Genomic DNA, 57,671 nt, shown 5'->3' with positions numbered 1-57,671 from the left:
AAAAGCAGCTATACAAAAGAATACAGTTCAAAAGAATATAGTTTTTGAAGAAGAAAAAGAAAATAAAACAAACGAAATTCTTGATGATCCAATAATTCCAGCAGTTCCAGTAGTAGAAGCAGAGACTATTCAATCTGTAGAATCTTCAGAAAATGGAGCTCCTGAGAAAAAGCCATCAAAAATTATAAAATTCAATAAATCGGCCTATGAAAAAAAGGTCGCTTTACAAAAAGAAAAAGAAGCAGTAAAAGAAAATGCTTTAGTAACTGAAACTCCAAGTGAGACTTTAGTTGAGACTTCAGAAAATGCAACATCGGAAAAAGTTGAAGCGCCAGTTCAGACCAAAAAAATAAATCCGAACCAGAATAAGCAAAACCAAAATCCAAACCAGAATCCAAATCCAAATCAAAACCCGAATCAGAATCAAAACGGGAATAACGGGAATCAGAACCCAAATTTTAAAAGTAAAAAGAATAATTTTAGAGACTCAGATTTTGAGTTTGATGGAATTATCGAAAGTGAAGGTGTTCTAGAAATGATGCCAGATGGATATGGTTTCTTACGCTCTTCAGATTATAATTATTTAGCTTCTCCTGATGATATTTATTTATCAACTTCACAAATCAGATTGTTTGGTCTTAAAACAGGTGATACAGTAAAAGGAGTAGTGCGACCTCCTAAAGAAGGAGAAAAGTTTTTTCCATTAGTTCGTGTTTTAAAAATAAACGGACATGATCCACAAGTAGTTCGTGATCGTGTTTCTTTTGAACATTTAACGCCAGTTTTCCCTTCTGAAAAATTTAAATTAGCCGAAAAGCAAAGCACAATTTCAACTCGTATTATTGATTTGTTCTCTCCAATAGGAAAAGGACAACGTGGTATGATTGTAGCGCAGCCAAAAACGGGTAAAACAATGTTGCTAAAAGACATTGCAAATGCTATTGCAGCAAATCATCCTGAAGTATATTTAATTGTTCTTCTTATAGATGAGCGCCCAGAAGAGGTTACCGATATGCAACGTAGTGTGCGTGGAGAAGTAATTGCTTCTACTTTTGACAGAGAGCCACAAGAACACGTTAAAATAGCAAATATAGTACTAGAAAAAGCAAAACGTTTGGTTGAATGTGGTCATGATGTAGTGATTCTATTAGACTCAATTACACGTTTGGCAAGAGCTTACAATACAGTTCAACCAGCTTCGGGTAAAGTATTAAGTGGTGGTGTTGATGCGAATGCATTGCAAAAACCAAAAAGATTCTTTGGAGCAGCTCGTAATGTAGAAAATGGTGGTTCATTAAGTATCATTGCTACAGCATTAACTGAAACAGGATCAAAAATGGACGAAGTGATTTTTGAAGAATTCAAAGGTACAGGTAATATGGAATTACAATTGGATCGTAAGATTGCTAACAAACGTATTTTTCCTGCAATTGACTTAACTTCTTCAAGTACGCGTCGTGATGATATGTTATTGGATGAAAAGACATTACAAAGAATGTGGATCATGAGAAAATATCTTTCAGATATGAATCCTGTAGAAGCAATGGACTTTATTAATGATCGTTTTAAGAAAACTAAAAATAATGAAGAGTTTTTAATCTCTATGAATGATTAGAGGAAGGTTCAAAGTGACAAAGTAACAAAGGTTCAAAGTAACAAAGAGGCTAAGGTTCTAAGGTTTTAAAAACTTAGTTTTGAAGTTTCTGGATTAAAATTTTATAAAAAGAAAGGATGAGTTTTACTCATCCTTTCTTTTTAACCTCAGAACCTCAGAACCTCAGAACCTCAGAACCTCAGAACCTCAGAACCTCAGAACCTCAGAACCTCAGAACCTCAGAAAAAGCTTATTTCTTATCAACTACAGGTCTGTTTTCTCTGTTTGCTAAATCCCAAGCTATTACAAAAGCCAATTGGGTTCTTTTTGTTAAAGCGTCGTATTCGATTTTTTCTGGTTCATCACCTTTTTGGTGGTAATCTTCGTGAACTCCATTAAAGAAAAACACTGATGGAATGCCATGTTTAGCAAAATTATAATGATCAGAACGTTCATAAAAATGATTTGGATCTTTTGGATCATTAAATTTAAAATCTAAATCGATTTTAGTATATTTTTCGTTTTGAGCTACTACGATGTTATGCAAATCGCTAGATAATCTGTCGGCACCAATTACATATACATAATTGTTTGATTGTGCATGTTCTACATCGCGACGCCCAATCATGTCGATATTAATATCGGCGATTGTATTTGCAAGTGGAAACAATGGGTTTTCTGAGTAAAAACGCGAACCGTGTAAACCATGTTCTTCTCCTGTTACATGTAAGAAAAGGATAGAACGTTTTGGACCGTGTCCTTCTTTCTTTGCTTTTGCAAATGCCTGAGCCATTTCTAATAGGGCAACAGTTCCCGATCCATCATCATCGGCACCATTATATACTTCGCCATTTTTTACTCCTACGTGGTCATAATGTGCAGAAATAACTAAGACTTCATCTGGCTTTTCTGAACCCTCGATATATGCCCAAATATTCTCTGAATCTGGTAGATTCTGATTTCTTCTAGCATTTAAGTATGATGCTGGAATGTGCTGGTAGTATTCGGTTGCGGCTTTAGGAAAAGGGACTTTATCTTTTTTGTATTGATCGATAAGATAAATACCAGCTTTTTTTTGTCCTTTTGAGCCGGTTTCTCTTCCTTCCATTTCATCTGATGCAACTATATAAAGATGCTTTTTTAATTCGGCAGCTGTTATGGTGTTCATATATTTGGTTGGATCCGAATTGTCTTTTGCAATTACACTTTGCGTGTTCTTACATGAAAATGCGGAGACAATTAGTAATAGAATTACAATTTTTTTCATTTTTTGTTAGTGTAAATTTATAAATGTATATAGAATATAGAATGTTAGTAAAAATACTATAAAGAAGAAGTTGATAAAGAATAATGCTACACTTTTGACAAAGGAAACGAATCTTGTTTCTCCATAAAAACGATGATGTGCCGGATAAAAATAATAACACATCCAAACTATTCCTGCAAAATGTATAATGCCTGAAATAAAGCTCAAAAGACTAGATGAACCGAGTAATCCAAATAATTTTTCTGTAATGAACAAAATGAGAAACATGAGCAGCAAAAATGAAAAATAATGCAAAGTAAAAATTCCGTGATCAAAATAGTACCATTTCTTTTTGTTATGAAAAATCCACAAGAAGAAAGCGAAAAACGGCATTATGATGAAAAGAATCTTTGGGATATTATGAACAAAAGATTCGATAAACTTTTCAATGATTTCCTTTTTAGTGTTAGTTTCTGTCACGTGGGCAGCTTTCTCATAAATCCAGTATTGTAATTCATTAAGTTTTTCTTTTTCTTTCCCATATTTTTGAATGGAATCGATCTCTTTCATTGTTTTCAGCTTAAAATATGACTTATCGACTGTTTTCGACTTAAAATAGGATTTTTCATTCCATTTTTTAACTTCTTTTGTATTTGCTTTTTCGATATTGGATGTAATTTCCTTTTCACTTTTTGTCAGATTCTCTGTTACTGTATTGGGAAATAATGCAATTAAAAGAAAAGTAACAAAACTGATAAAAATGTATAATCGAACAGGTGCTAAATATGACAAACGTTTTCCAGAAAGATATTCTTTGGTTAGAGCGGATGGCTTAAATAAAAGATTTCTAATTGTACGCCAAAAAGCATTCTCATAATGCGTTAAATCTTCGAAAAAGTGAATAAATAAATGGTGGAATGTTTTTCGAGTATCAGTGTTTTCTTGTCCACAATTGGGACAAAATTTTTGTTCAACAACGTGTCTGCAATTCAGGCAGGTTTTGTCTTTTCTTAAAGCACTTTTTGACATAAAAAAATTGGTTTGGTATTTTTTGGTTTGAGATAGTTATAATTATTTTTTCAAGACTTCATTTAAGAAAAGTTTTAAATGTTCAAATGAACGTTTAGCGGCTTTTTCATTATATGCTGCTCCCTTCGAATTATCATTTCCTGCTTCGGGATTGGTAAATGAGTGTACGGCATTTGCATAATAAATCATTTGCCAATCGGCTCTAGTATCACGCATTTCTTGTTGAAAAGAGTTAATTTCCTCTTTTGATTCATATGGATCATCAGCACCGTGACAAACTAAAACCTTTGCAGTAATAGGCTGAGCTGGTCGCTTAATATCTTTTCCTAAGCCACCATGAAATGAAACAACTCCTTGTACATTAAGATGCCCTCTTGCAGCTTCAAGAGCACCTGTTCCTCCAAAACAATATCCAATTATAACAGTATTATTAACGTTGGCTCCTGATTTTACTAATTGTTGTAAAGCTAGATTAATTCTATTTTGATAAATACTAAAATTACTCTTGTAATATCCAGATAGTTTGCCTGCTTCGGTATTGTCGTTAGGATAGTTTCCTTGTCCGTATATATCTGCAATAAAAACATGATACCCCAGATTAGCTAAATTCTCAGCAATTTCTTTGGATGCAGTATCAATTCCTTTCCAAGCAGGAAGAATTAATATCCCTGGATTTTCGTTGCTTTTTGTTGTAGGATTAATGGCGAGTCCGTTTAAAACCTGACTTCCATCTGCATACTTTACTGGTTTTAATTGTGCGTTCATGGTGTTACAAAAAAGTATAATAGTGAACAAGAGAAGGGGGATTTTTTTCATAGTTTCGTAAATTTAAACAAATATTAGAAATTTTATGTTACAAAAAAATTTCAAAATGTATTTCTTCTAAGTTTTTTATAAACCGATTGTTAGGATGTAAATTATTTACCAGGATGATAGGTTTTTTCTGCATTTTTTATAACATCTTCTTTATAAAATAAGACTTCTTTAAAATCTCCTTTTTGATACATTTCAGCTTGATCAGTAAAATGTTTTGAGGCAGGATCTCCACTGTTTCCTCCAGCTAATAATGACTTCGCTTTTATTTTTGTACCAAATTCTACTGCACAAACAAAACTATTACCATTATATCCGTAACGTTTTTTAGAATCATTTTGATAACTGCTTTTAAATGATGGCAGGCTTCCCCATGAACCTGGACCAAAAGCAATTGGTAAACTTGGTTTTGAATCGTCATATTTTAAATCGATATCACCGTTAGAACGTTGAAAGCGGTTAATTTCGCCCCATGCTATTTTCCATGTTCCCCATTTTGATTTTAGTTCGTTTAAGACAGATTGTAATTGTGGGATTAATTGAGCTGCAGTTGCATTTTTCGCAAAATTCATGGTGTTTTCAACCTGATCCAATTCGCCTTCATCGATATAGGCTTTTAAGATAATTGGATCTAATTTATATGCCCATTCTACTGCTAATGTTGTTGCTATAGAATTTTCTTTGGCATAATAATCCCAGTTTTTTAGAACCGAAATTGGTTCAGATAAATCACTGTATTCTAAGTCGGTTAATTTGATGTCTTTTTCAAAATGAGTGACTAAAGCAGGTATTAATATTTCAAATATAGACAGTTTACTATCATAGCCATCGGTAATTACTTTGTCTAATGTATAGTTATCTCCTTTACTAAATAAGCGAACGGCATTTATTCCTCTAAAATTTTCTCCATCAGGTGCCATGTACGGTAGATAGTTTTCTTTTTTCGGACTGTTTTCTCCTGCTACTGAATAGGGAGTAGAATTACAATTTTGAAGCCAGCCATTTATAGGATTGTATATATGTACTGTTTCATTTACTTCATGAAGGCCTTTCCATTGTGTTGATGAAATGGAACCATCAACGACTTTTGCCCAATTGTAGTTTTTGTCTCTTATTGGGATAAAATTGCCGTGCCAATAGGCAATATTTCCTTTGTTATCTGCATAAACGGTATTATTGGAAGTATTAGCTTTTAAATCCATCGCTTTTTTATACTCTTCAAAATTGGTTGATTTTGTTCTTACCCAGCTCTGAATTAGGCTAGTCATCGATCTATTATTTGATTTTAAACTAATCCATTTCCCATTACGTTTGGCCATAATCGGTCCGTTATTGGTAAAATAAGTTTTGAATTTTTTAGGAATTAATTTTCCGTTTTCAGTATAGTTTATTGTAATTGATTTTTCGACAACAGGTAGTAGTTTTTTATCGAATTCATAAAATAATTTTCCGTTTTTAGTGACAATTTTTTCGGCATACATATCAGCAACATCTACATTTGATGATGTGTGCATCCAACCGCAATAGTCATTAAAACCTTGGTAAACGAAAAATTGCCCCCAAGTTACTGCTCCATATACATTTAGCCCTTCTTCACTTGTTACCTGAACTTCTGGTCTAAAGTAAAAAGTTGTATGAGGATTAATGTATAAAATTGCATTCCCGTCAGCTGTTTTTGATGGTGAAAATGCAAAACCGTTTGAGCCTGTTTGTACATTTTTTTCTCGTTCTAGATAAGCTACTTTGTCATTGTTTCCAGAATAAAATGCTTTTAATTCACCAGTTGTAAGATCGGCAGTGCTTATTGCCCCAATACTTCCGTCGGTCCAAAGTAAAGGGAACCAAGGTTCGAAACGAGTTAAAAGAGCTGGTTTTACTTCTGGATGTTTGTATAAATAAAAATTGATAGCATCTGCATAACTATTTAAAAGTTTTTTGAGCCAGATTGGTGCTTTTTTATAATCTGCTTTTGCTTCTTGAGTATCAATTAAAAGACGTATTTCCAGATCATTGTATAAAACTGATTGTCCTTTTATTTCTGAAAGACGTCCTAGTTTTTCAATATAATTCATCTCAATTCGCTTAAAATCATCTTCGCATTGTGCATACATTAAACCAAAAACTGCATCAGCATCTGTTTTGCCATAGATATGCGGGATTCCCCAATTATCTCGAATTATGGTAACTTTTTGTGCAATTTCCTGAAATTTTTTGATTTCTTTTTTGCTTACATTTTGCGAAAAAATGGATATACTAAAACTGCAAAAAAGGAGCGCTAATTGAATTGTTTTTTTAGAATAAGACATATCGATTTACCTATAATTAAGTTTCCTCCGAAATTAATGTATTTTTTATAAACTTGCATTTCGCTTGAAGGCACAACCTAATTCTATAATAGAATCTGTTTTAGCGATTCCTGGAATACTATCGATTTTTTCGTAGAGTATTTTTCTCATGTGCTCATGGTTCTTGGCGATGATTTTTATGTAAAGGGTAAATGAACCTGTTACAAAATAACATTCGGTGATTTCGGGAATTTTTTTTAATTCTTCGATTATTCTGTCAGAATCGGAATCTTTATTGAGGGTTATTCCTGTAAATGATGCCCAATCATACCCAATTTTTTTTTCATTTACAACTGGTTTTATTCCTGATAATACACCTTGTTCTATTAAACGATTGATGCGCTGATGCACCATTGTATTAGAAATTTTTAAGTTGGTTGCAATTGCAGAATATGCCATTCGACCGTCTTTTTCTAATTGTTTGATGATATTGATGTCAAATTCGTCTAATGAATCCATGAGTTTTGCTTTAAATTAAATTGACTTTATTTTGGGTAAATAAGTTTAAATTGACTTTTTAGGCTCTTAATGAAGTCAAAAGTATTGAATTTTATTGTAAAATTAAAAAATAGTCTTATTTTTGTAAAAAGTTAAAAATAAAGATCATGGAACAAGTTCAACAAATTCTTTCGTCAAAATCTAATGTATTAATCGAAAAAGAAAATAAATATGGTGCTCATAATTACCATCCTTTACCGGTAGTTTTAGAAAGAGGTGAGGGGGTTCATGTATGGGATGTTGATGGAAAGAAATATTATGATTTTTTATCGGCATATTCTGCGGTAAATCAAGGACATTGTCATCCTAAAATTGTGAAAGCAATGGTAGATCAGGCACAAACATTAACGCTGACTTCAAGAGCTTTTTACAATGATAAATTAGGAAACTATGAAGAGTTTGTAACTAAGTTTTTTGGTTTTGATAAGGTTTTACCAATGAATACTGGTGCTGAAGCTGTAGAAACTGCTATTAAATTATGTCGTAAATGGGCATATGAAGTAAAAGGAGTTGCAGAGCATGAAGCACAAATTATTGTTTGTGAGAATAATTTTCATGGTAGAACAACTACTATTATTTCTTTCTCTAATGATGAAAGCGCACGTAAGAACTTTGGTCCTTATACGGCTGGGTTTATAAAAATAGAATATGATAATCTTGATGCTTTGGAAAAAGTATTGGAATCATCTAAAAATATCGCTGGTTTCCTTGTTGAACCAATTCAGGGTGAAGCTGGGGTTTATGTTCCTTCTGAAGGATATTTGGCTAAAGCTAAAGCACTTTGCGAAAAACATAATGTTTTATTTATTGCCGATGAAGTTCAAACGGGAATTGCTCGTACAGGAAAATTATTGGCAGTACACCATGAAAATGTGCAACCTGATATTTTAATTTTAGGTAAAGCAATATCTGGTGGTGTATATCCTGTTTCGGCTGTATTGTGTAATGATGTTATCATGAACGTTATTAAACCAGGACAACACGGTTCGACTTTTGGAGGAAATCCTGTTGCTGCTGCTGTTGCGATTGCAGCTCTTGAGGTTGTAAGAGATGAGAATTTATCTGAAAATGCAGAACGTTTGGGAATTATCTTGCGTAATGGTTTAAATGATATCGCAAAACGTAATAACCTTATTACTCTGGTTCGTGGAAAAGGTTTGCTAAATGCAATTGTAATTAACTGCGACGAAGAATCTGATCTTGCTTGGGAAATTTGTTTGAGATTTAGAGATTACGGATTATTGGCTAAACCTACTCATGGAAACAAAATTCGTTTGGCTCCACCTTTGGTTATTACCGAAGATCAAATTAAGGATTGTCTTGCTATTATAGAAAAAGCGCTTAACGATTTTAAAAAATAAGTAACAATTTATAGCCTAGCCCTGATGGGAACGGCATCCTTTTTCTGGCTTTTTTTGACAGAAAAAGATATAGTGTACAGCAGGAGATTGCTCCTGAAAAATAAAAAAGCGATAGTTTGAGTACTATCGCTTTTCGTTTATAATTGCTTAAAATATCAAAAAAAGCAACTATTTCTTTAAAGGGTTTCCACCAGGCATTACCTCGGTTTTTAGTTTGAATTTACTGTATTCTACTACTCCTGTTTTATCGGCCCATTCAAAATATTTTGCAGATAATTGATTTACAATTCCAGGATTTTGTTGTGCTATATTGGTGGTTTCGCCTCTATCAGTATCGATGTTATAAAGTTCCCATTCGTATGATGGATATATCGAAACTAGTTTCCATTTGCCATCTCGTACAGCTCGGTTTCCTGCTCTTTCCCAAAATAATGGTGTGCCTCGATTTACCTGCGAAACATTATTAAACAAAACAGGTAACAAACTGCTCCCAACCAAAGGGTTTGTTGTCACACCATTATATTCTTTGGGATATTCTATTCCAGCTAATTCATAAAATGTAGGGGCAAGGTCTATGATATGCCCCGTTCCTTTATCAATTCTTCCTGCTTTTATTTGCGATGGATACCATGCAATAAATGGAGAACTAAAACCTCCTTCGTGCATGTTATTTTTATATTGTTGTAATGGAGTATTAGATAAGTAAGCCCAGTTTTGTTCCTGATAATCAAATGATCCTGATGTTCCTACTGGCCCTGTGTTTCTTACAAGATTTCTGTTTAATTGATTGTAGCTATTGAAACCGCCTTGCGCACCATTATCAGAAATGAAAATTATTAGCGTGTTTTTGTCTTTTTTTAGTGTTTTTAATTCATTTAAAATTTTCCCAACATTCTGGTCCATATTATCGACCATTGCTGCGTAAACTTCCATTTTGGCTTTCCAGAATTGTTTTTCGTCATACGTTAGTTTATTCCATTCTGGTACTTCGGGATCTCTTGGGCCAATGGTTTGATCTGCTTGAAGGATTCCGTTTTCTTTTAATTTCTGAATTCTTTTTTCTCTTAAAATATCCCAACCGTCATCAAATTTGCCTCTGTATTTAGCAATATCTATAGGTTTTGCTTGCAATGGCCAATGTGGTGCTGTAAAGGCTAAATACAAAAAGAAGGGTTTGTTTTCTTTATTTTGTTCTTCTAGAAATGTTACGGCATTATTTCCTATTTCGTCTGTGAAATAATACGAATCGTCTTTTGGGTGTAATTCGACATTATTTTTTATGAGTTTTACTGGATAGGGTGTTTTTCCGAATGGTAAGGGTTTGGTATCAAAATAGTTTGATGCTCCTTTTAGTATTCCGTAAAATTTATCAAATCCTCTTTGGTTTGGCCATTGTACTTGATCTTCAGAACCTACGTGCCATTTTCCGGATAATAAAGTACTGTAACCTCCAGAACGAAAAACTTCTCCCAAGGTCAATGATTCTTTGTTTAAATAACCTTGATAGGCTGGCAGGCCAAGATTTACATCAAAGAAGCCAACGCCTGCTTTATGCTGATATTGTCCAGTTAATAAGGAAGCTCTGGTTGGTGCACAAATAGAGTTGTTGTAAAACTCTCGTAATCGCAATCCTTCTTTGGCTAGTTTATCGAGGTTCGGTGTTTTTATTTCTGATCCATAATTTCCTAAATCGGAGTAGCCCATATCATCTACCATAATTAGGATAATGTTTGGTTTTTGAGGATTAGTTTGTGCCTGAACTAAAACAACTGTTGTTAGTAGCAGGTTTAGTGTGATAAATATTTTTTTCATTCTAATTGATGTTTTTTAATTGGTAAATATTAGCTGTATTTTTTTTAACACATAGAGACATAGATTTAAAATTGAATTTTAAGATGTTTTATAGAAAATCATGATTTTTTAACATAGCTATGTGTTTTATTTTGAGTGAAAAGTCTTTTTTATAATTTGTTTTTCTATGTCTCTATGTGTTTAAAATATGCTTATTTACTAAAAAGTAAAAAGGCTATTATTAACGTAATGATTACATTGAATAATTGTGCTATTAAAAAGGCATATAATGGTTTTTTGCTGTTGTTGCTAAGCAAATCTTTAAAGTTGGTTTCTAGTCCTATACTTGTAAATGCCAGAGCAAACCAAATGCCTTGTAGGTTCTTTAAGCTATCCTTAACTTGATCTCGAACTTCGGGAGTAAGCAGGAACGAAAAAACTAACGAAGCGGCTATGAAACCGATGACAAACTTTGGAAAACGTTCCCAAATAACTCCCAATGTAGGTTTGGATGCTACGGCTTCGGCTGATTTATTATGGGTATAGGTCCAGTAAACAGATATGGCAAAAGCGGCTAGTCCTAATAACACATTTTGAGAGAATTTTACAATTGTACTTATTTTTAGAGCCGTTTCTCCTACTAATGAACCTGATGCTACGACTGCTCCCGAGGTGTCGATGCTACCACCTAACCAAGCTCCAGTTACTTCTTCGGGAAAGTTGAAATATTTGGCAATGATGGGCATAAATATCATCATGGGGATTGCAGTTACTAATACCATCGAAATGACATAGGATAGTTTCTTAGAATCTCCTTTGATAGCGCCTGATGTCGCAATTGCTGCAGAAACGCCACAAATAGAAACGGCACTAGAAATCATCATCGTTAGTTCATCATCGACTTTTAGTTTTTTGCACAACCAAAAGGCAAAGTACCAAACGGATAATACGACTACCAAAGCTTGAGCTAATCCTAATGTACCTGCTTTAAGAATGTCGGAGAAAATGACGCTTGTGCCTAATATGACCAATCCGATTTTTACAAATACTTCTGTAGCAAGTGCTGAACGAAACCATTCTGGGAGTTTGAAAAAATTACCAATGGCTAAACCTATTATCAAACTAAAAATTACGGCTTCTAGATTGAATCCTTTTATCGTCGTGTTTCCAGCAATTATTAAAGCAATTACGGTTAATACATAAACAATTGGAAAGCCAAATAAGAAATTTTTTACCGATTTTCCAGTTAAAAAAGCGCCAATTGTTCCTATCGAAATAAGGTATATAGATTGTAATCCAATGATTTGTAAATTCTCTGAATCAAAGACATTGTTTAATAAATCTGTTGCATTTTCCCACTTGAATACAGGAACTTCTGGAAGAAAAATAAATAGAGATATCCCAATTATTAAAAATCCTAAAATAACGACTGTCCAGTCTTCGTGAATGGTATATTGTTTTGTTTTAATTGACATTTTAATATTTTTTATTTACATAAAATCTTTGCCCTGATGAAGATGCAATTCGGTGCGTTACGTCTCTACAAGAAAACCTTTGTACCTTTGCACCTCAGAGCCTTAGTACCTCCTGTAAAACCTTTAATTCAAAGCCACATCAACCTCGTTTTTCAAATTGTTTATGCCTTCTTTCTTGAAAATAATTTCCCCTTTTTGATATAAAATCAAGGTTGGAAAAATATTTATGTTTTTTAAATCTGCAATTATCTGTGGACTGTCTTCGAGTTCGATTTCAACAATTTTTAATTTTTCACCGTATTGTGCTTTGATAGTTTCTAAAATTGGTTTTACTTTTTTGCAAGCGCCACAATATTTAGATCCAATATCTACTAGAACAGAATTATTTTCGGCAACTATTTTGTTGTATTCTGTTAGTGATAATTTACTTTTTGAATTAGTATAAAAAGGTTTTCCGTTTCCAATCCAGTTGGCAATTCCACCTTCTAAACTGTAGGCTGCTGCAAATCCATTTTTTAATAGTTCTTTTTCTAAGGCTACACTTCGTCCAGCTCCAATTGAATAGATGAATACAGGTTTTGATTTATCTAATGCAGCCACATATTTGCCATAATTTTCGGATTGTAGATTAAAATTGACAGCGCCATTGATATGATTCAGAGCAAATTCATCTGCACCTCGCGCATCAATTATCTGAGGATTTTTTTGACTTTTTATTTTCGAATAAAATTCATCTAGCGATACTATATTCGAACTTTTATCTTGAGCAAAGCCTGCAATTGTAAATAGCAAGACTAATGCTGTGAGGCTATTTTTAAGTTTTGAATTTTTCATAGTTTTAAGAATGAGTTTGTTGTTCAAAATAAACTGGACTTGGACTTTGGTTAGCAGTATTATTTGCTTTTTGTGTTAATGGAACCGCAAGCACTCCTTCGGCTAAGGCACTTCCTTCTTTTTTAGATTTGAATATTGGCCAAAGAAATTGTGCATACCATTCTTCTTGTTTGTATGATTTCATTCCATACGATTTTGGAAATTTGCGTGTTATTAAACCTGTTCCGAAAATCATATCCCAAATGAAAAACATATTTCCAAAGTTGCCTTTAAAATGCCCAACGCCATCTCCACTAGTATCAGCATGATGAGCGTGATGTGTGGCAGGAGTCGAAATTAATCGTTCTAAAACCCATGCAATAGGATGTAAAACTTTGTATTTGTAAAATGGTTTGTCCCAGGCAATACTAGAATGTGCTCCCAAAGTGATAAAACTTTTTATCACCAAAACAAATAAAGCAGGCAATCCTAATCCTAAATAAGTTAGGGTTGCTGTTAAGTATATTTGAGAAAAGAATACCGTGTAGATAAAGTTTTGTCTAGAAGCCATTGCCATTCCCATGTATGGAGCCGAATGGTGTGTTCTATGAAAACGCCATAAGAATGGTACTTGATGATGCAAGCGGTGGTACCAATATTGAGTTAAATCATCGGCTATTGCTATTAAGAAAAAACCTCCCCAAAAGGGAACCCAAGAAAGTGAATTTTCTAGATTCGGAATTATATATGGTAAAACCGTTAAACTAAAAAAAGCAATAACTGGTGGTAAAAGTAATTTTGGGGCAAGGAAACAAACGATATCGATTTTTCGTTCTTCACCAGTCCATTGATCATCGTATAAGCCGGCAGCAAATTCGATGATGCCTAAAACCAGCATAAAAGCAATTAATCCCCAACTACGAATATTTTGGAATGCAGGTTTTACAAATTCTAAAAAAGAAGGTAATGTGATATGTGATTCACTTACGATGCCATTACTAAATTTAAAATATAAGTAAATTGCCAATACTGGCAATGAGTATATAAAAAGACTGATTACTAAATCTCTTTTTAGTTTGCTATTTGAATTATGAGTTGTTGCCATGATTTCTTATTTTAAAATTTGATTAATTAATGTTAAGCCTCCTGCCAAAATGATTAGCGGAATTAAAAAAATAATCGCTCCAACGATGATTTTTTTTCCTATTATTTCAAAGTCTACTCGTTTCATATTATGTGGAATTTATTTTAATTATTCAGCTCTTTTGAGTTTTTATAATAGAGCTGAATTAGATTTATTATTGGTCCATTGAGCATAATTTTTTAACACAGAGAAGCATAGTTTAGATAGTTTTAAAAAGACGTTTCATTTAAAATAAATCACATAGCATTATGCGAAAAAATTATAATTTTCTAGAAATACCTTAAATTTTGTTTTTCAATCTATGTTTCTATGTGGTAAATACATTTTTGCGAATTATTTTCAAGGCTATTATTAATTAGCAGCTCCAGATTGTGTTGCTTTTTTAGCCAAATCCTGAAGCGTTTTTCCTTTATCGGCTCCAAGATTATGTATTCTTCTATTAAATACATCTTGCCAGTCGATTAGCGGATAAAGGTTGTTTTCTTTTGCTTGTTCATCAAACACCTTTTTTAGCTCTGCCAATTTCTCTGGATACTTTTTTGCCAAGTTTATACGTTCGTTAAAATCTTCGTTTAGGTTGTATAATTCCCAAACATCAGTATCAAAATTGCTTGGTGTTGGTGCTTCGTTTTTGCCCAATGAATTTTTTATAGCAAATGAATCAGGGAGATGTGCTGCAGCAGCTTTCCAACCGTCTTTGTAAATGGCTCTGTTACCAAAAATATAGTAGTACTGCACTTTGTGTAAGGATTCTGCTTTTGCATTATTAAGTGAAGCATATAAAGTAGAACCCTGTATGATGTCTTGTTTAATTTCACGAATATATTCTGGCGCTTTAATTCCAGCAATATCTAGGGTAGTAGGGAGTAGATCAGTTACATGACTGTATTGATTTCTTATTCCTCCTTTTTCGCTTATTCCTTTTGGATAATAAACAATCAGCGGATTACGTGTTCCGCCTTCAGATTGTGCATCTTGTTTCCAGTTTTTAAAAGGCGAATTTGTTGCTTGTGCCCATCCTAACGGATAATTAGTATTTAAACCTTGTGCAGTTCCAATTTCTCCAATATTGTTTAAATTATTTTGAAGATTTTGCTCATCGGATACGGTTTTAGAAAAAAGAGATTGGTTAATTGTACCTTGCAAGGTACCTTCTTTACTAGCACCATTATCACCAATTGCAACAAAAATTAAAGTATTCTCTAATTGATTGGTTTCTTTTAAATGGTTTACAATTCTTCCTATTTCGTGATCGGTATAAGTAAGATACCCTGCGTACACTTCCATAAATCGGGCATATACTTTCTTTTGATCAGCAGTTAATTTTTTCCAATCGGTAATAAGCGGATTGCGTTCTGGTAATATGGCATTGGTAGGAATTACACCTAATTTTTTCTGATTAGCCAATACTTTCTCACGATATACATCCCAACCTTCATCAAATTTCCCTTTATATTGATCGCTCCAAGATTCGGCTACCTGATGAGGTGCATGAACCGCTCCGGGTGCATAATACAAGAAAAATGGTTTGTTGGGAGCCGCTTTGTGTTGCTTGGTAATATAACTAATGGCTTTATCGGTAATCTGATCCGTTAAATGCCTGCCATCTGGAGTAACATGAGCATTATCTTCTACTAAATCGGGTTTGTATTGATCGGTTTGTGATCCTAGGAATCCAAAAAAGTGTTCAAAACCTTTACCGGTTGGCCATCTGTCAAATGGTCCAGCATCGGTAGCTTCTTCATCAGGAGTCAATCCGTATTTACCTACTGCAAAAGTATTATATCCTTTATCTCTTAAAATCTCAGCAATGGTTCCTTTATCAGAAGGGATTCTTCCGTCCCAACCAGGGAAACCAGCTGACATAACAGTATGCGAGAATCCGCTAACATGTACTCTTCCTGAATTTCTTCCGGTTAATAAAGCGGCACGGGTTGGTGCACAAATTGCCGTTGTATGAAAGTTGGTGTAACGCAAGCCATTATTTGCCAAATTATCAAAAGTGGGTGTTTGTATCAAACCTCCAAAAGAGCTAGAAGCGCCAAATCCTACATCATCAAGTAAAATCCAGACAATATTTGGTGCTCCTTGTGGTGCCACAACTGGTTCTGGCCAATATTCTTTAGAATCGGCTAAGGTTTTACCAATTACTCCCTTAAAGCTGGCATCTGGATTTGTTTGTGCAAATCCTTGTAATGCTCCTAATTGCGTAACAAGTAAAGCAGTAATCAAAAGCCTTTTTTTAGGACTTTTGATTGTACTGTTATTTTTGATTTTTTTCATTTTAAATAGTTTTGATTATGGTTTGTAGTTAATATCCTGTGTTTTGAGGTAAGCCTATCGGATCAATATTTCGTTCGCTTTGCGGAATTGGGTATAAATTATTTCTTTCAGAAACAGAAGCCTTGGCAGTTACTTTTTTTACTTCGGTAACTAAGGTTCCCCAGCGTACTAAATCATACCAGCGTTGCCCTTCCTGAACAAATTCTTTTTTGCGTTCTTCCTGAATGGCTGCCCTAAATGTGGAAGGAGTTAATCCTGATAAATCAATCGTAGGATCTGGTGTATTGATTGGTTTTCCATAAGCTCTTCTTCTTACTTGGTTCAAAGCTTCATAAGCTTCGGTTGTTGGAGCTCCCTGTTCATTTATTGCTTCTGCTAAAGACAATAAAATATCGGCATAGCGAATAATAGGAAAGTTAATTGCTACATTACCTGGAGTTGCTAAGTTGGTGAGATCCAGATATTTTTTAAATATTGGCTTCGGAAAAGTATAAAGTATTCCTGTAGTAGGATTGAGCAATTGTTTTGCATAACTCACATCTCTTCTCGTATCTCCTGCAGTGTAAGTATCATAAAACAAAGCTACATCCGAGATAATGTCTGCTGGTTCAGTGGCAGTAAATCCTGTAAAAGAAGTTCCTTGAAAAGTACTTCCGCTAGATCCATTACCTGCTTGATTTGGCTCGAATTGTACAGAAAAAATATGTTCTTTTCCGTTCTTTCTTGTTTTATTAAATACATCAGAAAAACTTTCAAAAAGGGCATATCCATAACCACCATTAATAACTTCTTTAGCTTTAAGGATAGCATTTGGCCAATCTTTTCTCGTCAAATACACTTTAGCCAAAATAGCTTTTGCAGCTCCCGAAGTGGCACGTCCGGCATCATTTGCAGGATAAGTAGGAGGTAAGTTTTCAGCATCTTTTAAATCTGAAATAATTTGAAGATAGACAGCATCTACAGTTTCTCTTCTTGACTTTAGACTTTCTAATTGGATTGATTTTGGTTCATGTAAAACAATCGGTACATCGCCCCAAAGACGAACTGCCTGAAAATATAACAAGGCTCTAATGAATTTAGCTTCATTAATTAATCTTGTTTTTACAACTTCAGAACCTGATACTTTAGGGATATTATCAATCGATACATTGGCTCTGTTTATTCCAGAATAAATTTGGCGCCAAGCAACCTGAACACGATCATTAGTGGCATCGTGAGTTAAACTGCTCATTGCTCTAACTTGAGGATTAGTTGCTGAAACTCCTGCGGCAGCATAATCAGATCCCATATCAGTAAGGAAATATAGATTTCTCCCAAATAAACTTTGCTCACCCGGATCAAGACTCAATGAGGCATATACTGCATTTACGCTTGCAACTGCATCATCTTGTGTTTTAAAGTACTTATCTTCGGTTACAAAAGAGGTTGGTGTTACCTCAAGTTCTGTGCACGATACAAATAGATTGGCACTTACTAGTAATGTTATTATTATTTTTTTCATCGTTTATCTTTTTACTTAGAAAGTTACGTTCAAGCCAGAAATGAATGTTTTAGAGTTTGGATAAGCACCAAAGTCAATTCCGGGATATAAGTTGTTTTGTTCGTATGAACTCACTTCTGGATCATAACCAGTGTATTTAGTCCATGTAATTAAGTTTTCGGCAGATACATAAAATTTAATGCTCTTTGTTCCTAGTTTAGAAGAAAGGCTTTTAGGTAATGTATATCCAAAAGTGATGAGTTTTAATCTCAGGAAAGAAGCGTCTTCTACATAACGTTCCGAAACTATTCCTAATGGAGAACTCGATGCTCTAGGAATTTCATTGCTTGGATTTGTTGGAGTCCAGCGATCGTCTAGCGTTGCTGCAGCATTAGTTCCAAGAGTTGAAATTTCTAATTGTTGGTTAAGGGCATTAAATATCTTGCCTCCATAAGATCCTTGTAAAGAGAAATTCAAATCGAAGTCGCGATACGAAATGGTATTGCTAAAACTTCCCACAAATTTGGGCTGAGAACTTCCAAGATCTCCCTTGTCTGCGGCAGATATTACTCCATCTCCATTAGTATCTACATATTTTCGATCTCCAATTCTTGTATTAGCAAGACTATTTATTTTAGGCTGTGTATCAACTTCTTCCTGAGTCTGAAAAATACCATTGGTTTTGTATCCCCAAAATGTTCCCAAAGGTGATCCTACTTTAACTGTTACAGGCTGTTGTTGTAATAAAGAACCATTTGGCACTACAGGGAAAAATTGATCAACGCCATTTCCAATAGAAACTACTTTATTTTTATTGGCTGAGAATACGAAGTTTGAATTCCATGAGAAGTTATCCGTTTTTAAATTTTCGGTTATTAATCCAATTTCAATACCTTTATTTTCTACACCTCCAATATTTTGAAGTACTGTTGCATATCCTGAAGTAAGCGGAATTGGGACATTAATAAGTAAATCTTTTGTTTTTTTGTAATAGACATCAAAAACAAAATTTATTTTTCGGTCTAATAATGACAAATCTAAACCTACATTATATTGATTGGTTTTTTCCCATTTTAAGTCTGGATTTGCCAATCGGGTAGGAGCTAACCCTGTTTGTAACGTTCCGCCAAAAGCATAGTTAACAGAACCCATTGAAGCCAAAGAAAGATAATTTCCGATTTCCTGATTTCCTGTTGTTCCAGCAGTCAATCGTAGTTTAGCTTCGGTTACGCCTTTGATGTTTTTAGCAAATTCTTCATCGGTAATATTCCATGAAAAACCTGCTGATGGAAAATAACCCCAAAGCGATTCCGAACCAAATCTTGAAGAACCATCGGCACGTGCAGATAACGTAAAATTATATTTACCTTTATAAGAATAATTTACTCTGGTTAACCATGATTTCAGCACACTTTCGAATGCATCGCTGTATGGTTTTATAGGCACACCATCTTGTAAAGCATTGTAAGTATTAGCATCATTTACAAAAGTATTTGATCCCGCATTAACTACTTCTCCTTCCGTGTATTGAAGAGTATATCCTGCCAAAGCCGAAAATTTATGGTCTTCGCCAAAAGTTGTATTGTAGTTTAATGTATTCTCGTTTAATACGGAACTTACTAATCGGTCACCTACAGATGCTAATCCTTTTGTTCCTGCACCATTTGTAGTATTCGATGGAGCATAATAATTTTGTTTAGTTCCAATAACATCTCCACTTACAGCAACTTTGGCAGTTAGTTCTTTAGTTATTTTATATTCCCCAAACAGGCTGGTCAATATTCTATTAATTTTGGTTTCATTGGTAGTATTTTCCAAATCATTAATCGGATTTGGTATATAACCATTAACAGATGTAGCGTAAGGATTTTGAGTTACATTATAAGATCCATCCGGATTTTTTATAGGAACTACAGGAGCTATTAGTAAGGCAGCAACTAGCGGATTAGGTTGTCTACTACTTGAATTAGAACCAAGACCATTAGATATTGAGTTGCTATAATTGGCATTTACACCGAACTTAAAAGCTTGAGAATAGTTTCTTTCATAATTGGCGCGTAGAGAAATTCGTTTAAAATCAGATCCAAGCAAAATACCTTCCTGATCAAAATAACCTGCAGAAATAGCATATCTCGAGCGTTCGTCTCCACCAGAAAAAGAGAATTGATGATTTTGAATAGGAGCAGCAGTTCTAAAAGCTGCCTTTTGCCAGTCATAATCTCCAGAAGTTTTTAACGCTTCTATTTGAGCTGGCGAAAACGAAGGCGGTTGCCCGATACTTGCCTGAACATCATTGCGTAAACTTGCCCATTGGCTGGCATTCATCAGGTTTAGTTTTTTCGAGACATTCTGAAATCCAAAATAGCCTTGATATGAAATATTATCTTGCCCTTTTATTCCTTTTTTGGTAGTAATAAGTACGACACCATTTGCACCACGAGATCCATAAATTGCAGTTGCCGAGGCATCTTTAAGAACTTCAATAGATTCTATATCACTAGGATTAATTGTTGATAATACATTTATAGTTGCTCCGGAATAAGTTACTCCTGCTGTACTATTGTTATTGTCATTGTATATTAATATTCCATCTACAACATAAAGAGGTTCATTACCAGCAGTAATTGAGTTTCCTCCTCGAATACGTACACTAGAAGATGCTCCAGGCTGTCCAGAACTTTGGGTAACAACTACTCCGGGAATTGCACCTCGTAGTAAGTTGTCTGCCGATGAGGTTACTTGTGCCAGATTTGCTTTAGGAACAGAAGCTACAGAACCAGTAATGTCTTTTCTTTTTTGAGCTCCATATCCTACAACTACTAATTCGTCTAGTTCTTGGCGTTCTTCTTTTAAACTTATGGTAATAGGATTCTTCTCAACGATTACCTCAGCTTTTTTATATCCTATATAGCTTACTATTAAAGTGTATGGAAATTTTTGACCCGTTTGAAAATAAAACTTCCCTTCTGTATCAGTTACAACTCCGTGAGTAGTTCCTTTAATATTTACAGAAGCTCCAATAATGGGTTGATTCGTAATATCATCGACTATTGTTCCGTCGAGTTTAGATTGTATAAGGGGGGTAGTATTTTGTGCCTTAATACCAGCTGATACAAACAGAAGTAGCAGCAATGAGTATATGTTTAATTTTTTTTTCATTTCTTTGTGTTGGTTTAAATAGTAAAGGCATCGCGAAAGCTGAGAAATCAACTATCGTTTCCTTTATAAAGAGATTCACATTTTTTTTTTAAGCCTGCCATTTCTGTTGCCGCAGAAATGGCTTTTTTTATTTACAGCAACTTCTATACATAGTTTTCATTTTCCTTTTTTTAGTTAATTATTTATTTTTAGTTTTTTACATGTTATTCCACCAACCTGTTCCTTACGCATGATATAAAGAATAGTTTTGTACTTTCAGTAAGATAATAGTGGGAGAGTGTTTAATACAATTCGGTTAGTTCAAACTATATAGTTATAACTTAATAGGTAACATAAACGAAAATAGTACGAAGAGAATTAGCAACAGATACACATATAACAGAAGGTGTTATAAGTGTATTCTTTAGGAAGGATGTAGTTCGATATTCTCTCGATTGTTTTCAAAATATAGATTATTTTAATTTAAACTCTACTAATTCTATAGACAAAGTTATATTATATATAATAAAAACCAAAAATTTATATAATTATTTTTTAAAATAAATAGGAAAGATGTAATTACTTGTTCTTTTTGGTTTTTTAATTTATTGGTTGTTAGGTTTTTATGTTTGTTTGTTGTTCCGTTTTTTATTTATAAAAAATAAATATCAATTAATAAAAAATAGCTTTTTTAATACAATTTGAGTCTAAAATCTTAATTTATTGATTATCAAAAACTTCATTCAGATGAATATTATAGCATGAAACCGCCGTTTACCTTATTTATAGCTTAATTTTTAACAAAAGTTAGGTAGGAAAGCAATCCCGTTATTTCCATATAATATACGTTAAAGTGATTTTTAAATTTATATTATTGATAATAAGTTATTTATACTCTTTATTGATACGGGTTAATTTCTTTTCATGTAATTTTTTTAGTTAATTTTATTCGGAATAAAACCACCATTGTTTAAAAAAATATCCAACTGGACATAAAGAAACCATTAAGGATAATATTGTCTTTAATATGACAAATGTCATTTTAAGTAGAAATTGATTTCTTTAATTTTGACTTTTAATTAAAGAAGTCTATAAATAGCGTACTGATTTAATTAAAAACGATATTAAAAACAGTCAATTATGAGTAGTTTATCTCAATCACACAAAATTTTATTTTTAAACACTTTTGCATTTACAATATGTTTTGCTTGCTGGACACTAAATGGAGTTTTGGTTACTTATCTTGTAGACAAAGGCATATTTAATTGGACAGTTGTAGAAACGGGTTGGCTGTTAGGAATTCCTATTTTATCAGGATCAGTTTTCCGACTTCCTATAGGTATATTAACAGATAAATATGGAGGTAAGATTATATTTTCTGTTTTATTGTTATTATGTTCTATTCCTCTTTTTCTTCTTCCGTTTGCCAATTCATTCTGGAGTTTTGCAGTATTAAGCTTTTTATTTGGATTAGTAGGGACAAGTTTTGCAGTAGGTATAGGATATACTTCGGCTTGGTATCCTCAAAACTGGCAAGGAAGAGCTTTAGGTATTTTCGGAATGGGAAATGCAGGTGCAGCGATTACCACTTTTATAGCGCCCACTTTATTAAATCACTTATCAGAAAAAGATCCTACAAACGGATGGAAAATGTTGCCTATAATCTACGGAGCCGTTTTGGTTTTTATAGGAATACTTTTTATTGTTTTTGCTAAAAATAAAACCAATCCGGGTGTTTCAAAAACGATGAAAGAACTAATGTCACCCCTTAAAAATATTCGAGTTTGGCGTTTTGGAGCCTATTATTTTTTAGTCTTCGGGTGCTTCGTAGCGTATTCACAATGGTTAGTGCCTAATTTCATGAATGTTTACCATACATCATTAGTAATGGGAGGAATGTTTGCCACTATGTTTAGTTTACCATCAGGAATAGTTAGAGCTTTTGGAGGTTATTTATCCGATAAATTTGGAGCTCGAAAAGTTATGTATTGGGTTTTAGGATCATCGATAGTTATTAGTTTCTTACTGATGTTCCCAAAAATGGAAATCTTTACAGCTGGCCCAGGAGTTCTGGCTACCAATAATGGTATTGTTACCGAAGTTGCCGCCGATGCAATATTAGTAAATGGCAAAGTACATAAGGTCAATCCCAAAGCAACTTCAAAGGATGATGATACAGCCATTTTTCCAGTTAAAAACTCTTGGCAGGAAATTCTTGTAAAACAAAATCAAGAAGTGAAAAAGAAAGAATTACTAGCTCAGGGAATTACTCAAATTAAATTTAGCGCCAATCTTTGGGTTTATGTGGTTTTGGTAATACTTATAGGTATTTCATGGGGGATTGGTAAAGCAGCAGTTTATAAACACATTCCAGAATATTTCCCTAATGAAGTAGGAGTTGTTGGCGGAATGGTAGGCTTAATAGGTGGATTAGGCGGATTTGTTGGCCCAATTATCTTTGGTTACCTCCTAAATTATACTGGGCTCTGGACCAGTTCTTGGATATTTATTTTCATAGTATCAGTGCTGTGTTTGTTGTGGATGCATCGAACAATTATAAACGCAATGAGATCAAAATCACCAAATTTTACCAGAGAGATAGAAGATAAGCATTAAAAAATTAAATAAGATAGAATATGAAAACTTGGTTAGATAGATGGGAGCCCGAAGATGAAGCATTTTGGAACTCTACCGGAAGTAAAATTGCTTGGAGAACATTAACAATAACAACACTTACTCTAATATTATCATTTGCCTCATGGTTTATGATGAGTGTTATTGCTGTAAAGTTACCCGGATTAGGATTTCGTTTTACTAAAGATCAACTTTTTTGGTTAACAGCCATTCCGGGATTAGCAGCAGGACTTTTAAGAATTATTCACACTTTTATATTACCAATATTTGGAACACGACATGTGGTGTCTTTTGCCACGCTTATTAAATTAATTCCTGTAATCGGAATTGGTTTTGCAGTGATGGATACAAGCACACCATTTTGGGTATTTGCTGTATTAGCATTTACAACAGGTTTTGGTGGGGGAGATTTTTCTTCTTATATGCCAAGTACAAGTTTATTTTTTCCAAAAAGACTAAAAGGTACGGCACTGGGAATTCAGGCAGGAATTGGAAACTTTGGAGTTTCGGTAGCACAATTTGTTACACCACTTATTATAAGTGTTAGTATTTTTGGTGCTGCGTCAGTATTTACAAGTATTGATCATAAAGAAGCAATAGTTGTTTTTCAGAACGCTAGTATCGAAAAACAAAAAGAGGTATTTGCCGCTTTAGATCCCGATGTGCAAGCTAGGATATTGACCAACGTAAAGAAAACGGTTATTGATTCAGTAAGCAAATCAATCAAATCAGATGATAAAGTGGTTCTTTTTACATCATTGCCTTTAAAAGCTAAAGCCAAAGCTATTGCAAATGCAAACCCAAAGATGGCTGAAAAAATATTAAATGATATCAGTCCTAAAAATACCGCAGTTAAAAACACAGAAGTTTATTTACAGTCGGCTGCATTTTGGTATGCTCCCTTTCTAATATTATTGTCTATTATAAGTTGGTTCTATTTAAGAAGTATTCCTATGAAAGCCTCTGTTAGAGAACAAATGGACATCTTCTCCAATAAACACACTTGGTATTGCACCATTACTTATGTGATGACTTTTGGAACATTTGCAGGTTTATCTGCAGCGTTTCCTTTAATGATCAAGTTTTTATACGGAGATTTTCCTAATGCACCAGATCCATTAGTATATGCTTTTTACGGCCCTCTTATAGGATCAGCGAGTAGAATTGCTTTTGGTTTTATTGCAGATAAAGTAGGTGGAGCTATACTTACTACAATTACAGGTTTAGGAATTTTGGCAGGATCCATTATATTAGTTACAGAAGGATTAGTAGCACCTACAAGTATGGATCAATTTCCTCTTTTTGTAGCAGTTATTCTGGCGATGTTCTTTTTTACAGGAATCGGAAACGCTGGTACGTTCAGACAATATCCAATTATTTTTGCCGAAAACCAACGTCAGGCAGCTGGAGTTATTGGTTGGACAGCGGCAATTGCAGCATTTGGTCCATTTATCTTTTCTAAATTAATAGGAAATAATCTTTCGGCTAATGGTACTGTAAATCAATTCTTTATTGGCGTTGCTATTTTCACTATATTAGCTACAGGTATCAATTGGTGGTTCTATAATCGTAAAGGTTGTGAAAAACCGAGTTAATAAGTAATTCATTAAATATTAATTAAGGATGAAAAATAAAACTTTTAATACCAAAGCTTTACTCGTAGCGACTCTAGTATCTGCACTAACTATCGTGCTTGTATTTTACGGGTCGAGACAATTGCAAAATTTTGATGCCGCATTAGTTACTTATTTATTCGGAACAGTATTCGCTTTTTTCGGAATCGTATATCGTTATTCGGTTTGGCTACAGCGTCCACCCACATGGATGTATTTTAAGCGAAGCATCAAGTTTCTATTTACAGGAAAGATAGTTGAACATTTGTGGTTTTTAGGAAAAGAATCGGTAGAGAATATTGTAGTTCAGAAATTTATTTACCCAAGAAGTAAATACCGTTGGATAGCTCACTTTTGTATTGCATTAGGGTGTATGTCGGCATTTGCAATAACAATTCCGCTTACGTTCGGATGGATCCATTTTACCTTGGCACCCGATTCAATTTCAATTTATGAAGCTCATTTTTTTGGATTTAAAATGATGGATTTCGAAATAGGATCATTTATGGCATTCATGATTTTTCATGCTTTAAACTGGTCGTCTTGGTTAGTTATAATTGGATCAGTTTATTATTTAAGAAGACGATTAACAAATCCGGGTTTAATAGCTACACAGACTTTTGAAGGTGATTTATTACCACTTATTTTATTGATAGCAATATCAGTTACAGGATTATGTCTTACCTATTCTTATCAGTTCATGAAAGGATTTGCGTTTGATTTTCTGGCTGTAATTCATGCCGTAACGGTAATTATGTTCTTGATATGGATTCCTTTCGGGAAATTCTTCCATATCATTCAGCGCCCAGCCCAGATTGGAGCTCATATTTATAAGAAAGAAGGAATAAAGATGGGAATGGCAGTTTGCCCGCATACAGGAGAAGAATTTGCGACCCAATTACATATTAATGATTTAAAGATTGTAACCAAAGAATTGGGTTTTGATTTTACACACGAAGATGGCACTTCGCACCTAGATTTAAGCCCAGAAGGAAAAAGGTCGCGTTTGGCACAAGCACATTTAAAAGCAAGATTAGAAAGTGGTGGAAGCTTATTTGGATAATTTTCATTTAGTATTTAGTACCAATTTATAGTTGCAGTGTTCAGTACAAGTTTACAGTTTGAATTGACAGTAAACAGATTAAGTTGAAATAGATTACTGAACACCGAGACAAGGACTAAAAACTGAAATTGAATACCAAATACTGCGACTGGAACTAAAAACTGAAAACTAAAAAAATAAACATGGCAAAATTACCTGTATCAACCGAAAAAATAATTGAAGATTTTGGACCGCATTTAAATTATGCACCCAAAGATGGTTACGAAGGTAGAGATGAACCAGATGAAATAGTAAAAACGCATTGTTGTTTTTGCGGAATGCAATGTGGTATTCAGCTATTAGTAAAAGAAAATAAAGTAGTAGGTTTTGAGCCTTGGATGGAATTTCCTTTTAACGAAGGACGTTTGTGTCCAAAAGGAGTACAACGCTATTTGCAAAATAATCATCCCGACCGACTTTTGCATCCTATAAAAAGAGTAGAAGGAAAAGGTTTCGAAAAAACTACTTGGGATGAGGCTATGGATAAAACCGTATCAGAAATAAAAAGAATTCAGGAAAAATATGGCAAGCATGCTTTTTCTATGTTGTCTGGAGTTTCGCTTTCCAACGAAAAAAGTTATTTGGTAGGGAAGTTTGCACGTGTAGCATTAAAAACCAGAAATCTGGATTATAACGGAAGACTTTGTATGGTGAGTGCAGGAGCAGGAAATAAAAAAGCTTTTGGATTAGACCGTGCTTCAAATAATTATTCTGATTTAGAATATGCCGAAGTAATTATTGTTAGTGGAGCAAATATTAGTGAAACTTTCCCAACATTAACCCATTGGATCTGGAAAGCCAGAGATAGAGGGGCTAAACTTATAGTTATAGATCCTAGAATGATTCCGTTGGCAAGAACAGCAGATATTCATTTAGATATAAAACCAGGAACAGACTCGGCATTATACGGAGCGATGCTAAAATATCTAGTTGATCATGATATGTTAGATCATGATTTTATAGATAATTATACATCAGGTTTTCAAGAAACAATCGATGCTGTAAAAGATTATACCTTAGAATGGGCAGAAGAAATTACAGGAATTGATAAAGATAAAATTAAAGCAGCTGCAGAATTATGGGGCAAAGCCAAAACGAGTTTTTTACTTCACGCACGCGGAATCGAACAACATACTAAAGGAGTTGATAATGTAGTAGGTTGTATCAATTTAGTTCTGGCAACAGGAAGACTTGGAAAACCTTATTGTGGATACGGAACAATAACCGGACAAGGAAACGGACAAGGAGGAAGAGAGCATGGTCATAAATGCGATCAGCTACCAGGAAATAGAGATATCGAAAATCCGGAACATCGTAAATACATATCACAAGTTTGGGGAATAGATGAAAAAGATATGCCAGGAAAAGGGCTATCGGCTTATGAAATCATTGATGCCATTCATAGAGGAGAAATAAAAGGACTACTTTCTATTTGTTTTAATCCGTTGGTATCATTGCCAAATAATAGCTATGTAAGAGAAGCACTAGAAAAATTAGAATTTTATGTTTGTATCGATTTCTTTTTGAATGAAACTGCCCGTCATGCAGATATTGTTTTGGCAGGTTCGCTACAGGAAGAAGAAGAAGGAACAACTACATCGGCAGAAGGACGAGTAATCCGAATTCGACAAGCCGTAACTCCTCCGGGAGATGCAAGAACAGATACTTCTATTTTCTTAGAATTGGCAAAAAGACTGGGTGAAGAAGATAAGTTTACTTATGAAAATAGTGAAGCAATTTTTAATGAACTTCGAGTTGCCTCAAAAGGAGGAACTGCTGATTATTTTGGAATATCTTATAAAAAAATAGAAGATAATATGGGCGTTTTCTGGCCTTGCCCAACAGATGACCATCCGGGAACACCTAGATTATGGGAAGATAAAGTATTTGCTACCGCAGATAAGAAAGCCCATTTTAATCCAGCACCTTACAGATTACCTAGTGAAGTTACAGATGAGAAGTATCCAATAACGCTTACAACAGGACGTGTTGTTTCTCAATATTTAAGCGGAACACAAACACGAAGAATAGGGAAGTTGGTAGATCAAATCCCAGAACCATTGTTAGAAATTCATCCAGAACTGGCTTTGAAATACGGAATTAAACAACGCGAATTAGTGCGAGTTGAAACCCGAAGAGGAGAAGGTATTTTTCCAGCAAACATTGTTGAGACTATCCGAAAAGATACCATTTTTATCCCTTACCATTGGCCGGGAGCAAAATCGGCGAATCAATTAACAATCGGAACATTAGATCCGGTTTCTAAAATGCCAGAATTTAAAGTTTGTGCCTGTTTATTGGATCCGCAAGGAGTAATTGCGCCGCCATCTACAGAATCAGAAGCTTATGCAAGTATTTAATCTATAAAAACGTGACTATGAACCAAACTAATTTTAATACAAATGAAGAGTTTTTTGTAGATCTGCAGCGTTGTATAGGTTGTAAGGCTTGCGAAATGGCTTGTGCCGAATGCGAAACCAATGGACAAGAATCATTGATTAGTGTGAATTATGTCGAGCGTTCTTCAACAATCCAAACTACAGTACAAGTTTGTATGCATTGTGAAGATCCAGTGTGTGCAAACGTATGTCCTGCTGATGCAATTTCGCAAGACGAATTTGGAATCGTGCATACTGCCAATACCGAAAGATGTATAGGTTGTTCCAATTGCGTGATGGCATGCCCGTTTGGAGTGCCTAAAAAAATGGAAGAGTACGATTTAATGATGAAATGTACCATGTGCTATGATAGAACGAGCGTGGGAAAAAAACCAATGTGCGCAACTGTTTGCCCAAGTGGTGCTTTGTTTTATGGAACAAGAGCCGAAATTGAGGAAATGAGACCAAATAGTACACCAATCAATACTTTCATCTTCGGAAAAGAAGTAGTAAATACCAAAGTAAATATTATGATGCCTAAAGGCAGTAATGAATTAAGAATATATTAAATCTAAAATCCATGTCAAAAGAAGATAATTTAAATCAAAACTGGAAAAAAGATTTCCCAATAAAAAAACAAGAATCTACTCAGGTAAGCCGACGTGATTTTGCTAAGTTCCTAACTTTTGTTTCTGGCGGGTTAATGGTCGGAAGCGGATTTGTTGCTGCAAAAGCCTATTTATTACCAAAAGAAGGAGTACAAGGAGAGCATTTTATTTGTAATAAAGATGAAGTTCCAGTAGGAGGAACAAGAGGATTTGTAATAGAAGGAAGTACGGTACCTTATATTTTGATACATCTGGAAAATGGAGATTTCAAGGCATACGAGCAAAAATGTACCCATTTGTCTTGTTCCGTATTTTATAAACCAGGAACAGGAATAATTCATTGTCCTTGCCATGACGGCTCATTTGATGCTGCGACTGGAGATGTAATTTCTGGACCTCCACCAAGAGCATTACCAAAATTAGAAGTGTTTTTTAAAGACAAAGGTGTTTTTGTAAAAGAATTTGTAGAACAGAAACAAAGCTAGAACAATCCTAAAAAAAATAGTAGTATGAGTACTTTTAGAAGAAGTCAGAATCGAGCCAATCCAAATAAGTTGAACAATATACTTTCGACACTAATTTTTATTTTAATCTTAAACGTGAGTATCCAAATTTGGTTGTTGTATGCTTCCCTAAACAATGCATTGGATAATAACACAGAAATATTATTGCCTGCATTTATAGCTTCTGCGGTATTGTTTTTAATTGGGTTTTCGTGGTTGTATTATTTGCCACAAGGAAACTTTAAAAACAAATAGTTTAATCTCACAATATTAATTGCTCACAGCGCAGACCTTTGTCAAAGTTTTGAACTTAGACAAAGGTTGTGTTGATTTTAATCGCAGTATGTAAAGAATTAAGCTTAAATTTATATTCCTTAAGATTTTTGAATTTAGTAATGAGTTTTACTAAATAAAAACATTTGTAATAAGTATTTTTACTTATATAAAATAGCCACCATGATTCAAGTAGATGAAGCCTTATCAATTATTGCAGACAATAGCATTAAAATGCCAGTTCGTAAAATCAAAGTAAATAAATCACTTGGTTATATACTTGCCGAAACAGTTTATGCACCTATTGCAATGCCTCCATTTCGTCAATCGGCTATGGATGGTTATGCCTTTACACATTCAAAGAATAAACAATATGGTGTAATTGGTATTTCGCAAGCAGGAGATAATGGCAAACATAAAATTAAAGACAGTCAGGCCATACGAATTTTTACAGGAGCATTTGTGCCAGATTCTGTTGATACAGTAGTAATGCAAGAGCATGTTACTGTCGATGGAGATTCGATTACGATAGATAAAATGCCAGAACCCAATGCAAATGTTAGAGCAAAAGGAGAACAGGTTAATGAAGGCGATATCATGCTCGAAAAAAACACACTATTGACTCCAGCAGGAATTGGCTTTTTGGCTTGTTTAGGAATTACAGAAGTTGAGGTTTATAGTAAACCAAAAGTTGCCATTCTAGTTACAGGAAATGAATTAGTACAAGCAGGAAAAAAATTAAAATTAGGTAAGATTTTCGAGAGTAATTCGATTATGTTGCAAGCAGCTCTTGAAACTGCAGGGATAAAAAAAGTAAAAGTTTTTAGAGTAAAAGACAATTTAAAAGCCACCAAAAAAGTTTTGAAAAAGCTTTTAGTAAAATACGATATGATTCTTGTTTCAGGAGGAATTTCGGTGGGTGATTATGATTTTGTTAAAGAAGCTTTATTAAAAAATGGAGTAGAAGAGTTATTTTATAAGATAAATCAAAAACCAGGAAAACCATTATTCTTTGGGAGTAAAGAAGAAAAATTAATTTTTGCATTACCCGGAAATCCAGCGTCGTCACTGACCAGTTTTTATGTGTATGTTTTACCAGCATTAAAAAAGATGATGGGATTTGAGGATATTCATTTAAAAAGAATTGTTCGTAAACTTAGCACAGCAGTAATCAATACTACAGGGAAAACATTATTTTTAAAAGCGTTGTATAATGAAACTCATGTAAGTGTATTAGACAGCCAAAGCTCGGCAATGTTAAATACTTTTGCTACAGCAAATTCCTTGCTTTTTGTACCTTACGACAGCACAGAAATTAAAAAAGAGGAAAATGTAACCTTGTTACCATTAGATTAAATATAATTATGAACATATTAACGACCGAAAATTTAATCATTTTTAGCATTGCACTTGTAGTAATCGCTTTTTTATACTCAAGCGTTGGACATGGCGGAGCTTCAGGTTATTTAGCACTTATGGCAATTTTTGCATTCCCGATAGGTATAATGAAACCTTCGGCATTATTGCTTAATTTGTTTGTGTCCAGCATCTCTTTTTTCTTTTATTATAAGATGAATTATTTTAAGCCCAAGCTCTTTTACCCTTTTGCAATAGCATCCATTCCAGCGGCTTTTATAGGAGGATTTATAACATTAGATAGTACGGTTTACAAAGTAATTTTAGGATTGGTTTTAGTATTTGCAGCATTTAGATTATTTGGTTTTTTTAATTTTAAAGAAAAAGAAGCTGTTGTAATTAAACTTCCTTTTGCTTTAGCATTAGGTTTTGGGATAGGTTTATTATCTGGAATGTTAGGAATTGGAGGCGGAATTATATTAAGCCCGATTTTATTATTTTTAGGTTGGGCATCAGTTAAAGAGTCTGCAGCGGTTTCAAGTCTATTTATTTTCGTAAATTCACTAGCAGGAATAACAGGTTATTTTCTAGGAGGAAAAAGCATCCCTATAGACAGTTTTTATTTAGTACCAATTGCGGTTTTCGGAGGAATCTTAGGAGGTTATTACGGAAGTGGGTATTTCTCTAATAAAACATTAAAATATGTATTAGGAGTTGTTATTTTATTAGCAAGCGTAAAATTGATATTTCCATAGATTGATAAAAATTCATTTAACGCATAGAAACATAGGTTTTATAAGTAAATGAAGAATACAAAAAGAAATATATGTTTACTCTGTGCTTTATAAATAAGTGAAATGCCTTTTTGAGAGTATAAAAATCTATGTTTCTATGTGTTAAAAGAAAAAAAAATTATAAATAGATTGATATGAAAGATCTGGCAGTTTTTATTCTATGTGGAGGAAAAAGTTCCCGGATGCAATCTGAGAAAGGATTGGTATTGTTTAAAGGCAAACCTTTTATAGAACATATCATTCAGGCTATTTTGCCGATTACAAATAACATACAGTTGGTTACAAATGGAAATGATTATGACTATTTGGAGTATAATAAAATAAGTGATATCGAAGTTGATAAAGGACCTTTGGGAGGGATTTATACCGCTTTGTATCATTCTGAAAGTGAATTTAACATGATTTTGAGTTGTGATATTCCCTTGATATCTACCGAATTATTAGCTGAGTTAATCGAGAAACATGATGAAGAAGCAGCGATTACAGTTTTATCATCAGAGAGCCGAATGCATCCTTTGATTGGGATTTATGCCAAGAAAAATCTTCCAGTGATAAAAGAAGCAATTGCACAAGGAGATTTAAAATTAATGAATCTGATTACCAAAGTGCCACACCAAATTATAACTTTAGACGAAAGTCAAAGTCTTAATTTTACAAATATAAATTCGCCAGATGAATTAAATGATCTTAATGCCAATTTAAATACGATGTTATGAGAATATCATTAAGACCCAAATTAACCGTAGTAGGAGCAGGGCCGGGAGATGTAGAGTTAATTACGATTAAAGCGATAAAAGCATTAGAAAATGCAGATGTAGTTTTATACGATGCTTTGGTAAACGAAGAGTTATTAAAATATGCTACAAATGCAGAAATTGTTTTTGTAGGTAAACGTTTGGGATGTCATGCATATAGCCAAGATCAGATAAATGAATTGATTGTATCGATGGCAGATCGTTATGGTCATGTTGTTCGGTTAAAAGGTGGAGATTCTTTTGTATTTGGACGCGGAATCGAAGAAATAGAATATGCGCAAAAGTTTAATCTGGAAACGGCAGTAGTACCCGGAATTTCATCAGCATTAGGAGTACCTGCTACAAACGGAATTAGTTTGACACAAAGAGAAATAGCCGAAAGTTTTTGGGTTATTACAGGTACAACCGCTGGTCATAAATTATCAAAAGATATAAATTTAGCGTCACAATCGGCAGCAACGGTTGTTATACTTATGGGAATGCATAAACTAGAGGAGATAATTGCATTATACCAAAAAAACAGAACGGATGATTTGCCAATAGCAATCATTCAAAACGGAACAAAAGAGAACCAGAAGAAAGTAACAGGAACGATTAGTACGATCGTTAAACTGGTTAAAGAAAAAGAAATAGCTTCGCCAGCAATAATTGTTATTGGTGAAGTAGTGAGAAATACATTAAAACTAAACTCCTATTTTGAAGAATATTTAGAAGATGAGTTTATTTATCAGAATTTAAATTTAAAGCCATGATAGAGGTTAAATATTTTGGTGCTGTCGCAGAAAAAACAAATTGCCCAACAGAAAAAGTTCCTTTGGGAAATTTATCATTGGAACAATTATTAAACGATTTAGATAAGAAATATCAGTTAAATACGCTTTCGTTTAGTATAGCAATCAATCAGAAGATAGTTCCAAAAACTACTGTTTATGAATTAAAAAGCAATGATATTATTGCTCTATTGCCACCATTTGCAGGTGGATAAATACATTTAATATGGCAGCATCACGTTATAATAGACAAGTTATACTTCCAGAAGTAGGAGAAATTGGTCAGCAAAAATTACTTAAAGCCAAAGTATTGATAATTGGAGCAGGAGGTTTAGCATCGGCTATATTGCCTTATTTGGTAGCTGCAGGAGTTGGAGAAATAGGAATTGTAGATGATGATGTAATAGAGCTGAGTAATTTGCATCGTCAGGTTATTTATAAAAATGATGCAGTTGGAAAAAGTAAAGTGCTCGAGGCAAAGCGCATTGCAACTGAATTAAATCCAACAGTTAAAATAAATGCTATACCCGAAAGACTTTCGGGAGAAAATGCGCTCGATTTATTTGAGCATTATGACATAATAGTTGATGCAACAGATAATCTATCAACTAAATATCTTATAAACGATGCTTGTTGCGTGGTAAATAAGCCATTAGTTTATGGATCTATTTATAGATTTGAAGGGCAAGTTTCAGTCTTTAATTATAAAAATGGACCTACATATCGTTGCTTGTATCCAGATGAAAACAGCCAGTCTTTAAATTGTAATGATGCAGGAGTAATCGGAATTTCGGTAGGGATTATCGGAATGCTACAAGCAAATGAAGTCATAAAAATGATTTTAGGAATAGGTGAGGTGCTTAGTGGTAAAATACTGGTTTATAATTTATTGAATAACGAACAACAAAAGTATGACTTCGAAAAAAAGGAAAACGTAGTTATAGATAAATTAGCTTTTGAAGCAAAATATAAAGTAATTGAAAATCAAGCAGAAGAAATAACAGCCAAAGCTATTTTGGATAAAATAGATACAGATGAGGTTCTTTTTTTAGATGTTAGAAATTCGGGAGAACTTCCAGAAATTAGTTTTAAAAATAGCATTCAGATTCCGTTATTGAATTTAGAAAAGGAAATAGAAAAACTGAATAAAAATCAAATAATTTATGTTTTCTGTCAATCAGGAATAAGAAGTAAAACAGCAACTGAATTACTTAATAAGAATCAGTTTAAAAATGTGAAAAGTATAATTGGAGGAGCTTTGGTATTGGAGCAATTATTGAGAAAAGACACTAAGGTTCTGAGATTCTAAGTTTCTAAGAATTTAAGCTTTGCGAACTTTGCGTAAATCTTTGTGAACTTTGCGGTTAGTTTTTTAGCCTTAGATTAAAATAAAATTAGCGAGAATTAGTGAAATTCTGAGCTAAATAAAAATAAAAAAAATGAGTAAAAATGTATTTGTAGAAGGACCAATTTCTTCTGAATTTATCGCTGAATCTATTGCGAAGCACCAATCGAAACATACTATTGGTGCGCACAATATTTTTTTGGGACAAGTTCGTGCCGATGTAATTCATGACAATACGGTAGTAGCCATTGATTATTCGGCTTATACCGATATGGCAAATGAAGCTTTACATGCAATTCGAGAAAAAGCATTTGCTAAATATGATTTAACCTGTATGCATATTTATCATAGTTTGGGCGTTGTAAAAGCGGGTGAAATTTGTTTGTTTGTTTTTGTTTCGGCTACAAGACGCAAACAAGTTTATGAAGCTACAGAAGCCATTGTAAATTGGATAAAAACCGATGTGCCTATTTTTGGCAAAGAATTATTTGAAAACGATACTTTCACCTGGAAGAAAAATACCTAGAAAATGGTTGATATTACCCATAAAATAAATACGTTACGTTCAGCAACCGCAACCGCAATTGTAAAAGTGAGCCAACAAGCTACTATAGATGCCATTGTGAATAATTTAGTACCAAAAGGGAATGTGATGGAAATGGCAAAAACGGCAGGATTATTTGCTGTAAAAAATACCCATTTATCCATTCCGGATTGCCATCCTATTCCAATCGAATTTACATCTGTAGAATATAAAATTGAGGGTTTAACTATCGAAATTATATTTAGAGTTAAAACGGTTTACAAAACAGGAGTGGAGGTTGAGGCAATGCATGGAGCTTCAATTGTGGCGCTTACAATGTATGATATGCTTAAACCAATTGATAAAGAGATTGAGATAGCTACCATAAAATTAATTAATAAAGAAGGAGGGAAATCATCATTCAAGAACCGTTTTCCCGCAACTATAAAAGCAGCAGTTTTTGTATGTTCTGATTCAATTTTTGCAGGTGATAAAGAAGATCGTTCTGGTAAAATTATTGTCGAAAAACTAGAGTCTTGTGGAGTAGAAACAGCACATTACGAGATTATTCCTGATGAAGTTGATATTATTCAGGAAAGAACTAAAGCTTACGCAAAAGAGAATCAGTTAGTGATTTTTACAGGAGGAACAGGCTTGTCGCCACGTGATGTAACTCCCGAAGCATTAGCACCTTTATTAGAAAGTCGTATTCCGGGTATCGAAGAAGCAGTTCGCAATTATGGACAACAGCGTATGCCGTATGCCATGTTATCACGAACAGTTGCAGGAACTCTAGGAAAGACTTTGGTATTAGCTTTGCCAGGATCAACAAATGGAGCTAGAGAGTCTATGGATGCTATTTTTCCGCATGTTTTGCATGTATTTCATATTTTAAAAGGCAATAATCATGATGCCAAATAACACAGTTTTAACAGATGATTTTGGGCGTAAGCACAACTATTTGCGTATCTCGCTCATAGAGAAATGCAATTTGCGTTGTACGTATTGCATGCCAGCTGATGGAATTACTCTAACTCCAAAAAATGAGTTAATGTCTGCCGAAGAGGTTTTTGCTATCGCACAAACATTTGTACAAAACGGTGTTGATAAAATCCGATTAACTGGAGGAGAGCCACTTTTAAGAAAAGATTTTCCAGAAATTATTTCAAAATTAGCCACTTTTAATATTAAACTGTCTCTTACCACCAATGGCATTTTAATAGACCGACATTTAGCCGTTTTAAAGCAATTTAATGTTCGGGATATTAATTTGAGTCTGGACACTTTAATTGCTTCAAAATTCAATTCTATAACGCTCCGTAATCAGTTTGATAAAGTAATTGACAATTTACATTTGCTTTTAAACAATGATTTTAATGTGAAAGTAAATGTAGTGCTGATAAAAGGATTTAATGAGGATGAGATTATTGATTTTATCGAATTAACGAAGTTTTTACCCTTATCAATTCGGTTTATAGAGTTTATGCCTTTTGCAGGAAATGCATGGGATAAAAGTAAAATGGTTTCGCAAAAACAAATTCTAGAAACGCTTTCAAATCACTACGATCCATCTCAAATTGAAAAATTAGCAGATGAGAAAAACTTCACAGCAAGAACTTTTAAAATAAAAGATTATCAAGGTAGTTTTGGAATTATAAGTTCGGTTACGAATCCGTTTTGTGATAGCTGTAATAGAATCCGCCTTACGGCAAATGGTAAGATAAAAAACTGTTTGTTTTCTAATGCCGAAACTGATTTATTGACTCCTCTTAGGAATGGAGAACAGATTACCGACTTGATTTCTGCAACCATTAATAGCAAGAAAAAAGTGAGAGCAGGAATGACTACGATTAAGGAATTGAACAACCCAAATTTAAACCAAGACAATCGCAGTATGATTGCTATTGGGGGATAATTTTTGAGTTGCAAAGGATTTTTTAAAAGGTTCTGAGGCTTTTGAGGCTCAAAGGGACAAAGGTTTTCTGTAGAGAAGCACCGCAGTGCGTCTGCACAATATTGGTTTATTTATAATGCAATCATATATCAGGCGGAGTCGAAGCTTAATTATAAAGTCATTCGATTTACTTTATGCTGAGAAAAAACAAACATTACCCTAATATTTAAACGTATAATCATGCAGAGTAAAGTCGAAACCTTTTCAAACAAAAAAAGGGTTTAACTTTTTAAAGTTAAACCCTATCTCAAAATTATTTTTTCTTTTTCGATTTCGATTTTTTTGCCTTCTTTTTGGCTATTTTTTTCGCTTTAGCTTTTTCTTTAGCTTTCTTCGTTTTTTCTTTCTTTTTGGCTTTAGCTTTAAGTTTTGCTTTTTTAGCTTTCTCTTTCTTTTTATCCTTCTTAGCTTTTTCTTTTTTCTTAGCTAATTTCTTTTTTTCTTTCTCTTTGTCCTTATCCTTGTCTTTGTCTTTCATCTTTTTCTTCTTTTTATTTTTAGATTTTTCTTTAACGATTTCTCCTATTGCATCAACTAAATTACCCGTACTAGGCGCTTTTCCTTTTTTTTCTTTTTTCTCTTTTGGTGTTACAGCAGGTTTTTCTACTATTGTTTTTTCCACTGCTTTTACAACAGGAGTAACTGCTTTCTTAGCGGGAATAGTTTGAGGAGTTTTTATAGGTGCAGGAGTAGCCTCTGTAGTTTGTACTTTAGCAACTGGTTTTACTGGGGTTGCTTTTTTTGCAGGGGCTTTTGGAGCAACTTTTACTGGTGTAGTAGCTACTGTTGGCTTTCTTACACGAGCTCTTTGCGGACTTTTTGCAGGTGCTGGTGTTGCTGGTTTTTTGTCTTCTACAATTGGTTGAATGTCATCTGTTTTGGGTAAATCAGTATTTTGAGGAATACCTTCTGTTGCATTTTTTTCCATATGATATTGGCTTTATAATTGAAAAGTTCTGAAGTTAGTAATGATGAAAGATTAAGTATATGTCTAAATTGTTAACTTTCAGTTAAGTAAATATAATCAATATAAATGTACGGCAATGTTAAGTTTTTCCTCAATCATGTACCTTTTGATTATTTCACCCATTATCTGCAAAAAAAATCCCCTTTGCTTTGAGACAAAAGGGAAGTTATGATATTGAGTTTAAAAATGGATGATTTACGAAATGATTCTATTTTTTGAAAGAAAAAATTCTTGGGTTTACAGAAATCATTAACCAAGCCCAGTTGTTGGTATGACCAGCATATCCAGGAGCTTTTAAAACTTCTAAAGTTTTAGTACCAAACATCTGAGAATACCCTCCTGTAAGAGTGATATCTTTTTTGAAATTGAATCCAGCTGTAAAGTCGATCTCAGTTCCTAAATAAGAATCCATTTTTTTGTCTGCTACAACCACATCAGCAGCAGATAAGAATACATGCGGTATTAATGCAAATTGCCATTTTTTTACATTGTAATTGAATTTCAAAGAGGCATCTTGTAAACCAACGCTGTTTTGATGACCTCCTCCAACATAAAAATAATCCATATAACCGTTGAAAGCATGATTGGTACCAAAAATAGGGTTGAATGATTTGATAACTGTACTTCCGTCATTTGTATCTTTTCCAGATAGATATTCGTAACCAATACCAGCTTTAAATGAATCTGTTATACTGTATGAAAAGTTCACAGCCCCATCCCAGGCGCTAACTTGTTTGTCTGCACTTTTTCCGGTTTGACCGTAGAAACTTAAGTTACTATCAATTTTTTTTGTTTTGTAAGTCAGGTAAGTTCCAAAAGTTTGTTTGTAATCAACTAGTAATTTTTTATCGATATTGTTATTAGCATATTCATAACCTGTATTCAAAACTAATAGACTAACTCCTAATTTGTCTATATTAGTATGATACCATGCATATTGCATTGTTTTATAATTACCTACTGTGTATGGAGTTTGAAAGTTGTTTTCGGCGTCAGAGTTGTAGGCTAATCCCATATCAAGCTGATGGTTTTTTGGATGAAACGAAACCATTAAGGCATCGTGACTTTGTCCTTGTTGTAACCAGTCGATTTCTCCCATAATACGTTGATTGTCGTATGAAAGTACTTGACGTCCCGCTCTTGCGCTCCATTTTTCACTTATATCATATTGTGCCCACGCTTCAAAAACAGCAACCCCATTTTTATCTGAAGTTGCGGTTGTTGGTACATCTCCCCATGTTCTAACATTTTGAAGTGTTAATTTGACTTTTAGTTGGTCTTGCGCAAAGTTTAAATTTAATCTTGAGCGTTGTGAGATTTGAGAAGTTGCTTCCTGACCTTCTGGTATAAGAGTTTTATATCCGTTACGGTATTCAAAACGAGGTCTAAGTTGTAAATTTGCATCAAATTCCTGCGCTTGCAGACTAATGCTTATTCCGCCAAATATCAATAAAGCAATAATTTTTATTTTTTTCATGAGAGAGTTATTTTTATGTAGTACAAATTTAAAGGACTAAAAAGTCTTTTATTGTGATAAAAGTCATGAAATCAGTATTCTATAATAAAATATTGTTATTTATTATTTTACAGGATGCCTCTTAACTTAATATTTTATTATGGTTAGATGCATTTTTATAAAGTAGGTTGCGAAAATAATAAATAGAAGAACTAGGGCAAAAGTGATCAATAAAGATATAATTTTATTTGTAACTATAACAATTTTAATTGGTTATGATGTGTTTGTAGTAATGAAAGGAAATAGGAGAGAAGTTAATTATTGTACAGAAAACAATAATTAAGGTACGATAAAGAAAGAGTTTTAATCTTGATAGATACTTATATTGTGTTTAGATGAAAAACTAATTTATGCACTTTAATAGTAAGTATAAATACTTGTTTTTAGAACTGTGAAATATTATCTGTTTTAATCTGTACCAAAGAATATTCAGTAGCTTTATTAGATAGTTCCATTAAGTTTTTTACTTTGAGTTTTTTCATTAAATTAAAACGATGAACTTCGGCAGTTCTTTTACTAATACTAAGAGTTTCAGCAATTTCTTTGTTTCCTTTCCCAGATAATAATAATCTGAGAATTTCTTTTTCTCTTTTGGTAATTATGACTTCATCGTTTAAAGATTGTCTTAAATCGTCATTGAAGTTATTATAAAGTACTTGTTTGATTAATATTGCCGATACATCTCCACTAAAGTATTTACCGCCTTGAGTGACTGCATGTAGTGCTTTTAAGAATTCTTCTTTGCTTGAACCTTTTAATAAATAACCATCTGCACCAGCTTTAATAGATTTTAATACATACTCTTCAGATTCATACATAGTTAGTATAATTATCTTAACAAGTTGATTTTGTTCTCTAAGTTTTTCTACTACCTCTATACCATTTAAGTGTGGCATGCGAATATCTACTATAAGTAAATCGGGTTGTTTATTAATAACAACTTCTAGAGTTTCTATGCCATCAGCAGCTTCGCCAACAACCTCAATATTAGGTTCGTTCTTTAATAATGATTTAATCCCATCCCTTACAAATACATGGTCATCTGCTAGAACAACACGAATAATATCTGCCATTTTACTTAATTTTTAAATTAAATTTTACGTATAATCTGCTAGGTTATTATGCTAATATACGTAATTCTTAATTTTTTGAGATTTTTTTTAGGCCGTTATTTATAAGTTTTATTTTATTATTTTAAACTCACTTGATTTTAAACTCAAAATTGATGAAGAGATGTGATAAATTACAATCCTAAAGAAGCTTTTATTAATTCAAGATTTTCTGCGCTATAGTTTATTTTTAGCGCTTCTTGATGACCATTGTCAGACATTTTGTCCCAAGTTTTTTTGATGATATTTTTGAGTTTTTCTTCATCGTGTTTATGTACAAAAGGATCAAGATAATACTCTAGAAAGACAAGACAAATAACATCTTCTAGTAATTGGGTTTCTGTATCTTTTTTAAGTAATTTTTTTTCAATCAAAAAAGAAACACGAGCAATAAATTCAGCATTATAACCTGCTTTTTCTAGAATTACTGCTGCTGTTTTTGCATGGAATTTTTTTAATTCTTCTCTCCATTTTAAATATCCTACGCGATCCATCGGGTAAGATTCGCGTGCAACTTTCCATCTGCATATATGTTGGGCTTTAGAAGCAATTTGTACTTCTTCAGAAGCTTCAGGATAAAAGCTCATCAATTTAGTATACATTCTGTTAGAGTATAAAAGCTCTTTAGGATATGTACTATTTTTATAGGATTCCTGATTAGGATCTTGAGCATTTTCGGCATCAATCCATTCGCTTGCTTTTTGAAAAGGTGTTGTCATTTATAAGGATATATATACAATCAAAGATACATAATTTAAGAGATATAAATAGTCTAAAAGTCAATAGGAATCGTACTATCGACAGTACAAATGAGCTAGCGTTAGTTACTGCTGATTGTTGCACTTCTTTTTTTATTGTAAATTAGCTAAAAAAAATATTTTATTTATTAAAGAAGTTAACCTGATAATAACTAGAGCGTTAATTTTAAAATTACACACATGAAAAAACTATTCTTATTAGTCTCAGTCGCAATTTTGTCATTTAGCTGTAAAACGGCAGTAAAGCCTTTAACACAACCAAAGGTAGATAATCCCGCATCTATGAATACAAATAATGCAGACGAATATGATGGCTCTACGTTTTTTAAAGCCACTGGAAACGAACCTTTTTGGGGTTTGAAAATAGGAAAAGAAACAATCAGATTTACATCGCTGATAGAAGGATTAGAAGAGATTAGTTCTCCTTACGTTGACCCAATAAGAGCGATGGATGCCAATGTTAAGTTATATCGTTTTAATACTAAAACAGGTAGTATGAGTATTACTATCCAGCAAATGGATTGTACAGATACTATGTCTGGAGATAAATCGCCTTATAATGTTAAAATCGAAATTACCAATAATAGTGATGCAAGCGTAAAAAAGATCGAAGGTTGTGGAAGATACATCACCGATTATCGCTTACATGATATTTGGGTTTTGGAGCAATTAAACGGGAAAAAAGTTGCTATAGCTGATTTTCAACGTGAATTACCAAGAATTGAAATTTATAGTGCCGAGAATAGATTTTCGGGTTTTGGAGGATGCAATCAAGTTAACGGAGGTATCTTTTATGAGAAAGATTTATTACGCTTTACAAATGTAGTTTCAACGGAAATGGCTTGTAATGGTGGCAACAATAAAGAAGACGAGTTTTTAAAAGCGCTTCAGAGTACAACAACTTATACAGTTGCAAATAACAGATTGTCCTTGTCAAACCCATCAGGATTACTTTTGGTTTTTAAGAAAGTTGATTAAGGGAGGGGAAGTTGCAAAGGCTTTTAGGTTCAAAGTTGCAAAGGTTCTGAGGCACTAAGGTACTGAGATTAAAAAAGACAAGCTACATAATTATGTGGCTTGTCTTTTTTAACTATGTTATGAATTCATTTATATATAAAATAGAGTAAATACTCAATGGGATTTTTAATAGTCTTGTCACGTGAATAAAGAGTTTCGCAAACAGTTAACCAGACGATATTGAGTTACTAGTGTAGTTCTTTCTACGTCAGGTTGACTTGAAGTAATTCCTCAGAGCCTTTGTTTTTTACGACTCTGAGGCTCTTTTATCTGAATTTCTTAGAACCTCAGAACCCTTTGCAACTTTGAACCTCAAAACTATTCCAATTCTTCCGTTTGATCATCAATAAAATCGAGTTCTAATGCTCTTACAGTTTGAACAGCATTTCCTGCTATACCACGTATAGATCCGTACATTCCTAAGGTATTATTGACTACTTTTTCTATTTGTTTTTCGCGTTGTTTCCAGATACGCTGCATGGCTCTTTTTTCGGAATCTAAGTCGCTTTGCATTTGTGTAAAACCTTCTACGATGCCTTCAATCTGTAAACGAAATTCGTTACTGGTTAAGAAATCGTACAACATAGCCATTTTATCACCTTTGTTTTCTTGTGCCTGTACAGCTTGACTTACTTGTATTAATGATTGGCGTAAAACGGCACTTAATCCTTTAAATTCTTCGTAAGTACATATCCATATTCCATCACGCATTCCCATACGATCCATTCCAGCAGGCATAACTTCGGTAACAAGAACTCCAATGTTGGCTTTTTTATCACGAATATCGTTTTTAAATTTTTCAATCCAAGCAGGTTGAAATGCTTTGGTACGTTTACTTTCGTAATAAATAGAACCACAATTTTGTAATTCGCGAGTATTTACAATCTGTAAGCAATCCGCGCCATTAGCTCCTTTTTTAACTTCATCGATACTATCTAACGGAAAATTAGAAGCAAGCCATTCTTCAATAGCCAATTCCATTACTTCACCTTGCAATTGCATAGAACCTTGTTCCTGCTTGCGTTTCATTTCTTCGATAAGTTTCTTTTGGTCGTCGGATTGTTTTTGGTATTCTTTTATTTTTAGCTCATTTTTTTCTTCCTCTTGTTTTCTAATTTTATCACGTTCAAGAACTAAAGCGGCATTGAGCTGTTTTTGAGATTCGGCTTCAATTGCTTCCTTCATTTCCAGTTTTTCACGTTGGAGTTTAGCAATTTCACCTTCCATTTTATTTAATTCTCGCAACTTTTCAGATTTCTCCGAAAGTTCTTTTTCCATCGAAAGTAAACGGTCTTTATTTTCTTCGTCGAGTTTTGTTTTAAGTTTTTCGGTAATTTCCTTTTCAGCTATCTTTTTCTCTCGGTCCAAGCGTTCTGTGAAAAGTTCGTTTTCTTGTTTCTTTTTGGCTTCAAATTCAGATTTGGCTTTTTCAAATTGTTCATTCTTAAGCTCTAACTCTTTTGTCTGAGCAGTAGCCTTTTGCTGAAATTCTTTACGGATGCTATCCTCTAACTGGTGTTTTAAGATATCATTTACATCGATTATTGTTCCGCAATTTGGACACTGAATTGAAGATTGCTCAGCCATTTTGATAGTTTTATGGGTAATGATTATTTTTTGCTAAGGTATTTAAAAGTTAGCTATAAGCATAATGTTTTCTCCCTTCGGTTTTTTGTTTTTGATAAATAAAGACGCTTGTGTTTCGTATTTTGACAGTATAGTTTTATGATTTTAAGGTCAGGTAAAGCAATGTTTTTGGGGTAATTTGATTGCATTTAATTCATTGGCTCGAGCCCAAAATATTTTAGATAACGTAATTTTATAAATACAGTGCGCACTGATGAATTATGAAACAAGTATTTTTGAGTGATATATCAAAAGAATACTTTTGAAAAAAATGTTTCATGCAGATTTGGCAGATTGAGTGGATTACTTTTTTAGTTACACCTGATAGCTATCGGGATAAAAAATAATTTCTATGATTATCGGCTTAATTTGCCAAATCTGTATGAAAACCTAAAACAAAAAACTATGGAGAAATCAACTACTGCAGAAATAAGGGAACGTTTTGATAATGATGTCGAACGATTTTCAAATTTAGATACAGGGCAATTGTCAACTATTGATGCGAAAATTTCGTTAGAACTTATCACAGAAGCTTCTAAGAGGATTGTGCCTCAAGCAGAAAATGTATTAGATATTGGTTGCGGTGCGGGTAATTATACGTTGATGATGCTTACAAAAGTTCCGAATTTAAATTGCACTCTGGTTGATTTAAGTAAACCTATGTTGGATAAAGCTTTAGAAAGGGTTTCGTCAGCAACCAATAATAGGGTAGAAGCAAAGCAAGGTGATATTCGCGATGTAGAATTACAAGAAAATCATTATGATATTATTTTAGCTGGTGCTGTTTTGCATCATTTGCGAGACGATACCGATTGGGAAACTACGTTTACTAAAATATTTAAATTATTAAAACCTGGCGGGTGTTTTATGATTTCGGATTTGATTACTCAAGATACTGAATTATTAAATGAATATACTTGGGAGCGATATGGGGATTATTTAGAAGGTTTAGGAGGGAAGGAATATCGTAAAAACGTATTAGAGTATGTTGCCAAAGAAGATTCACCACGATCTATGAATTACCAATTAGATTTGATGAAAAAGGTAGGTTTTACCAGTGTCGAAATCTTACATAAGAATATGTGTTTTGGAGCTTTTGGTGGAATAAAGTAAAAGTAATAAAGCTGTTATTGGAGTTGTTTTAAGGAATATCTATAATAATGAGCTGAACAAATCTCATAAAAACGCTAAGTCGCAAAGTGTATATATAATTTCTTTGCGACTTAGCTTCTTTTTGAGAGAATCTTAGTAATGCTCGGCTAAAAAAACTTTCTCTTATTGTATCGTGAAAGATGATTAATTACAAAATCTGAGTTGTTTTATATACCTGAATAGGTGATGCTAGTAAGGTTTCGCTGTTGGTAACAAAATCTAGTAAATACGACTGATTATTGTGTTTGTCAAATCCAATCTGATCTGCCCATTCTTCCCAAATGATAAAAACATTTTCGGTAGCGTGTAAATCATAACGAACACAAGCAGTTTCTTTTCTGGTTTGATTCACCAGATTTTCAATCATAGTTTTTACTTGTTCGCTGTTTTCTTTTTTACTTTTAATAATGGCTGTAATCGAGATCATGTTTATATAGTTTTAAAAAGTTGTTCTAAATGTGAAGTATATTCCTGCTTAAAGATAGCAATATTTTCTGGAGTTGCTCCTTTCTCAACATCGTGAAAATGAAAACTGTCTAATTTTTCCATTCCAGTAAATTTATTCATTTTATGAAAACCAAATAGTACTCCATCATCAACAGAGGTTTGTTCAAAAAATTCTCCTGGTAGTGTGAATGCTGTTTTAGGTGCATTCCAACTTGTAGTAAGCATATATTTACGTCCGTGTAAAAGTCCGCCTGTTCCGTAATTGATATCTGGATTTACGCGGCTTCTTCCGTCATTTTTGTATATCCCATTATTATGCCCGGCTGTAAAAACATCATCGATATATTTTTTGAAACCATTTGGCAATTGAAACCACCAAATTGGTGTATGGTAGATAATTAAATCTGCCCAGACAAATTTATCTGTTTCTTCCTGTAGATTAATTTCGTCGTTTATATTGGTTATTTTTATTTCGTATTTGTTGCTTTGAGATAAAAAATCAGTCGTCCAGTCTTGGATGGTTTGATTGAATTTTCCTCCTGAGTGAGCAAATTTTTGACCACCGTTTATTATAAATATTTTTTTCATCATTTTATATTTCTAATTGTATTATTAACTCTATGTGTGAGGGGGAGCAGCGGTATCCTTTTATTTTTTTTCTTTAAAAAAATAAAAGATTTAGCGGATGACCCGACCCATTTTTTCACGGGACACACCCAAAAGATTTTTATTGTTGGTATAATTGTTTTTTAAACACATAGAAGCATAGATTTTGTATCTGGGTAAAGAATACGAAAAAGAAACACGTTTCTCGCACAATAGCTATGTGTGTTAAAGCTAAGTGAAACGTCTTTCATGATTCTGGGAGCTCTATAATCTATGCTTCTATGTGTTTAAATATTTTTTATTTTGTTTTTGATATTGCCTGATTAATGAAATCAAGTTCTGATGCTGATAAATCGAAATCCATAGCTTTTGCATTAGAAATTGCTTGTTCTGCATTTCGGGCTCCTGCCAAAACGATTGTAATTCCTTTTTGTAAAGTTGTCCAACGTAAGACTAATTGGGCTAGAGATGCGTTTTTGGAATTGGCTAGCGAGCTTAGTTCTTCGACCAACGTTTTTACTTTTGGAAGATCGAATTGACTAAAATAACCATTGCGATGATCATTATCTTTTAATTTACTATCGGTAAAATATTTACCAGTTAGTAATCCTCTTTCCATTGGGCTGTAAGCAATAATGCCAATGTTTTGTGCTATGGAAAGCGGAACTAAATCGGCTTCGATACTACGATTTAACATGCTATACGATACTTGATTGGATGCTAATTGGATCGTTTTTTGAGCTTCTTGTATTTGTGCTTCACTATAATTACAAACTCCGGCAGCTTTTATTTTTCCTTGTTGGATTAATAATTCCATAGCTTCCATAGTTTCGCTAATGGGTGTAGTTGCATCTGGCCAGTGTATTTGTAATAAATCAATATAATCGGTTTGTAGTCGTTTAAGACTTTCTTCAACTTCTTTGATAATATTAGCTTTGGAAGCGAATTTGTATACTGGTATATTTTTACCATTGTCTTCGGCATCAAAAAAGAATTCTCCTTTGCCTTGATTACTGCCATCCCAAACTAGTCCAAATTTGGAGAGGACTTGTACTTTTGATCGGTCTTGTGACTTAAGAGCTTCGCCAATCATTTCTTCGCTTAGTCCAAAACCATAGAACGGAGCTGTATCGAGTGTTGTTACCCCATTGTCGATTGATGCGTGTATTGATGCTATTGAATCTTTCTTTTCGTTTCCGCCCCACATTGTACCTCCTATGGCAAATGCACCGTATGTAATTGCTGATAATTCGAGTTCTGTATTACCTAATTTTCTATATTCCATGATAGTATGTTTTGTGCTTTAAAAATTATTCAGCAAAATTATACCTAATTTAAGAGTTTTAATTGGTATATGTTTTCGTTTATTAGGTATATTTGCAGCATGAAAAAAGAAAACTTATATGAACCTTTTACTGTTTCGTTTGAAACACTAACTGAATATCCTGATGTGGGTGACCGTCATAATTTTTTTGAATTGGTTTACGTATTGTCAGGAACAGGTTCGCAATGCATCAATAAAAACATATTTGAATATGATGGCGGGCATTTGTTTTTACTAACGCCTGAGGATTGTCATAACTTTACTATTAAGACCGAAACGCAGTTTTTTTTCTTAAGATTTAATGATATTTATTTGAAAAATTCGAGCTTGCAGAATGAAAACATTCAGCGATTGGAATATATTCTTCAAAATGCCAATCATCAGCCTGGCTGTATCTTAAAAAATGATTCGGATAAGTTCTTGATTAAAACAATGATTGAAGCCATTATTCGTGAGCATCAGGATAAAGATGTTTACAATAAAGAATTAATTCAGCAATTGGTCAATACTTTGATTATTGTTGTTGCCCGAAATATTGCGAAGTATTTGCCTGAGCAGGTAAATATAGGCTGTGAGGCAAAAGCGATGGATATTCTGCAATACATCCAGAACAATATTTATTATCCTGAGAAAATAAAAGCAGAATCTATTAGTGAGCATTTTGGAATTTCTGGAACTTATTTAGGGCGTTATTTTAAGAAGCATGCTAATGAAACAATGCAACAATATATTAGCAATTATAAAACAAAACTAATTGAGCATCGCTTGCAGTTTAGTGAAAAACGCATCAATGAGATTTCTTATGAATTTGGTTTTACTGATGAAAGTCATTTTAATAAATTCTTCAAAAAACAAAAAGGAAATAGCCCTTCGGAGTTTAGAAAAACGGTGCGTCTTAATTAAACACGAATTTCACCAATTTGCACGAATTAATTTTTACTAATTAATTTATTAGCTTAAAAAAGTGTTGGAATTTAAAAACTTTGCGAACCTTGCGGTTAATTTTTTACTACAGATTAGAGGATAAAAAGATTTCTTAGTTTTTGTTTAAATCTTCTTCTGCAGACCAAGTTGAGAATGCGGTATCTGCTCCGCCAATTTCTATTACTTGGTTTTTATAAGTCATTATACCCAATCCGTGTTCCTGATCCCAAGAGCAAGAAAACATATAACCAATGTAGGGATTGTTGTCTTTGAATACCGATGTTATATAAATTGTTGATGGCGATAATAAATCTGCAAAATCTTTTATCTCAGAGATATCTGGCATAAAATCTTCTTTTTCATCTTGAGGATAATCATAGATTTCTTGTAAGTTGGGGTATTTATTTAAAAGGTCAGATAGTATACTTTCCAGGATTACTGTCTGATTGTTTTGTAAATATTGAATTCCGTTGTTGTGTTCGACGGAATGTTCTTCAATCTCATCTGAATCGTCGTCTAATATGACGTATTCTATCGTTTCTTCTTTTTCATTAAAGAATAATTGCCAGTCTTTTAGGATGATTGTGTTGTAATCTATATAATCGTTGTCATCTTGTTCTGTGTCAGGAAGTTCTTTAGGATTTTCAAGATGTTTATTAAAAAACTCAAAACAAAATGGTGCTCTGGTAAATATATATTCAGGGTTTTCTTTGTGACATAAATGAAAGTATTCTAATGCTTTTTCTTCATTTCCGCATTCTAAACAGCATTCGCCATTGTAATAATTATTTATATAATCAGGATGTTTTTGAGATAGTGGATGAAGATTCATCATATCTAACCACCTTTTCATATTGTTGTAATCGTTTAGTTTTATGTATTCATTAATCATTCGACCAATAAAAATACTTGCCTGATGGATTTCATATTTTTCATCATTGGCTTGATACCATTTTTCTTCAATGTAATCAATTAAGTCTTTAGGTGTTAATGTGCTCTTTTTGAGTGCGTACTTATCTAAATAATTATCAATTTCAGCAATTATTTCAGGTGCATTTGCCATTTAAATTGTTTTTTAGATTTTATTGATACGATGATATATTGGTTATATAGTGTTTAAAAAAGGATTAAATAATCTTCTTGATTACACGTAACTTATGAGTATGTCTGTTTGTTTCGGGATTGTAAATTCCTAAATGGTCCAGACGATCAATTCTGACTTTTCCACTAGCGTGAATGATGTAGTTGTTGTCCATAATAATCCCGACATGGATGATGTTTCCTTCTTCATTATCAAAAAAGGCTAAATCGCCTGCTTCACTTTCTTCAATAAAACTTAAAGGATCTCCCTGCATTGCTTGCTGTGAGGCATCACGGTGGATTTTATATCCGTTTAGTTTGTAAACCATTTGTGTAAAACCTGAGCAATCCAGTCCAAAAGGAGTTTTTCCTCCCCAAAGATAGGGCGCGTTTAAATACATATAAGCTGTATTTATTAAATTTATTTTTGGTTTTATGCCACTTGTTTTTGTGCCTTCGAATTCAAAATTTGAAGTGTTTATTTCGCTATTGTTCAAAAAAGTTAGCGATGCACCAAGAGGAATTGGTAATAATAAATTATCTGGAGATGTGATATAATCGATTAAATCGGCATTTAAAATTTGTACGTCTGATGACAGCGAATTATAATTTGCCTCTGATATTATTTGGTATTGTTTGGAATCGACCCAACCTTCGTAATCGTCGAATTGGATTTTAATTTTAGACCATTGATTTTGCTGTTCCAGAATCTCAAAATGTTCTCCAAATAATACTTGGGTAACAATTTCGCTTCTATCACTTGGTTCAAATCGAACAGGCACTATGGCTAGATTACAAATTCCGAACATTTAAGGTATTTTATGAGTTAATAATCAGGAGTTATTTTTAATATAACTCCTGATTTATATTTGTTTATGCTCTTTCGATAACAATTGCCGAAGCTCCACCGCCGCCATTGCATATAGCTGCTGCGCCGATTTTGGCATTGTTTTGTTCTAAAACATTGATTAAAGTTACGATAATTCGAACACCTGAACAACCTAGTGGATGTCCTAATGAAACGGCACCACCATTTACATTTACTTTATCATTATCTAGGCCTAGTATTTTTGAATTTGCTAATCCAACAACAGCAAAGGCTTCGTTGAATTCAAAATAATCTACATCGTTAATTGAGATTCCTGCTTTGTCCAATGCTTTTGGTAATGCTTTTGCTGGACTTGTTGTAAACCATTTTGGTTCTTGTGCAGCATCGGCATAACTTTTTATGTAAGCAAGTGGTTTTAATCCTAAAGCAATGGCTTTTTCTTCTGACATTAATACCACAGCAGCTGCACCATCATTTATGGTTGAAGCGTTTGCAGCGGTTACAGTTCCGTCTTTAGTAAAAACAGCATTTAACGAAGGTATTTTGTCTAGTTTTACATTAGTGTACTCTTCGTCTTTTGATACGATTATAGGGTCTCCTTTTCGTTGTGGTACTGCAACTGGAACAATTTCTGAATCAAATTTTCCTGCGTCCCAAGCTTTTGCACTTCTCTCGTAGGATTGAATAGCAAAATTATCTTGTTCTTCACGGCTGATGTTGTGTTCAGATGCACATAAATCAGCGCAAACTCCCATTGCGTTGTTATCGTAAGCATCTACCAAACCATCTCTTTGCATTCCGTCAACCATTGTAGTTGGACCAAATTTAGTACCATTACGCATTTGTACATAATGTGGAATCAAACTCATGTTTTCCATTCCACCAGCAACTACGATCTCGGCATCGCCACAAGCAATTGCCTGAGCGCCGAACATTACTGCTTTCATTCCCGATGCGCAAACTTTGTTTACAGTTGTACAAACAACTTTATCGGATAATCCAGCAAATATAGCTGCCTGACGTGCTGGTGCCTGACCAACTCCTGCTTGTACTACGTTACCCATGAATACTTCATCAACTAAATTGGGGTCTAATTGTATTTTCTCTAAAGCTCCTTTAATAGCTACAGCGCCTAATTTTGGGGCTGTGACTGTAGATAATCCTCCCATGAAACTTCCGATAGGGGTTCTAACGGCAGAAACAATAACAACTCTTTTGTTCATTTTCTGTGTGATTTAGTTAATGAAGCAAATTTAATGTTTATTTAAACAAATTCAAATTTTGAGTGTTTTGATTCTGTTTTTAAATTATTAGTAAAAAAAATATTTTTGTATTTGTTTGATAGTGAAGTCCTTTTAAAAAAACATGAAAAAATATTGAAAAAAGTCGCCAAAATAGTTGTGAGATATATAATGTTGTCTTAGATTTGCAACCGCAAAACGAGACACGTTTCTCTGAGCTTAGGAGAGGTGCCAGAGTGGTAATGGAGCAGTTTGCTAAACTGTCATCGAGTGATCGGTGCCAGGGTTCGAGTCCCTGTCTCTCCGCTTAATAATTTTTGCCTTCGGGGTGTAGCGTAGCCCGGTTATCGCGCCTGCTTTGGGAGCAGGAGGCCGCAGGTTCGAATCCTGCCACCCCGACAAACTTTCCATAAAGTTTAAAAAGAAATGGACGCATAGCTCAGTTGGATAGAGCACCTGCCTTCTAAGCAGGCGGTCGAAGGTTCGAATCCTTCTGCGTTCACGAAAAACCACTCAATTGAGTGGTTTTTTTGTGAAAAATACAGGCCGGACGCATAGCTCAGTTGGATAGAGCACCTGCCTTCTAAGCAGGCGGTCGAAGGTTCGAATCCTTCTGCGTTCACGAAAAACCACTCAATTGAGTGGTTTTTTTTGTTTCTACACGAAAGGTCGGTGAATTGATTTGAGTAGAGTAGAGGACTTCTAAGTAAGTTGTTGAAGGGTTTATTCTGCTTTAGTTGATTTTACAGGAGAGTTGTTGATGAAGGGAGCGAAACTGATCGTGTTGGCTAGTTTGTTGTCTGTGGAAACGGGATGGATTCTTTTTGTTTTAAGTGTCTAGTTTTAATTACGTGAGAAGATAATAATGGGTGTGTGGGTGATTTTGATTAATCCGCTTCTCTGTAGTCGGGTGTGAAAGGGGATTTTATTAGAGTTGCCTTGTGATGAGTTTCTTGTAATGACAGACTATTTCATTATAAGCCAGACGGCTCTTTATTTGTTTAAAGGAAAGATAGCTCATGTGTCTTGTTTTTGATCGAAACAAGCTTGTTACAGGTGCTTTTTTAGTTGTTTTAATATGTTGCTCATAAGTTGGCAAAAAGGTTGAAGTATCTTGTTTGCCGCTATGTAAAAGAGGGTTTGATTTTTGGGAATTTGCAACTAGAAATTTGCCCAAAAAAATCATAAGTATTTTTACAAAAGAAAGGTGATTTATCTTTTTATCAAAAACAATAACGGCATCATTAAAAATTAGCTGTTAGCTATTGTTTATTCCTTCTGTGAGAAAGAATAAAAGGTTTAATGAATGCCGTTTATTTAGTGAAATCTGAGTTGTTTATTTCTTAAAAAAGGAAACCATAATATCTTCTTTTACCTTTTTTTGTTCTTTTTTGACTACAATAAATATTAAATAAGTAGAAAAAGCAGTAGCAAATGCTAGTATATAATTAAACGTCCAATTTGTATTGTAGTCATAATTTTGAACAATAGTTAATCCTGTTTTAGAGCTAAATACATGGGCAAAACCATAGCTCATTTGGAAAGTTGACATGAATAACCCTTCTAGGTTTTTATGGCTTCTATTCATGACAAAACCGCTTGCAAAAGCAAAAGTTAGCATGTTTCCAAAAGACATTAAAAGCATAAAGATCCAAAACACCCATGGTTGATGAACTAGGAATAATAAAAGATACGAAGTTCCTATTAGGACTAGTCCTATTGTTATAGCGACCAGGTCGGTTATTTTGTTTTTTTGAACAAAATTCACCAAAGCCAATTCAAATAAAATAAATATAACCCCACTAAAACCTAAAAACATTCCACTGTCAAATTCACTTAGTTGATAGGCTTCTTTATGGTAAATAGGGACAATAGAAAAAACCTGAAAATATAGATACCCTGTTATTAAAGCAATGATCCAATTCATTACAAAAGGAAAATCCTTTAGAGGAGCAAATCTATCCTGACCTACCGCATTCATTTGAAGTTTATACAATAGTTTTTTCTCTTTAACGAAAAATACAAAAAAGCATACAGAAATAATAGAAGTTAAACCATCTACAATAAAAAGGGTGTTGTATTCTGAGTTTATAATTAACAGTCCTCCTAAGACAGGTCCTACAACAAGTCCCATATTGGTTGCCATTCTTAATAATGATAAGGCTCGTACTCTCGATTCGTTGCTTACGTAGTCATTAAGACTTACCATCATTGCTGGCCTGTACATGTCGGCTATTGCAGTTAGGAAAAAGATGGTCAAACATAATAGTTCAAAAGTTTTTACAAATTGCAACGAAAGAAGTACTACGCCGCTACCAAACAAACTAAAAACCATAACCTTGTAGGCTCCAAAAATATCGGATAATTTTCCGCTAAAGAAAGTGCCAAATAAGGATCCGATTCCAAAACAAACCATAACCCAGCCTATTTGAGAGTAACTTAGGTGTAATTCGTCTTTAAAGTATTTAGATAAAAAGGGAACTACTACAGCTCCAATTCTATTTACTAGAGTAATTAGGGCAAGAATCCATATTTCTCTTGGGAAATTTTTAAAGTTTCCTAAATAACGGTTAAGCATTTTTAAAAATATTTAATTTGGGGCAATTTTTTATTGTACTTTAAAAGAGTGACTAGTTTCCAAAGAATCTGCCGAAGAAACTTTTTTTGGTTTCTTCTATTTCTTCAGTAGATGATTCTAATTTAACTTGTTCATTTAAATCATCCATCATTAATTTTGTAATCAATTCTACATAGTCAACATTGTGATCTTCAAGATAACCGATTAAGTATTTTTCGCTAGCTTCTATTCCGCTTACTTGCTCGATTTTAGATAACTTTTTATATAGTTCTTCAACTTTTTCTATTACTCCAGTTGAAATAGCTTTACGGCGAGCAATGTATTTTGTGATTTTTGCATCTTCATTTACTACATAATCAAAATCAGTAATTACCCAGTAATATTTTCCTGATTTAGCTAAGTTTTTAATGATACCATGAAATTTTTTCCCTTTTTGGATGTTATCCCAAAGGACTTTAAAGATCACTTTTGGCATATCAGGGTGGCGGATAATATTATGTGGCTGGCCTACTAATTCAGACTCGTCATATCCAGAAACTTCTGAAAAAGTATCGTTTACGTATTCTAAAGTTCCGTATAAATCAGCCTTGCTTACAATAGTTTTGCTTGTGTCCCATTTAACTGCTTCATTAATTGGGGTTGGACATATTTTATCCATAAAATTTAATTTGTTTTTCTTTTTTAGTAAATGACTCAATAAATATGAGCTTGTAGTGTTTAGTATATTTTCTTTACTTTTTTAGAACGATCGGCAATATAAGATATCAGCCATGCGATTTGTCCTTCTTTAGCAAAGTATAATTTTTTGTTGTTAACATCTGGTAATGCTTCTAGGCAAACCAATAAAATATTACTACCTGAAATCAAGTATTTTTGCGAATATGTTTTTAGTACTTTTTCAATTTCTGGATCTGTTTTTGCCAGATCTTCTAGTTTTTTGAAATTATTTTTTAAGATAGCATCATAGTTTATAACATCTTCTAGTTTAAACTGATTAAATGGTTCTTTGGTGACACCTTTATATAAAGTATAAAAAGCCCAAACAGCTCCGCCAGACATATAGATTTTTTCTTTACTTAAGGCTTGAGGGCTAGATTTGTACATAGCGCTTACTTGATCTCTTAAGGTAGGTAAGAAGCTGAATGAGCGGGAGTTGAACTCATCTAAATCTTCACTACGAGTTTGTTTAATTACGCTTTGTGTAAGAGTTACACTACCGTAATTAAGACTTAATGGAAAAAATACAAAAGCATTATTATTAACAACATCTATATAGCCACCTTTTGTGTTTCCTCCTCCAATGTCTAGTATTATAGAGTTTTTATAGTCAACAGGAGGAATACAGCCTTTTAAAAGCATTTTTCCTTCCATATGAGCTTCAATAAATTCGAGATCTTTGCCAGTAACAGCTTTTACCTTATTGGCAAGAATTTGCGTATTCTGTGCCATTGCTACCCCAGAAGAGGCTACGATAAAAATGTTTGCATCAGGAACCTTCATTTCGGTCTTGATTTTGTTGTAGTTATTATTAATAATTGTAATGGCTCTATTTATGTCTTCTGGAGCCATATTTCCATCTATAGAAATACTCTTTGCTATGGCTACATTTTCTGTCCAGAATGATTTGACGTTGATGTTTCCTTTTTTAATGTTGTAAACATCAATAATTGACATTTTAATTCCTTTGCTTCCAATTTCAATTCCAGCAAACATATTTTCTTGCGAAAAAAGCATTGGTGTAATAAAAAATAAAAGAACTAGTGTAAAATACAATTTTAGATTTTTCATAGGTCAAGTTTTATTTGTAGGGGGTTAATAATTAAAAATCCTGTGATTAATTAGGGTGTTTTAGTAGTACAAAAATATCTTGTCTTTTGATAATAAAAAAAGTCAGATTTTTTTGTTTGTCGTAAAGCAAATTTCGGATGCTATTTTCATCATATTTGCTAGTGTTTTCGGGCTACTAAAGTACAAAAAAATATTACCCTACCTTAATTTTTGAATGATAAAATGTAGGATATAATCTAATTTCGGCTTTAATAGTTTGATATGTAATCCGTTAGCGTATTTTTTTTTTAAATCTAATGTTATCTAAATATAATTCAGAGATTAATGCATTGTATGGATTAATTAGGCTTTATTTTTTGCGGTAATCGCAATAATTTAACTTTGTTGAAGAGGTATGTGAAATCAATAGAAGACAGAAATTAATTGTAAGTAATTTTACCTTGTTTTTTGTGTAAATACTATATTTTATATTTCTGAATATTTAGATTAATAAATATTTAGAAGAATAAAAAAGGGTTCTTGTAGTATTTGAATAAGAAAAAATTTAAATTTGCTTCTTAAATTTTTATAGATGTCAGATTTTTTAAAATTATTTGGAGAGAATATATCTAAGGAAATGCCTGGATTTATAGCTTTAAGTGTTATTGATGTTAAAAGTGGGAATCTATATTATTCAAAAAAAGAGAATAAAAACTTTAATATAGAAAGTGCTTCAAAATTCGCATTAGAAATGATTAGAGCTCAGTTAAATGCTAATGATTTTCTAAAACAAAATCAAAACATAGATGATATTACTATCACATTAACTAATCAGTATCAGTTTTTAAAAATTTCAAAAAATAATAGTTATTTTATTTATTTAATTGCTGATTCTTCAAAGGCCAATTTGGCTTTTACAAAAGCAATTCTGAATAAACAAATATCCGAAATTTCGAGTATGTTTCATTCTGAATAAAAATGTATTCTGAATTCCAGAAAAAAAGCAGTTGCAAAGATTTTGTAACTGCTTTTTTTTTAACCAATTTTTAATAGGGAAATTTTAAGTCAGAATAGTATAATTACCTTTCCGAAAGTGGTTGAAAAACCTGTTT

General features: G+C 33.4%; 48 protein-coding genes and 4 tRNA genes (1 of these 52 only partly in view). 26 read left to right on the top strand and 26 right to left on the bottom strand.

The genetic code is table 11. The features are described 5' to 3' along the window. Window positions 1-1,615, top strand: partial view of a transcription termination factor Rho gene (gene rho, locus OIU80_RS13445; RefSeq protein ID WP_264287518.1) — the 3' portion only. The gene continues 215 nt to the left of window position 1, outside the view; only the last 1,615 of its 1,830 coding nucleotides appear in the window; the start codon falls outside the window, past its left edge; its stop codon occupies window positions 1,613-1,615. 229 nt (window positions 1,616-1,844) lie between these two features. Here rho and OIU80_RS13440 read toward each other — a convergent pair whose 3' ends face one another. The 5 genes from OIU80_RS13440 to OIU80_RS13420 form a co-directional block, all read right to left on the bottom strand. Continuing rightward, window positions 1,845-2,861, bottom strand: a complete 1,017-nt coding sequence (locus OIU80_RS13440; protein WP_264287517.1) for a M28 family peptidase — start codon at window positions 2,859-2,861, stop codon at window positions 1,845-1,847. A gap of 6 nt (window positions 2,862-2,867) precedes the next feature. After that, entirely contained in the window at window positions 2,868-3,869 is a 1,002-nt protein-coding gene (locus OIU80_RS13435; RefSeq protein ID WP_264287516.1) for a DUF3667 domain-containing protein, read from the bottom strand. A gap of 42 nt (window positions 3,870-3,911) precedes the next feature. Then, window positions 3,912-4,685 (bottom strand): dienelactone hydrolase family protein, encoded by a 774-nt coding sequence (locus OIU80_RS13430; protein ID WP_264287515.1) that lies wholly within the window; start codon window positions 4,683-4,685, stop codon window positions 3,912-3,914. A gap of 101 nt (window positions 4,686-4,786) precedes the next feature. Then, on the bottom strand, window positions 4,787-6,988 hold the full coding sequence (locus OIU80_RS13425; protein WP_264287514.1) for a penicillin acylase family protein: 2,202 nt from the start codon (window positions 6,986-6,988) through the stop codon (window positions 4,787-4,789). A 45-nt stretch (window positions 6,989-7,033) separates the two neighbouring features. Beyond that, window positions 7,034-7,486, bottom strand: coding sequence for an Lrp/AsnC family transcriptional regulator (locus OIU80_RS13420; protein WP_264287513.1), 453 nt, complete (start codon window positions 7,484-7,486; stop codon window positions 7,034-7,036). Window positions 7,487-7,632: 146 nt separating this feature from the next. On the opposite strand from OIU80_RS13420, the gene rocD reads away from it, so the two are divergent. Then, window positions 7,633-8,886, top strand: a complete 1,254-nt coding sequence (rocD, locus tag OIU80_RS13415) for an ornithine--oxo-acid transaminase (protein WP_264287512.1) — start codon at window positions 7,633-7,635, stop codon at window positions 8,884-8,886. Window positions 8,887-9,054: 168 nt separating this feature from the next. Here the strand turns inward: rocD and OIU80_RS13410 are convergent, their stop codons facing one another. The 7 genes from OIU80_RS13410 to OIU80_RS13380 all read right to left on the bottom strand — a co-directional run bounded on the left by OIU80_RS13410 (window position 9,055) and on the right by OIU80_RS13380 (window position 21,031). Further along, window positions 9,055-10,698, bottom strand: a complete 1,644-nt coding sequence (locus OIU80_RS13410; RefSeq protein WP_264287511.1) for an arylsulfatase — start codon at window positions 10,696-10,698, stop codon at window positions 9,055-9,057. A gap of 191 nt (window positions 10,699-10,889) precedes the next feature. Then, window positions 10,890-12,152, bottom strand: coding sequence for a YeiH family protein (locus OIU80_RS13405; protein ID WP_264287510.1), 1,263 nt, complete (start codon window positions 12,150-12,152; stop codon window positions 10,890-10,892). 123 nt (window positions 12,153-12,275) lie between these two features. Next, the gene (locus tag OIU80_RS13400; RefSeq protein WP_264287509.1) at window positions 12,276-12,986 is read right to left on the bottom strand and encodes a thioredoxin domain-containing protein; all 711 of its coding nucleotides are present in this window, start codon (window positions 12,984-12,986) and stop codon (window positions 12,276-12,278) included. 4 nt (window positions 12,987-12,990) lie between these two features. Then, the gene (locus OIU80_RS13395) at window positions 12,991-14,070 is read right to left on the bottom strand and encodes a sterol desaturase family protein (RefSeq protein WP_264287508.1); all 1,080 of its coding nucleotides are present in this window, start codon (window positions 14,068-14,070) and stop codon (window positions 12,991-12,993) included. Window positions 14,071-14,460: 390 nt separating this feature from the next. Next, the gene (locus OIU80_RS13390) at window positions 14,461-16,392 is read right to left on the bottom strand and encodes an arylsulfatase (RefSeq protein ID WP_264287507.1); all 1,932 of its coding nucleotides are present in this window, start codon (window positions 16,390-16,392) and stop codon (window positions 14,461-14,463) included. A gap of 28 nt (window positions 16,393-16,420) precedes the next feature. After that, window positions 16,421-17,893, bottom strand: coding sequence for a RagB/SusD family nutrient uptake outer membrane protein (locus tag OIU80_RS13385; protein ID WP_264287506.1), 1,473 nt, complete (start codon window positions 17,891-17,893; stop codon window positions 16,421-16,423). 15 nt (window positions 17,894-17,908) lie between these two features. Next, window positions 17,909-21,031 (bottom strand): SusC/RagA family TonB-linked outer membrane protein, encoded by a 3,123-nt coding sequence (locus OIU80_RS13380; RefSeq protein WP_264287505.1) that lies wholly within the window; start codon window positions 21,029-21,031, stop codon window positions 17,909-17,911. Between the two features lie 1,119 nt (window positions 21,032-22,150). Here OIU80_RS13380 and OIU80_RS13375 point away from each other — a divergent pair. The 16 genes from OIU80_RS13375 to moaA all read left to right on the top strand — a co-directional run bounded on the left by OIU80_RS13375 (window position 22,151) and on the right by moaA (window position 37,579). Beyond that, window positions 22,151-23,626 carry an MFS transporter gene (locus tag OIU80_RS13375; RefSeq protein ID WP_264287504.1) on the top strand — a complete coding sequence of 492 codons (1,476 nt, stop codon included), beginning with the start codon at window positions 22,151-22,153 and terminating at the stop codon, window positions 23,624-23,626. A gap of 20 nt (window positions 23,627-23,646) precedes the next feature. Continuing rightward, the gene (locus tag OIU80_RS13370) at window positions 23,647-25,239 is read left to right on the top strand and encodes a magnesium transporter MgtE N-terminal domain-containing protein (RefSeq protein WP_264287503.1); all 1,593 of its coding nucleotides are present in this window, start codon (window positions 23,647-23,649) and stop codon (window positions 25,237-25,239) included. A gap of 28 nt (window positions 25,240-25,267) precedes the next feature. Beyond that, a complete protein-coding gene (locus tag OIU80_RS13365) occupies window positions 25,268-26,320 on the top strand; it encodes an MFS transporter (RefSeq protein WP_264287502.1) in 1,053 nt (350 codons plus the stop codon). Between the two features lie 182 nt (window positions 26,321-26,502). Beyond that, complete coding sequence (locus tag OIU80_RS13360; protein ID WP_264287501.1) at window positions 26,503-28,719, top strand: molybdopterin oxidoreductase family protein; 2,217 nt, start codon at window positions 26,503-26,505, stop codon at window positions 28,717-28,719. Window positions 28,720-28,736: 17 nt separating this feature from the next. Further along, window positions 28,737-29,306, top strand: a complete 570-nt coding sequence (locus tag OIU80_RS13355; RefSeq protein WP_039112845.1) for a 4Fe-4S dicluster domain-containing protein — start codon at window positions 28,737-28,739, stop codon at window positions 29,304-29,306. Between the two features lie 11 nt (window positions 29,307-29,317). Next, window positions 29,318-29,830 carry a Rieske (2Fe-2S) protein gene (locus tag OIU80_RS13350; protein WP_264287500.1) on the top strand — a complete coding sequence of 171 codons (513 nt, stop codon included), beginning with the start codon at window positions 29,318-29,320 and terminating at the stop codon, window positions 29,828-29,830. A 24-nt stretch (window positions 29,831-29,854) separates the two neighbouring features. Next, entirely contained in the window at window positions 29,855-30,103 is a 249-nt protein-coding gene (locus OIU80_RS13345) for a DUF6755 family protein (protein WP_264287499.1), read from the top strand. A gap of 201 nt (window positions 30,104-30,304) precedes the next feature. Continuing rightward, on the top strand, window positions 30,305-31,477 hold the full coding sequence (locus OIU80_RS13340; RefSeq protein WP_264287498.1) for a molybdopterin molybdotransferase MoeA: 1,173 nt from the start codon (window positions 30,305-30,307) through the stop codon (window positions 31,475-31,477). An 8-nt stretch (window positions 31,478-31,485) separates the two neighbouring features. Further along, window positions 31,486-32,232 (top strand): sulfite exporter TauE/SafE family protein, encoded by a 747-nt coding sequence (locus OIU80_RS13335; protein WP_264287497.1) that lies wholly within the window; start codon window positions 31,486-31,488, stop codon window positions 32,230-32,232. Window positions 32,233-32,405: 173 nt separating this feature from the next. Next, window positions 32,406-32,987: a molybdenum cofactor guanylyltransferase gene (locus tag OIU80_RS13330; RefSeq protein ID WP_264287496.1), complete on the top strand. Its 582-nt coding sequence runs from the start codon at window positions 32,406-32,408 to the stop codon at window positions 32,985-32,987. Further along, window positions 32,984-33,778: a uroporphyrinogen-III C-methyltransferase gene (cobA, locus tag OIU80_RS13325; RefSeq protein ID WP_264287495.1), complete on the top strand. Its 795-nt coding sequence runs from the start codon at window positions 32,984-32,986 to the stop codon at window positions 33,776-33,778. The genes OIU80_RS13330 and cobA overlap by 4 nt, the downstream gene beginning before the upstream one ends. Next, complete coding sequence (locus OIU80_RS13320; protein WP_039112838.1) at window positions 33,775-34,011, top strand: MoaD/ThiS family protein; 237 nt, start codon at window positions 33,775-33,777, stop codon at window positions 34,009-34,011. The genes cobA and OIU80_RS13320 overlap by 4 nt, the downstream gene beginning before the upstream one ends. 11 nt (window positions 34,012-34,022) lie before the next feature. Continuing rightward, window positions 34,023-35,105 carry a HesA/MoeB/ThiF family protein gene (moeB, locus tag OIU80_RS13315; protein WP_264287494.1) on the top strand — a complete coding sequence of 361 codons (1,083 nt, stop codon included), beginning with the start codon at window positions 34,023-34,025 and terminating at the stop codon, window positions 35,103-35,105. A gap of 130 nt (window positions 35,106-35,235) precedes the next feature. Beyond that, window positions 35,236-35,667 carry a molybdenum cofactor biosynthesis protein MoaE gene (locus OIU80_RS13310; protein ID WP_264287493.1) on the top strand — a complete coding sequence of 144 codons (432 nt, stop codon included), beginning with the start codon at window positions 35,236-35,238 and terminating at the stop codon, window positions 35,665-35,667. 3 nt (window positions 35,668-35,670) lie between these two features. Then, window positions 35,671-36,585, top strand: coding sequence for a bifunctional molybdenum cofactor biosynthesis protein MoaC/MoaB (moaCB, locus tag OIU80_RS13305; protein ID WP_264287492.1), 915 nt, complete (start codon window positions 35,671-35,673; stop codon window positions 36,583-36,585). After that, window positions 36,572-37,579 carry a GTP 3',8-cyclase MoaA gene (gene moaA / locus OIU80_RS13300; protein ID WP_264287491.1) on the top strand — a complete coding sequence of 336 codons (1,008 nt, stop codon included), beginning with the start codon at window positions 36,572-36,574 and terminating at the stop codon, window positions 37,577-37,579. Before moaCB ends, moaA begins: the two co-directional genes overlap by 14 nt. 292 nt (window positions 37,580-37,871) lie before the next feature. Here moaA and OIU80_RS13295 read toward each other — a convergent pair whose 3' ends face one another. The 4 genes from OIU80_RS13295 to OIU80_RS13280 all read right to left on the bottom strand — a co-directional run bounded on the left by OIU80_RS13295 (window position 37,872) and on the right by OIU80_RS13280 (window position 41,929). Beyond that, window positions 37,872-38,546: a hypothetical protein gene (locus OIU80_RS13295; RefSeq protein ID WP_264287490.1), complete on the bottom strand. Its 675-nt coding sequence runs from the start codon at window positions 38,544-38,546 to the stop codon at window positions 37,872-37,874. 247 nt (window positions 38,547-38,793) lie between these two features. Further along, entirely contained in the window at window positions 38,794-40,062 is a 1,269-nt protein-coding gene (locus OIU80_RS13290; RefSeq protein WP_264287489.1) for an alginate export family protein, read from the bottom strand. Between the two features lie 422 nt (window positions 40,063-40,484). Then, window positions 40,485-41,174: a response regulator transcription factor gene (locus OIU80_RS13285; RefSeq protein WP_264287488.1), complete on the bottom strand. Its 690-nt coding sequence runs from the start codon at window positions 41,172-41,174 to the stop codon at window positions 40,485-40,487. A gap of 170 nt (window positions 41,175-41,344) precedes the next feature. Continuing rightward, window positions 41,345-41,929, bottom strand: a complete 585-nt coding sequence (locus OIU80_RS13280; protein WP_264287487.1) for a DUF4202 domain-containing protein — start codon at window positions 41,927-41,929, stop codon at window positions 41,345-41,347. A 219-nt stretch (window positions 41,930-42,148) separates the two neighbouring features. Between OIU80_RS13280 and OIU80_RS13275 the strand changes: the two genes are divergently transcribed. Then, a complete protein-coding gene (locus tag OIU80_RS13275) occupies window positions 42,149-42,946 on the top strand; it encodes an META domain-containing protein (protein WP_264287486.1) in 798 nt (265 codons plus the stop codon). 357 nt (window positions 42,947-43,303) lie between these two features. On the opposite strand, the gene OIU80_RS13270 is transcribed toward OIU80_RS13275, so the two are convergent. Continuing rightward, the gene (locus OIU80_RS13270; protein ID WP_195737274.1) at window positions 43,304-44,572 is read right to left on the bottom strand and encodes a DUF2130 domain-containing protein; all 1,269 of its coding nucleotides are present in this window, start codon (window positions 44,570-44,572) and stop codon (window positions 43,304-43,306) included. Window positions 44,573-45,016: 444 nt separating this feature from the next. On the opposite strand from OIU80_RS13270, the gene OIU80_RS13265 reads away from it, so the two are divergent. Next, window positions 45,017-45,724 (top strand): class I SAM-dependent methyltransferase, encoded by a 708-nt coding sequence (locus OIU80_RS13265; RefSeq protein ID WP_264287485.1) that lies wholly within the window; start codon window positions 45,017-45,019, stop codon window positions 45,722-45,724. Window positions 45,725-45,911: 187 nt separating this feature from the next. On the opposite strand, the gene OIU80_RS13260 is transcribed toward OIU80_RS13265, so the two are convergent. The 3 genes from OIU80_RS13260 to OIU80_RS13250 all read right to left on the bottom strand — a co-directional run bounded on the left by OIU80_RS13260 (window position 45,912) and on the right by OIU80_RS13250 (window position 48,101). Next, on the bottom strand, window positions 45,912-46,190 hold the full coding sequence (locus OIU80_RS13260) for a putative quinol monooxygenase (RefSeq protein WP_264287484.1): 279 nt from the start codon (window positions 46,188-46,190) through the stop codon (window positions 45,912-45,914). Window positions 46,191-46,192: 2 nt separating this feature from the next. Then, window positions 46,193-46,798 (bottom strand): NAD(P)H-dependent oxidoreductase, encoded by a 606-nt coding sequence (locus tag OIU80_RS13255; protein ID WP_264287483.1) that lies wholly within the window; start codon window positions 46,796-46,798, stop codon window positions 46,193-46,195. A 316-nt stretch (window positions 46,799-47,114) separates the two neighbouring features. After that, window positions 47,115-48,101 carry an aldo/keto reductase gene (locus OIU80_RS13250; RefSeq protein WP_264287482.1) on the bottom strand — a complete coding sequence of 329 codons (987 nt, stop codon included), beginning with the start codon at window positions 48,099-48,101 and terminating at the stop codon, window positions 47,115-47,117. A gap of 99 nt (window positions 48,102-48,200) precedes the next feature. Here OIU80_RS13250 and OIU80_RS13245 point away from each other — a divergent pair, with 99 nt between their 5' ends. Then, the gene (locus OIU80_RS13245; protein WP_264287481.1) at window positions 48,201-49,043 is read left to right on the top strand and encodes an AraC family transcriptional regulator; all 843 of its coding nucleotides are present in this window, start codon (window positions 48,201-48,203) and stop codon (window positions 49,041-49,043) included. A gap of 133 nt (window positions 49,044-49,176) precedes the next feature. Here OIU80_RS13245 and OIU80_RS13240 read toward each other — a convergent pair whose 3' ends face one another. The 3 genes from OIU80_RS13240 to OIU80_RS13230 form a co-directional block, all read right to left on the bottom strand. Next, window positions 49,177-50,127: a DUF6985 domain-containing protein gene (locus OIU80_RS13240; RefSeq protein WP_264287480.1), complete on the bottom strand. Its 951-nt coding sequence runs from the start codon at window positions 50,125-50,127 to the stop codon at window positions 49,177-49,179. 64 nt (window positions 50,128-50,191) lie between these two features. Continuing rightward, a complete protein-coding gene (locus tag OIU80_RS13235) occupies window positions 50,192-50,953 on the bottom strand; it encodes a C40 family peptidase (protein WP_264287479.1) in 762 nt (253 codons plus the stop codon). A 64-nt stretch (window positions 50,954-51,017) separates the two neighbouring features. Further along, the gene (locus OIU80_RS13230; protein WP_264287478.1) at window positions 51,018-52,196 is read right to left on the bottom strand and encodes an acetyl-CoA C-acyltransferase; all 1,179 of its coding nucleotides are present in this window, start codon (window positions 52,194-52,196) and stop codon (window positions 51,018-51,020) included. A 240-nt stretch (window positions 52,197-52,436) separates the two neighbouring features. Between OIU80_RS13230 and OIU80_RS13225 the strand changes: the two genes are divergently transcribed. From OIU80_RS13225 to OIU80_RS13210, 4 genes are all read left to right on the top strand, one after another. Continuing rightward, a tRNA-Ser gene (locus tag OIU80_RS13225) sits at window positions 52,437-52,520 on the top strand. 18 nt (window positions 52,521-52,538) lie between these two features. Further along, window positions 52,539-52,613: transfer RNA gene (locus OIU80_RS13220), tRNA-Pro, on the top strand. 29 nt (window positions 52,614-52,642) lie between these two features. After that, window positions 52,643-52,716 (top strand) — tRNA-Arg (locus OIU80_RS13215). Between the two features lie 46 nt (window positions 52,717-52,762). After that, a tRNA-Arg gene (locus OIU80_RS13210) sits at window positions 52,763-52,836 on the top strand. 714 nt (window positions 52,837-53,550) lie between these two features. Here OIU80_RS13210 and OIU80_RS13205 read toward each other — a convergent pair. Genes OIU80_RS13205 through OIU80_RS13195 form a run of 3 tightly spaced genes read right to left on the bottom strand, consistent with a single transcriptional unit; the run spans window position 53,551 to window position 56,580 of the window. Continuing rightward, window positions 53,551-54,792, bottom strand: coding sequence for an MFS transporter (locus OIU80_RS13205; RefSeq protein ID WP_264287477.1), 1,242 nt, complete (start codon window positions 54,790-54,792; stop codon window positions 53,551-53,553). Window positions 54,793-54,844: 52 nt separating this feature from the next. Then, entirely contained in the window at window positions 54,845-55,450 is a 606-nt protein-coding gene (locus tag OIU80_RS13200; protein WP_264287476.1) for a PAS domain-containing protein, read from the bottom strand. A 59-nt stretch (window positions 55,451-55,509) separates the two neighbouring features. After that, window positions 55,510-56,580: a Ppx/GppA phosphatase family protein gene (locus OIU80_RS13195; protein ID WP_264287475.1), complete on the bottom strand. Its 1,071-nt coding sequence runs from the start codon at window positions 56,578-56,580 to the stop codon at window positions 55,510-55,512. 571 nt (window positions 56,581-57,151) lie between these two features. Between OIU80_RS13195 and OIU80_RS13190 the strand changes: the two genes are divergently transcribed. After that, entirely contained in the window at window positions 57,152-57,535 is a 384-nt protein-coding gene (locus OIU80_RS13190) for a hypothetical protein (protein WP_264287474.1), read from the top strand. Window positions 57,536-57,671: the final 136 nt, after the last annotated feature.

Source organism: Flavobacterium frigoritolerans (assembly GCF_025847275.1).
In the GTDB taxonomy this organism is placed as follows: domain Bacteria; phylum Bacteroidota; class Bacteroidia; order Flavobacteriales; family Flavobacteriaceae; genus Flavobacterium; species Flavobacterium frigoritolerans.
Note: the sequence above shows the minus strand (reverse complement) of the source record. Positions and strands in the feature narration are given on the sequence as shown.

What these genes read in the sequence shown, in the direction of transcription:
- OIU80_RS13330 (WP_264287496.1), top strand. Translation starts at nt 32,406, where the DNA reads ATGAAAGATCTGGCAGTTTTTATTCTATGTGGAGGAAAAAGTTCCCGG.
- OIU80_RS13205 (WP_264287477.1), bottom strand. Translation starts at nt 54,792, where the DNA reads ATGCTTAACCGTTATTTAGGAAACTTTAAAAATTTCCCAAGAGAAATA.
- OIU80_RS13240 (WP_264287480.1), bottom strand. Translation starts at nt 50,127, where the DNA reads ATGGCAAATGCACCTGAAATAATTGCTGAAATTGATAATTATTTAGAT.
- OIU80_RS13190 (WP_264287474.1), top strand. Translation starts at nt 57,152, where the DNA reads ATGTCAGATTTTTTAAAATTATTTGGAGAGAATATATCTAAGGAAATG.
- moaA (WP_264287491.1), top strand. Translation starts at nt 36,572, where the DNA reads ATGATGCCAAATAACACAGTTTTAACAGATGATTTTGGGCGTAAGCAC.
- OIU80_RS13320 (WP_039112838.1), top strand. Translation starts at nt 33,775, where the DNA reads ATGATAGAGGTTAAATATTTTGGTGCTGTCGCAGAAAAAACAAATTGC.
- OIU80_RS13375 (WP_264287504.1), top strand. Translation starts at nt 22,151, where the DNA reads ATGAGTAGTTTATCTCAATCACACAAAATTTTATTTTTAAACACTTTT.
- OIU80_RS13380 (WP_264287505.1), bottom strand. Translation starts at nt 21,031, where the DNA reads ATGAAAAAAAAATTAAACATATACTCATTGCTGCTACTTCTGTTTGTA.
- OIU80_RS13340 (WP_264287498.1), top strand. Translation starts at nt 30,305, where the DNA reads ATGATTCAAGTAGATGAAGCCTTATCAATTATTGCAGACAATAGCATT.
- OIU80_RS13200 (WP_264287476.1), bottom strand. Translation starts at nt 55,450, where the DNA reads ATGGATAAAATATGTCCAACCCCAATTAATGAAGCAGTTAAATGGGAC.
- moeB (WP_264287494.1), top strand. Translation starts at nt 34,023, where the DNA reads ATGGCAGCATCACGTTATAATAGACAAGTTATACTTCCAGAAGTAGGA.
- cobA (WP_264287495.1), top strand. Translation starts at nt 32,984, where the DNA reads ATGAGAATATCATTAAGACCCAAATTAACCGTAGTAGGAGCAGGGCCG.
- OIU80_RS13395 (WP_264287508.1), bottom strand. Translation starts at nt 14,070, where the DNA reads ATGGCAACAACTCATAATTCAAATAGCAAACTAAAAAGAGATTTAGTA.
- OIU80_RS13400 (WP_264287509.1), bottom strand. Translation starts at nt 12,986, where the DNA reads ATGAAAAATTCAAAACTTAAAAATAGCCTCACAGCATTAGTCTTGCTA.
- OIU80_RS13355 (WP_039112845.1), top strand. Translation starts at nt 28,737, where the DNA reads ATGAACCAAACTAATTTTAATACAAATGAAGAGTTTTTTGTAGATCTG.
- OIU80_RS13280 (WP_264287487.1), bottom strand. Translation starts at nt 41,929, where the DNA reads ATGACAACACCTTTTCAAAAAGCAAGCGAATGGATTGATGCCGAAAAT.
- OIU80_RS13425 (WP_264287514.1), bottom strand. Translation starts at nt 6,988, where the DNA reads ATGTCTTATTCTAAAAAAACAATTCAATTAGCGCTCCTTTTTTGCAGT.
- OIU80_RS13250 (WP_264287482.1), bottom strand. Translation starts at nt 48,101, where the DNA reads ATGGAATATAGAAAATTAGGTAATACAGAACTCGAATTATCAGCAATT.
- OIU80_RS13345 (WP_264287499.1), top strand. Translation starts at nt 29,855, where the DNA reads ATGAGTACTTTTAGAAGAAGTCAGAATCGAGCCAATCCAAATAAGTTG.
- OIU80_RS13275 (WP_264287486.1), top strand. Translation starts at nt 42,149, where the DNA reads ATGAAAAAACTATTCTTATTAGTCTCAGTCGCAATTTTGTCATTTAGC.
- OIU80_RS13295 (WP_264287490.1), bottom strand. Translation starts at nt 38,546, where the DNA reads ATGGAAAAAAATGCAACAGAAGGTATTCCTCAAAATACTGATTTACCC.
- OIU80_RS13370 (WP_264287503.1), top strand. Translation starts at nt 23,647, where the DNA reads ATGAAAACTTGGTTAGATAGATGGGAGCCCGAAGATGAAGCATTTTGG.
- OIU80_RS13420 (WP_264287513.1), bottom strand. Translation starts at nt 7,486, where the DNA reads ATGGATTCATTAGACGAATTTGACATCAATATCATCAAACAATTAGAA.
- OIU80_RS13235 (WP_264287479.1), bottom strand. Translation starts at nt 50,953, where the DNA reads ATGTTCGGAATTTGTAATCTAGCCATAGTGCCTGTTCGATTTGAACCA.
- OIU80_RS13410 (WP_264287511.1), bottom strand. Translation starts at nt 10,698, where the DNA reads ATGAAAAAAATATTTATCACACTAAACCTGCTACTAACAACAGTTGTT.
- OIU80_RS13435 (WP_264287516.1), bottom strand. Translation starts at nt 3,869, where the DNA reads ATGTCAAAAAGTGCTTTAAGAAAAGACAAAACCTGCCTGAATTGCAGA.
- OIU80_RS13310 (WP_264287493.1), top strand. Translation starts at nt 35,236, where the DNA reads ATGAGTAAAAATGTATTTGTAGAAGGACCAATTTCTTCTGAATTTATC.
- OIU80_RS13335 (WP_264287497.1), top strand. Translation starts at nt 31,486, where the DNA reads ATGAACATATTAACGACCGAAAATTTAATCATTTTTAGCATTGCACTT.
- OIU80_RS13440 (WP_264287517.1), bottom strand. Translation starts at nt 2,861, where the DNA reads ATGAAAAAAATTGTAATTCTATTACTAATTGTCTCCGCATTTTCATGT.
- OIU80_RS13195 (WP_264287475.1), bottom strand. Translation starts at nt 56,580, where the DNA reads ATGAAAAATCTAAAATTGTATTTTACACTAGTTCTTTTATTTTTTATT.
- OIU80_RS13360 (WP_264287501.1), top strand. Translation starts at nt 26,503, where the DNA reads ATGGCAAAATTACCTGTATCAACCGAAAAAATAATTGAAGATTTTGGA.
- OIU80_RS13365 (WP_264287502.1), top strand. Translation starts at nt 25,268, where the DNA reads ATGAAAAATAAAACTTTTAATACCAAAGCTTTACTCGTAGCGACTCTA.
- OIU80_RS13245 (WP_264287481.1), top strand. Translation starts at nt 48,201, where the DNA reads ATGAAAAAAGAAAACTTATATGAACCTTTTACTGTTTCGTTTGAAACA.
- OIU80_RS13350 (WP_264287500.1), top strand. Translation starts at nt 29,318, where the DNA reads ATGTCAAAAGAAGATAATTTAAATCAAAACTGGAAAAAAGATTTCCCA.
- rocD (WP_264287512.1), top strand. Translation starts at nt 7,633, where the DNA reads ATGGAACAAGTTCAACAAATTCTTTCGTCAAAATCTAATGTATTAATC.
- OIU80_RS13230 (WP_264287478.1), bottom strand. Translation starts at nt 52,196, where the DNA reads ATGAACAAAAGAGTTGTTATTGTTTCTGCCGTTAGAACCCCTATCGGA.
- OIU80_RS13270 (WP_195737274.1), bottom strand. Translation starts at nt 44,572, where the DNA reads ATGGCTGAGCAATCTTCAATTCAGTGTCCAAATTGCGGAACAATAATC.
- OIU80_RS13430 (WP_264287515.1), bottom strand. Translation starts at nt 4,685, where the DNA reads ATGAAAAAAATCCCCCTTCTCTTGTTCACTATTATACTTTTTTGTAAC.
- OIU80_RS13390 (WP_264287507.1), bottom strand. Translation starts at nt 16,392, where the DNA reads ATGAAAAAAATCAAAAATAACAGTACAATCAAAAGTCCTAAAAAAAGG.
- OIU80_RS13405 (WP_264287510.1), bottom strand. Translation starts at nt 12,152, where the DNA reads ATGTCAATTAAAACAAAACAATATACCATTCACGAAGACTGGACAGTC.
- OIU80_RS13265 (WP_264287485.1), top strand. Translation starts at nt 45,017, where the DNA reads ATGGAGAAATCAACTACTGCAGAAATAAGGGAACGTTTTGATAATGAT.
- moaCB (WP_264287492.1), top strand. Translation starts at nt 35,671, where the DNA reads ATGGTTGATATTACCCATAAAATAAATACGTTACGTTCAGCAACCGCA.
- OIU80_RS13290 (WP_264287489.1), bottom strand. Translation starts at nt 40,062, where the DNA reads ATGAAAAAAATAAAAATTATTGCTTTATTGATATTTGGCGGAATAAGC.
- OIU80_RS13260 (WP_264287484.1), bottom strand. Translation starts at nt 46,190, where the DNA reads ATGATCTCGATTACAGCCATTATTAAAAGTAAAAAAGAAAACAGCGAA.
- OIU80_RS13285 (WP_264287488.1), bottom strand. Translation starts at nt 41,174, where the DNA reads ATGGCAGATATTATTCGTGTTGTTCTAGCAGATGACCATGTATTTGTA.
- OIU80_RS13385 (WP_264287506.1), bottom strand. Translation starts at nt 17,893, where the DNA reads ATGAAAAAAATAATAATAACATTACTAGTAAGTGCCAATCTATTTGTA.
- OIU80_RS13255 (WP_264287483.1), bottom strand. Translation starts at nt 46,798, where the DNA reads ATGAAAAAAATATTTATAATAAACGGTGGTCAAAAATTTGCTCACTCA.